At 72.9% G+C, this 56,292-nt stretch carries 51 protein-coding genes (2 of these 51 cut by a window edge); 26 read left to right on the forward strand and 25 right to left on the reverse strand.

The features are described from left to right. Both ACFZB3_RS18135 and ACFZB3_RS18140 read right to left on the reverse strand, forming a co-directional pair. Positions 1–1,083: the beginning of a bifunctional FO biosynthesis protein CofGH gene (locus tag ACFZB3_RS18135; RefSeq protein WP_391376625.1), read on the reverse strand. It extends 1,503 nt beyond the left edge of the window; the window shows 1,083 of its 2,586 coding nt (coding positions 1–1,083); it begins with the start codon at positions 1,081–1,083; the stop codon falls past the left edge of the window. A 197-nt stretch (positions 1,084–1,280) separates the two neighbouring features. Further along, positions 1,281–2,126: a TIGR03619 family F420-dependent LLM class oxidoreductase gene (locus ACFZB3_RS18140; RefSeq protein WP_391376626.1), complete on the reverse strand. Its 846-nt coding sequence runs from the start codon at positions 2,124–2,126 to the stop codon at positions 1,281–1,283. A 154-nt stretch (positions 2,127–2,280) separates the two neighbouring features. Here ACFZB3_RS18140 and ACFZB3_RS18145 point away from each other — a divergent pair, with 154 nt between their 5' ends. Continuing rightward, entirely contained in the window at positions 2,281–3,792 is a 1,512-nt protein-coding gene (locus ACFZB3_RS18145; RefSeq protein ID WP_391376627.1) for a CehA/McbA family metallohydrolase, read from the forward strand. Positions 3,793–3,905: 113 nt separating this feature from the next. Here ACFZB3_RS18145 and ACFZB3_RS18150 read toward each other — a convergent pair whose 3' ends face one another. Beyond that, the gene (locus ACFZB3_RS18150; protein ID WP_391376628.1) at positions 3,906–4,517 is read right to left on the reverse strand and encodes a hypothetical protein; all 612 of its coding nucleotides are present in this window, start codon (positions 4,515–4,517) and stop codon (positions 3,906–3,908) included. A 106-nt stretch (positions 4,518–4,623) separates the two neighbouring features. Between ACFZB3_RS18150 and ACFZB3_RS18155 the strand changes: the two genes are divergently transcribed. From ACFZB3_RS18155 to ACFZB3_RS18165, 3 genes are all read left to right on the forward strand, one after another. Further along, a complete protein-coding gene (locus ACFZB3_RS18155) occupies positions 4,624–5,208 on the forward strand; it encodes an exonuclease domain-containing protein (protein WP_391376629.1) in 585 nt (194 codons plus the stop codon). 28 nt (positions 5,209–5,236) lie between these two features. Next, positions 5,237–5,791 carry a hypothetical protein gene (locus ACFZB3_RS18160; RefSeq protein WP_391376630.1) on the forward strand — a complete coding sequence of 185 codons (555 nt, stop codon included), beginning with the start codon at positions 5,237–5,239 and terminating at the stop codon, positions 5,789–5,791. Between the two features lie 106 nt (positions 5,792–5,897). Further along, positions 5,898–6,284: a nitroreductase/quinone reductase family protein gene (locus tag ACFZB3_RS18165; protein ID WP_391376631.1), complete on the forward strand. Its 387-nt coding sequence runs from the start codon at positions 5,898–5,900 to the stop codon at positions 6,282–6,284. A gap of 58 nt (positions 6,285–6,342) precedes the next feature. On the opposite strand, the gene ACFZB3_RS18170 is transcribed toward ACFZB3_RS18165, so the two are convergent. The 6 genes from ACFZB3_RS18170 to ACFZB3_RS18195 form a co-directional block, all read right to left on the reverse strand. Continuing rightward, the gene (locus tag ACFZB3_RS18170) at positions 6,343–6,894 is read right to left on the reverse strand and encodes a DUF3455 domain-containing protein (RefSeq protein ID WP_391376632.1); all 552 of its coding nucleotides are present in this window, start codon (positions 6,892–6,894) and stop codon (positions 6,343–6,345) included. A gap of 202 nt (positions 6,895–7,096) precedes the next feature. Beyond that, entirely contained in the window at positions 7,097–8,584 is a 1,488-nt protein-coding gene (locus ACFZB3_RS18175) for an aldehyde dehydrogenase family protein (RefSeq protein WP_391376633.1), read from the reverse strand. Then, positions 8,581–10,398, reverse strand: a complete 1,818-nt coding sequence (locus ACFZB3_RS18180) for an amidohydrolase family protein (RefSeq protein ID WP_391376634.1) — start codon at positions 10,396–10,398, stop codon at positions 8,581–8,583. Before ACFZB3_RS18180 ends, ACFZB3_RS18175 begins: the two co-directional genes overlap by 4 nt. A 14-nt stretch (positions 10,399–10,412) precedes the next feature. Beyond that, positions 10,413–11,531, reverse strand: coding sequence for an LLM class flavin-dependent oxidoreductase (locus tag ACFZB3_RS18185; protein WP_391376635.1), 1,119 nt, complete (start codon positions 11,529–11,531; stop codon positions 10,413–10,415). A gap of 97 nt (positions 11,532–11,628) precedes the next feature. After that, positions 11,629–12,399 (reverse strand): SDR family oxidoreductase, encoded by a 771-nt coding sequence (locus tag ACFZB3_RS18190; RefSeq protein WP_391376636.1) that lies wholly within the window; start codon positions 12,397–12,399, stop codon positions 11,629–11,631. A gap of 8 nt (positions 12,400–12,407) precedes the next feature. Next, a complete protein-coding gene (locus tag ACFZB3_RS18195; protein WP_391376941.1) occupies positions 12,408–13,313 on the reverse strand; it encodes a TIGR03619 family F420-dependent LLM class oxidoreductase in 906 nt (301 codons plus the stop codon). Between the two features lie 293 nt (positions 13,314–13,606). On the opposite strand from ACFZB3_RS18195, the gene ACFZB3_RS18200 reads away from it, so the two are divergent. Then, positions 13,607–14,512 carry a hypothetical protein gene (locus ACFZB3_RS18200; protein ID WP_391376637.1) on the forward strand — a complete coding sequence of 302 codons (906 nt, stop codon included), beginning with the start codon at positions 13,607–13,609 and terminating at the stop codon, positions 14,510–14,512. Positions 14,513–14,552: 40 nt separating this feature from the next. Here ACFZB3_RS18200 and ACFZB3_RS18205 read toward each other — a convergent pair whose 3' ends face one another. Continuing rightward, on the reverse strand, positions 14,553–15,788 hold the full coding sequence (locus ACFZB3_RS18205; RefSeq protein WP_391376638.1) for an amidohydrolase family protein: 1,236 nt from the start codon (positions 15,786–15,788) through the stop codon (positions 14,553–14,555). A 295-nt stretch (positions 15,789–16,083) separates the two neighbouring features. Here ACFZB3_RS18205 and ACFZB3_RS18210 point away from each other — a divergent pair, with 295 nt between their 5' ends. The 5 genes from ACFZB3_RS18210 (at position 16,084) to ACFZB3_RS18230 (ending at position 21,420) form a co-directional block, all read left to right on the forward strand. After that, complete coding sequence (locus tag ACFZB3_RS18210; protein WP_391376639.1) at positions 16,084–19,032, forward strand: BTAD domain-containing putative transcriptional regulator; 2,949 nt, start codon at positions 16,084–16,086, stop codon at positions 19,030–19,032. Positions 19,033–19,247: 215 nt separating this feature from the next. After that, the gene (locus ACFZB3_RS18215) at positions 19,248–19,463 is read left to right on the forward strand and encodes a hypothetical protein (protein WP_391376640.1); all 216 of its coding nucleotides are present in this window, start codon (positions 19,248–19,250) and stop codon (positions 19,461–19,463) included. Between the two features lie 219 nt (positions 19,464–19,682). After that, complete coding sequence (locus tag ACFZB3_RS18220; protein ID WP_391376641.1) at positions 19,683–19,838, forward strand: hypothetical protein; 156 nt, start codon at positions 19,683–19,685, stop codon at positions 19,836–19,838. Positions 19,839–20,204: 366 nt separating this feature from the next. After that, complete coding sequence (locus tag ACFZB3_RS18225; protein ID WP_391376642.1) at positions 20,205–21,125, forward strand: hypothetical protein; 921 nt, start codon at positions 20,205–20,207, stop codon at positions 21,123–21,125. 154 nt (positions 21,126–21,279) lie between these two features. Then, complete coding sequence (locus ACFZB3_RS18230) at positions 21,280–21,420, forward strand: hypothetical protein (protein ID WP_391376643.1); 141 nt, start codon at positions 21,280–21,282, stop codon at positions 21,418–21,420. Here the strand turns inward: ACFZB3_RS18230 and ACFZB3_RS18235 are convergent. After that, complete coding sequence (locus ACFZB3_RS18235; protein WP_391376942.1) at positions 21,417–22,973, reverse strand: FadD3 family acyl-CoA ligase; 1,557 nt, start codon at positions 22,971–22,973, stop codon at positions 21,417–21,419. The genes ACFZB3_RS18230 and ACFZB3_RS18235 overlap by 4 nt on opposite strands. A 108-nt stretch (positions 22,974–23,081) precedes the next feature. Between ACFZB3_RS18235 and ACFZB3_RS18240 the strand changes: the two genes are divergently transcribed. The 3 genes from ACFZB3_RS18240 to ACFZB3_RS18250 are packed head-to-tail and all read left to right on the forward strand — an operon-like array spanning position 23,082 to position 25,439. Next, positions 23,082–24,254, forward strand: a complete 1,173-nt coding sequence (locus ACFZB3_RS18240; protein WP_391376644.1) for a lipid-transfer protein — start codon at positions 23,082–23,084, stop codon at positions 24,252–24,254. Position 24,255: 1 nt separating this feature from the next. Next, positions 24,256–24,669, forward strand: coding sequence for an OB-fold domain-containing protein (locus ACFZB3_RS18245; protein WP_391376645.1), 414 nt, complete (start codon positions 24,256–24,258; stop codon positions 24,667–24,669). After that, positions 24,666–25,439, forward strand: a complete 774-nt coding sequence (locus ACFZB3_RS18250; protein WP_391376646.1) for an enoyl-CoA hydratase-related protein — start codon at positions 24,666–24,668, stop codon at positions 25,437–25,439. The genes ACFZB3_RS18245 and ACFZB3_RS18250 overlap by 4 nt, the downstream gene beginning before the upstream one ends. Before the next feature lie 177 nt (positions 25,440–25,616). Here ACFZB3_RS18250 and ACFZB3_RS18255 read toward each other — a convergent pair whose 3' ends face one another. Both ACFZB3_RS18255 and ACFZB3_RS18260 read right to left on the reverse strand, forming a co-directional pair. Further along, positions 25,617–27,959, reverse strand: coding sequence for a PQQ-binding-like beta-propeller repeat protein (locus tag ACFZB3_RS18255; protein WP_391376647.1), 2,343 nt, complete (start codon positions 27,957–27,959; stop codon positions 25,617–25,619). 199 nt (positions 27,960–28,158) lie between these two features. After that, positions 28,159–28,893, reverse strand: coding sequence for a VOC family protein (locus ACFZB3_RS18260; RefSeq protein ID WP_391376648.1), 735 nt, complete (start codon positions 28,891–28,893; stop codon positions 28,159–28,161). Positions 28,894–29,027: 134 nt separating this feature from the next. Here ACFZB3_RS18260 and ACFZB3_RS18265 point away from each other — a divergent pair, with 134 nt between their 5' ends. Next, positions 29,028–29,663, forward strand: coding sequence for a TetR family transcriptional regulator (locus tag ACFZB3_RS18265; protein ID WP_391376943.1), 636 nt, complete (start codon positions 29,028–29,030; stop codon positions 29,661–29,663). A 66-nt stretch (positions 29,664–29,729) separates the two neighbouring features. Here ACFZB3_RS18265 and ACFZB3_RS18270 read toward each other — a convergent pair whose 3' ends face one another. Then, positions 29,730–30,182 carry an Lrp/AsnC family transcriptional regulator gene (locus ACFZB3_RS18270; protein ID WP_366363985.1) on the reverse strand — a complete coding sequence of 151 codons (453 nt, stop codon included), beginning with the start codon at positions 30,180–30,182 and terminating at the stop codon, positions 29,730–29,732. Between the two features lie 83 nt (positions 30,183–30,265). On the opposite strand from ACFZB3_RS18270, the gene ACFZB3_RS18275 reads away from it, so the two are divergent. Next, positions 30,266–30,904 carry a LysE family transporter gene (locus tag ACFZB3_RS18275; protein WP_391376649.1) on the forward strand — a complete coding sequence of 213 codons (639 nt, stop codon included), beginning with the start codon at positions 30,266–30,268 and terminating at the stop codon, positions 30,902–30,904. Between the two features lie 136 nt (positions 30,905–31,040). Here the strand turns inward: ACFZB3_RS18275 and ACFZB3_RS18280 are convergent, their stop codons facing one another. From ACFZB3_RS18280 to ACFZB3_RS18290, 3 genes are all read right to left on the reverse strand, one after another. After that, a complete protein-coding gene (locus tag ACFZB3_RS18280) occupies positions 31,041–32,720 on the reverse strand; it encodes a tannase/feruloyl esterase family alpha/beta hydrolase (RefSeq protein WP_391376650.1) in 1,680 nt (559 codons plus the stop codon). 304 nt (positions 32,721–33,024) lie between these two features. Further along, entirely contained in the window at positions 33,025–33,501 is a 477-nt protein-coding gene (locus tag ACFZB3_RS18285) for a nitroreductase/quinone reductase family protein (protein WP_391376651.1), read from the reverse strand. Continuing rightward, positions 33,498–34,685 carry an acyl-CoA dehydrogenase family protein gene (locus tag ACFZB3_RS18290; protein ID WP_391376652.1) on the reverse strand — a complete coding sequence of 396 codons (1,188 nt, stop codon included), beginning with the start codon at positions 34,683–34,685 and terminating at the stop codon, positions 33,498–33,500. The genes ACFZB3_RS18285 and ACFZB3_RS18290 overlap by 4 nt, the downstream gene beginning before the upstream one ends. Before the next feature lie 99 nt (positions 34,686–34,784). Here ACFZB3_RS18290 and ACFZB3_RS18295 point away from each other — a divergent pair, with 99 nt between their 5' ends. Together ACFZB3_RS18295 and ACFZB3_RS18300 are read left to right on the forward strand one after the other, a co-directional pair. Further along, positions 34,785–35,954: an acetyl-CoA acetyltransferase gene (locus ACFZB3_RS18295; RefSeq protein ID WP_391376653.1), complete on the forward strand. Its 1,170-nt coding sequence runs from the start codon at positions 34,785–34,787 to the stop codon at positions 35,952–35,954. 139 nt (positions 35,955–36,093) lie between these two features. Next, positions 36,094–37,089: an expansin EXLX1 family cellulose-binding protein gene (locus tag ACFZB3_RS18300; RefSeq protein ID WP_391376654.1), complete on the forward strand. Its 996-nt coding sequence runs from the start codon at positions 36,094–36,096 to the stop codon at positions 37,087–37,089. A gap of 49 nt (positions 37,090–37,138) precedes the next feature. Here the strand turns inward: ACFZB3_RS18300 and ACFZB3_RS18305 are convergent, their stop codons facing one another. Further along, positions 37,139–37,606, reverse strand: a complete 468-nt coding sequence (locus tag ACFZB3_RS18305) for a hypothetical protein (protein WP_391376655.1) — start codon at positions 37,604–37,606, stop codon at positions 37,139–37,141. A 141-nt stretch (positions 37,607–37,747) separates the two neighbouring features. Between ACFZB3_RS18305 and ACFZB3_RS18310 the strand changes: the two genes are divergently transcribed. Further along, positions 37,748–38,419 (forward strand): pyridoxal 5'-phosphate synthase, encoded by a 672-nt coding sequence (locus tag ACFZB3_RS18310; protein ID WP_391376656.1) that lies wholly within the window; start codon positions 37,748–37,750, stop codon positions 38,417–38,419. 74 nt (positions 38,420–38,493) lie between these two features. Here the strand turns inward: ACFZB3_RS18310 and ACFZB3_RS18315 are convergent, their stop codons facing one another. The 6 genes from ACFZB3_RS18315 to ACFZB3_RS18340 form a co-directional block, all read right to left on the reverse strand. Then, positions 38,494–39,702 (reverse strand): cytochrome P450, encoded by a 1,209-nt coding sequence (locus ACFZB3_RS18315; protein ID WP_391376657.1) that lies wholly within the window; start codon positions 39,700–39,702, stop codon positions 38,494–38,496. Between the two features lie 43 nt (positions 39,703–39,745). Next, positions 39,746–41,140: an FAD-dependent oxidoreductase gene (locus tag ACFZB3_RS18320; protein WP_391376658.1), complete on the reverse strand. Its 1,395-nt coding sequence runs from the start codon at positions 41,138–41,140 to the stop codon at positions 39,746–39,748. Beyond that, a complete protein-coding gene (locus ACFZB3_RS18325) occupies positions 41,130–41,357 on the reverse strand; it encodes a ferredoxin (protein WP_391376659.1) in 228 nt (75 codons plus the stop codon). Before ACFZB3_RS18325 ends, ACFZB3_RS18320 begins: the two co-directional genes overlap by 11 nt. A gap of 270 nt (positions 41,358–41,627) precedes the next feature. Further along, positions 41,628–42,512: a GNAT family N-acetyltransferase gene (locus ACFZB3_RS18330; protein ID WP_391376660.1), complete on the reverse strand. Its 885-nt coding sequence runs from the start codon at positions 42,510–42,512 to the stop codon at positions 41,628–41,630. Between the two features lie 50 nt (positions 42,513–42,562). Beyond that, on the reverse strand, positions 42,563–43,186 hold the full coding sequence (locus ACFZB3_RS18335) for a GNAT family N-acetyltransferase (RefSeq protein WP_391376661.1): 624 nt from the start codon (positions 43,184–43,186) through the stop codon (positions 42,563–42,565). Between the two features lie 88 nt (positions 43,187–43,274). Further along, positions 43,275–43,703, reverse strand: coding sequence for an OB-fold domain-containing protein (locus ACFZB3_RS18340; protein ID WP_391376662.1), 429 nt, complete (start codon positions 43,701–43,703; stop codon positions 43,275–43,277). A gap of 214 nt (positions 43,704–43,917) precedes the next feature. Between ACFZB3_RS18340 and ACFZB3_RS18345 the strand changes: the two genes are divergently transcribed. From ACFZB3_RS18345 to ACFZB3_RS18375, 7 genes are all read left to right on the forward strand, one after another. Beyond that, positions 43,918–45,519 carry a subtype B tannase gene (locus ACFZB3_RS18345; protein WP_391376944.1) on the forward strand — a complete coding sequence of 534 codons (1,602 nt, stop codon included), beginning with the start codon at positions 43,918–43,920 and terminating at the stop codon, positions 45,517–45,519. Positions 45,520–45,879: 360 nt separating this feature from the next. Then, positions 45,880–47,085, forward strand: a complete 1,206-nt coding sequence (locus ACFZB3_RS18350; RefSeq protein ID WP_391376663.1) for an NAD(P)-binding domain-containing protein — start codon at positions 45,880–45,882, stop codon at positions 47,083–47,085. Between the two features lie 184 nt (positions 47,086–47,269). Then, on the forward strand, positions 47,270–48,805 hold the full coding sequence (locus ACFZB3_RS18355; protein ID WP_391376664.1) for an FAD-dependent oxidoreductase: 1,536 nt from the start codon (positions 47,270–47,272) through the stop codon (positions 48,803–48,805). Between the two features lie 144 nt (positions 48,806–48,949). Further along, positions 48,950–51,187 carry an acetate--CoA ligase family protein gene (locus ACFZB3_RS18360; RefSeq protein WP_391376665.1) on the forward strand — a complete coding sequence of 746 codons (2,238 nt, stop codon included), beginning with the start codon at positions 48,950–48,952 and terminating at the stop codon, positions 51,185–51,187. Next, on the forward strand, positions 51,187–51,999 hold the full coding sequence (locus tag ACFZB3_RS18365; protein ID WP_391376666.1) for an enoyl-CoA hydratase-related protein: 813 nt from the start codon (positions 51,187–51,189) through the stop codon (positions 51,997–51,999). Before ACFZB3_RS18360 ends, ACFZB3_RS18365 begins: the two co-directional genes overlap by 1 nt. Positions 52,000–52,081: 82 nt before the next feature. Continuing rightward, positions 52,082–52,681 carry a flavin reductase gene (locus tag ACFZB3_RS18370; protein ID WP_391376667.1) on the forward strand — a complete coding sequence of 200 codons (600 nt, stop codon included), beginning with the start codon at positions 52,082–52,084 and terminating at the stop codon, positions 52,679–52,681. Positions 52,682–52,786: 105 nt separating this feature from the next. Further along, the gene (locus ACFZB3_RS18375; protein ID WP_391376668.1) at positions 52,787–54,316 is read left to right on the forward strand and encodes an ATP-binding protein; all 1,530 of its coding nucleotides are present in this window, start codon (positions 52,787–52,789) and stop codon (positions 54,314–54,316) included. On the opposite strand, the gene ACFZB3_RS18380 is transcribed toward ACFZB3_RS18375, so the two are convergent. Next, entirely contained in the window at positions 54,313–55,665 is a 1,353-nt protein-coding gene (locus ACFZB3_RS18380; RefSeq protein WP_391376669.1) for an MFS transporter, read from the reverse strand. The genes ACFZB3_RS18375 and ACFZB3_RS18380 overlap by 4 nt on opposite strands. A gap of 71 nt (positions 55,666–55,736) precedes the next feature. Between ACFZB3_RS18380 and ACFZB3_RS18385 the strand changes: the two genes are divergently transcribed. Then, on the forward strand, positions 55,737–56,292 hold the 5' portion of the coding sequence (locus ACFZB3_RS18385) for a helix-turn-helix domain-containing protein (RefSeq protein ID WP_391376670.1). It continues 449 nt past the right edge of the window; 556 of the gene's 1,005 nt are visible here — the first part of the coding sequence; the start codon lies at positions 55,737–55,739; the stop codon falls past the right edge of the window.

Genomic DNA, 56,292 nt, shown 5'->3' on the forward strand with positions numbered 1-56,292 from the left:
CAGCTCCTCGATCTGCGGCCAGGGCCGCTCGGGGTTGACGTGGTCGATGGTGAGCGGCGACACCCCGCCCCAGTCGTCGATGCCCGCCGCGATCAGCCGCCCGTACTCGCCGGCGACCAGGTTGGGCGGCGCCTGGATGTTGCCGGCCGGCCCCATCACCAGCCGCGCCACCGCCACGGCCGCCACCAGCTCGTCCAGCTCGGCGTCCGGCATGCCGCGCATCGCCGTGTCCGGCTTGGCCCGGAAGTTCTGGATGATCAGCTCCTGGACGCCGTGGTACGACCGGGCCACGCGCCGCAGCGCGAACAGCGACTCGGCGCGCTCCTCGTAGCTCTCGCCGATACCGATCAGGATCCCGGAGGTGAAGGGGACGGAGGAACGGCCCGCGTCCTCCAGCACCCGCAGCCGCACGGCGGGCTCCTTGTCCGGGGAACCGTAGTGCGGGCCGCCCGGCTCGGACCACAGCCGGGTCGCGGTCGTCTCCAGCATCATCCCCATCGACGGGGCGACCGGCTTCAGCCGCTGGAAGTCCGTCCAGGACAACACCCCGGGGTTGAGATGCGGCAGCAGGCCGGTCTCCTCCAGGACGCGGACGGAGACGGCCCGGACGTAGGCGATCGTGTCGTCGTAACCGTGCGCGTCGAGCCACTCGCGCGCCTCCGGCCAGCGGTCCTCGGGCTTGTCGCCGAGGGTGATCAGAGCTTCCTTGCAGCCGAGGGCCGCACCCTTGCGGGCGACGTCGAGGACCTCGTCCGGGGACATGAACATCCCGTGCCCGGCCCGGCGGAGCCTGCCGGGGACGGTCACGAACGTGCAGTAGTGGCACTTGTCGCGGCACAGCCGGGTAAGGGGGATGAACACGCTCTTCGAGTACGTGATGACGCCGGGCCGGCCGGCCTCCGCCAGTCCCGCGTCGCGGACCCGGGCAGCGGACGCGGCGAGGTCGCCCAGGGCCGCACCGCGCGCCTGGAGCAGGACGGCGGCCTCGGAGACATCGAGGGCGACGCCGTCCCGGGCGCGTTTGAGGGCGCGACGCATGGAGTTCTCGGTGGGGCCGGTTCCGGGGGTCGCGGAATTCGTCATTCTTTGAGCATACGTTCGGGTTCGGTGGGGTCCGTGGGGGCGGCGGTGCGTGGTCGGGTACGGGCGGGTGGGGGTTGTTCGCGCAGTTCCCCGCGCCCCTGAAAGAAAGCGGCGCTGCAGTGCGCCCCGGAAGGGGCGCGGGGAACTGCGCGATCAGCCACGACGCACCCGCACCCGACCACGCACGGCCGCCCCCCTCACAGGTACTCCCCGTACCCGTCCAGCACCCCCAGCACTTCGGCCTCCCCCGCCGGAGGCAACTGCACCACGACCTCCTCGATGCCCAGCTCCGCGTAGTGCGCGAGCTTCCCCGGCGTCGGATACACGGCATACGGCACCACCTGAAGCGCCGCCGGGTCGCGTCCGGCGTCCGCCCACGCGCCCCGCAGCACCGGCAGGGACTCGGTGAGCCCGCGTCCCCCGATCGGCATCCACCCGTCCGCGTACTCGGCGATGTGCGCGAACAGCTTCGGCCCCGCCGACCCGCCGACCAGCGTGCGCGGGCCGGCGACCGGGCCGCGCGGCTTCTGGACCGGCTTGGGGTGGGCGGACGACGCCCGTACGCTCCCGAACTCCCCCTCGTAGGCGGTCGGTTCGTCCGCCCACAGGGCCCGCATCAGGGCCATCCGGTCCCGGGTCAGCTCCCGCCGCGACCGCCACCGCACCCCGTGGTCCGCGGCCTCCTCCACGTTCCAGCCGAAGCCGACGCCGAGTGTGAAGCGGCCGCCGGAGAGGTGGTCGAGGGTGGCGATCTGCTTGGCGAGGTCGATCGGGTCGTGCTGGGCGACCAGGGTGATGCCGGTGCCGAGGCCGAGCCCGTCGGTGACGGCGGCGGCCTGGCCGAGGGCGACGAAGGGGTCGAGGGTGCGGCCGTACTCGCGGGGCAGGTCGCCGCCCGCCGGGTACGGGGTGGTCCGCTCGACGGGGATGTGCGTGTGCTCGGGCAGGTACAGCCCGGCGAACCCGCGTGCCTCCAGCTCACGGGCGAGCCGGACGGGGGCGATGGTCTCGTCGGTGAGGAAGACCGTGACGGCTATGCGCATGCCCCATCTGTACCGGGGGTGGCTCGATATGTCCATACCGACCAGTCGGCATCACACGTCCCACCCTGCACACGGCTATGCACATGACATAAGGACGCCTGTGGATCCCCTGTCCTTCCGTGGGAGTTCACGTCCACCGGGGAGAGTGAGCGGCATGTGTGAGGACACGCACGGCATCGGCAGACGCGCGCTGATCGTGACGGGCGCGGCCACAGCCCTTACGTTGGGAAGCGTGAGCTTCGCAGCGGCGGACGGTCAGGACCAGGGGACTCGGAGGACGGCGACCGTGAGCGGCACCCTGCCGCCCGGCTGCCCGGACTTCGTCTACGTACCGGTCGAAGTGCCCACCGGCGTACAGGAGATCAGGGTCTCCTACACCTACGACAGACCGGGCGTCCCGGCCGGCACCACGGGCAACGCGCTCGACATCGGCCTCTTCGACCAGCACGGCACCGAGCTGGGCGGCAAGGGCTTCCGGGGCTGGTCCGGCGGCGCCCGCACGGAGTTCTTCGTCCGCGCCGACGACGCGACCCCCGGCTACATCCCGGGCCCGGTCCGCGCGGGCACCTGGTACGTCGCCCTCGGCCCGTACACGGTGGCCCCGCAAGGCCTGTCGTACGAGCTGACCATCACGCTCACGTACGGCGAACCCGGCACCCCCGTCCGCCCGGTCTACCCGCCCGACCGCGCCAAGGGCCGCGGCCGCGCCTGGTACCGCGGCGACTGCCACCTGCACTCCTGGTACTCCGACGGCCGCCGCACCCCCGCCGAGATCGCGGCCCTGGCCCGCGCGGCCGGCCTGGACTTCATCAACTCCTCGGACCACAACACGCACTCCTCGCACCCGCACTGGTCGGACCAGGCCGGCGACGACCTGCTGATCATGCTCGGCGAGGAGGTCACGACGCGGAACGGCCACGTCGTCGCCCTCGGCACCGACCCCGGAACCTTCGTCGACTGGCGCTACCGGGCCCGCGACAACCGGTTCGGCCACTTCGCCCATCGGATCCACAAGGCCGGCGGTCTCGTCGTACCCGCGCACCCGCACGCCACCTGCGTCGGCTGCGCCTGGAAGTTCGGCTTCGGGGACGCGGACGCCGTCGAGGTGTGGAACGGCCCCTACACCCCCGACGACGAGGTGGCCCTCAACGCCTGGGACGCCACCCTGGTCGCCTCGGTGCGCGACAACCGCGAGTGGCTCCCGGCGATGGGCAACAGCGACGCCCACCGGGACCCGGACGCGGTGGGCCTGCCCCAGACCGTCGTCCTCGCCGACGACCTGAGCCGCGAGGCGATCCAGGAGGGGCTGCGCGCCGGCCGCTCCTACATCGCCGAGTCGAAGAACGTGACCGTCGACTTCACGGCGACGGGCAGCCGCGGCGAACGGGCCGGGATCGGCGAACAGCTGGAGGTGGCCGCCGACAGCACGGTGACCGTCCGCCTGGAGGCCTCCGGCGTCCCGCGCTGCACGGTCCGCTTCGTCACCGACGAGGGCGTCCTGCTGACCAGCGACCCGCTCCCGGTGGCCGGCTCGGGCGTGGTCGAGTGGCGGACGACGCCGCAGTACGCGGCCTACGTCCGCGCCGAACTCCGCCACGAGACGGCGGCGGGCACGGTCCCCGGCGCCCTGGCCGCACTGACGAACCCGATCTTCCTGGGGCGGTGAGGAACCGCGCCCGAAGGGGCGCTGGGGGTACCCCCGGCCGAAGGCTGGGGGAGGAAGTGCGCGACCAGCCACGACGGCGCGGCAGGCGGCACACCGCGCTTCCGGCGGAGCGCCTAGCGGCGGCCGTCCCGTCGGCGCTCGGCGCGCCGCAGTGCGCGGCGCTGCTCGCCCGGCAGGGAGGCGGCCAGCTCGCCCACCGGGGCGACGTCGTGGCCGTTGCCCTCGCGGCCGCCCCGGCACCACCACACCGGCGGGCCGGCCGCGTCCGTCGCCCCCGGGTACCAGTCGTCGGCGGTTCCCGGGGGACGGACGTGCATTCCGGTCCTGTGCTCCCAGCAGACCGGCCAGACCTGCCAGAGCAGCTCCATGACGGTCGACTGCGCCGCGTCCGCGACCACTTCCAGGACCGTGTCCGCGTCGTCCGGCTCCAGCGGGTCGCCCTCCTCGGGGTCGTACGCGTTCACCTGGTTGCCGTGCCAACGGCCGTCGGGCATCGCCACGTAGACCCGTCCCCTGTCGACTTCGCCCGGGGACGGAGACGGCTGCGGCGGCTCGGCCATCAGTACCAGCGCGTCCTGCCCGGGCAGGGTCGCCGTCACGTCGCGGTTGACCACCGCGAGCGCCGCCTCCAGCTTCGGCCACCGCCCGGGTTCGGCAGGGCCGGGCTCCGGGAGAGGCTGCCGGTGACGACCAGGACCGATGCGCTCGTGGGAAGAGTGGCTCACCGGGCCATCGTCCCATTCGCGCACTCCCGCACCAGGCCCCGGGCAGGCGGTGGACTGCCGCGAAAACCACGTGCCGCGGCCGCCGCGCCTCCCTACGCTTCCCGCCATGGACAGCACCTGGGCCGCGGGGCTCGTCAACGTCGTGGACGTCGAGGCGACCTGCTGGACCGGTTCCCCGCCGCCCGGCGAGGTCGGCGAGATCATCGAGATCGGGCTGACCGTCGTCGACCCGGCGGCCGGCGAGCGCCTCGCCCGCCACCGGATCCTGGTGCGGCCCGCCCGCTCCGCGGTCAGCGCGTTCTGCACGGAGCTGACCGGCCTCACGCAGTCCGAGGTCGACCAGGGGGTCACCTTCGCCGAAGCGTGCCGGCTGCTGGCGGCCGAGCACCGCGCGGGCGCCCGGCCCTGGGTGAGCTGGGGCGACTACGACCGCCACCAGTTCACCCGGCAGTGCCGGGCCACGCGGACGCCCTACCCCTTCGGCCGCCGGCACACCAACGCCAAGGCCGTCTTCACCGAGGCGTACGGGCTGCGCAAGCGCCCCGGCATGGCACAGGCCCTGGAGATCGCCGGACGGCAGCTCGAAGGCCGGCACCACCGGGGCGAGGACGACGCCTGGAACATCGCGGCCCTCGTGCTTCACCTCTCCGGACGGGGCCTTTGGCCGGCCCCGGTGGAACACCTCGCCTGACGCCTCGTGGGGCGCTATAAGGGTTGCCATGGAGGAACCGGGGGAGCCCAGAGAGCCGGGGGAACTGGCGGAGCTCGCGGAACGGATCGCGCTGGTCGACGCGTACGTCGAACCCGTCGCGAGGAGGCCGGTGGACCTCACCGACCCGGACTGGGCGCGGAAGATGCGGGAGGGCCCGCATCCGCTGGACGAGGCGGGGATCCGCCCGGAGGCCGAGGCGGCCCTGCGGGACGTACTCACCCGCTACGAGCAGGGAGACGACGCCGTCCGGGCCGGCCTGCGCGCCCTCCTGGAGCGGTGTCCCTGGTTCGTCTGGGCGACCACGCTGCCCTCCGAGCCGACCCCCCACAGCTTCCGGCAGCGGCTGCTGCAGATGTCGGCCGAGGACCAGGGCCTCGACACCCGGGACATGATGCTCACCCTCCACGACCTGTGCGGGCAGGCCCGGGACGCCGGCGTCGACATCCGTCCGCTCCTCCTGGACGTGGCCGGACTCTCCAGCGACGCCGACAGGTACGGGATGGGCTCCACCCGGCACATCCTGCTCCGGGCGGCCGGCCGGGAGCCCCCCGGTCTCTGGTGAACACGGGCCACGATCCGCACGGGCCCGCCGTCTCCCGCCCGGGTCGCGTGAGAGACATTGGAAGTCACCGCCGCCGAAGTACAGCCGAACAGGAGACCAGGACCTCATGTCCGACCGCAGATTCCGGGCCACCACCGCCTTCCAGCGGCACATCGCCAACCCGCTGACCCGCCTCCTGCCCTTCCAGACCCTGCTGGAGACCACCGGCCGCGTCTCCGGGCAGCCCCGGCGGACACCGCTCGGCGGGCGGCGGACCGGGGACAGCTTCTGGCTGGTGTCGGAGTTCGGGACGAAGTCCCAGTACGTGCGGAACATCCAGGCCGACCCGCGGGTACGGGTGCGGATCGGCGGGCGGTGGCACCACGGCACCGCCCACCTGCTGCCCGACGACGACCCGGTCGCCCGGCTGCGCACCCTGCCCCGGGGCAACAGCGCGGCCGTGAAGGCGCTGGGGACGCAGCTCCTGACGATCAGGGTCGACCTGGCCGACTGAGCAGGAGTCCGCAGCCGGCAGCCGGCCTGTCGCGGCACTTCCGGCGGAGCGGCGGCGCTCAGCCCGCCTTGTAGAACGCGTACGTCGCCGAGTACGGCACCGAGACCTGGTCCGTGCCGGTGCAGGCGGCGGCCGGGGCCACGCCGCCCTCGGTGTCCAGGCGCTGGACGTAGGTGACGCCCTCGAACGTCCCGGCGCCGCGGGTGGCCGTCGCCTTCAGGAGCAGTTCGGGGACGGCGCCGTCCACCGCGGACGTGGCGACCGCCGAGGCGTTCACCGCGCTGCCGTCGACCGTGGAGACCCAGACCGGGCCACGGGAGTGCAGGGCGACCGGGCGGTGGGCGCGGTCCCGCCTGTCGGAGAGGGTGGCGGCGGGCTCCAGGAGCTTCCAGGCGCCGTCGATGCAGGTGTAGGTCTGCACGCCGTGCGCGGAGTAGACGCCGGTCAGCCTGTTGCCGTCGGGCACCGCCAGCGCGGCGGGGGCGTGGACGGCCGGGAGGGCGGCGGGCTTCGCGGACGCGGCCTGGACGGCCGTCGTACCGAGCAGGGTGGCGGCGGCCGCGGCGGCGACGGCCGTGCCGGTCAGGGCGATTCTCTTGACGTGCTTCATGAAGGGGGGTCTCCGAACGGGATCCGTACGTGCTCAGGGAAGGGGGCGGTCAGCTCCGGTAACCGGAAACCTGCCGTCCCCCCTGCACCCCGGACGCTACGGACCGGTCCCCCGCGAGCGAAGGGGCTTTCCCCTTCTTTGCCCTCCCGTAACACCCCTTACGGCCCCAACGGGCAGCCTCCGCGCACCTTTTGACATACCGTCACCCCGGCCAGACGATCGCCTGCACCTCGCTGTAGGCGTGCAGGGCGTAGGAGCCCACGTCCCGGCCGACCCCGCTCTTCTTGAAGCCGCCGAACGGCGCCTCCATGTTCCGCCCCACGGTGTTGATCCCGACCCCGCCCGCCCGCAGCCGCCGCGCCACCCGGAAGGCCCGGGCCACGTCCCCCGACCAGACGTAGTCGATGAGGCCGTAGTCGGAGTCGTTGGCGAGCGCGACGCCCTCCTCCTCGTCGTCGAAGGGGACGACGGAGACGACCGGCCCGAAGATCTCCTCGCGGGCCACCCGCATGTCGTTCGTGCAGTCGGCGAGGACGGTGGGAGCCACGTAGAACCCCCGCTCCGGCGCTGGGCGTTCGCCGCCGGCCAGCACCGTCGCGCCCTCCTTCCGGCCGAGTTCGACGTACGACTCGACGCGCGCCCGGTGCTCGGCGGTGATCAGCGGCCCGACCACCGTGTCCGGCGCGGCCGGGTCGCCCACCTTCAACCGCCCCGCGTACGCGGCCAGTCCGGCCACCAGCCGGTCGTACAGCCCGCGCTGCACCAGCACCCGGGTGGGCGCCGTGCAGATCTGCCCGCTGTAGAAGGAGAAGGTGGTGCCGATCCCGGCCACCGCCGAACCGACGTCCGCGTCGTCGAAGACGACCGCCGCGCCCTTGCCGCCCAGCTCCATCAACTGGCGTTTCATGTCCCGCCCGCACACCTCGGCGATGCGCTGCCCGACGGCCGTGGAGCCGGTGAAGCTCACCATGTCGACGTCCGGGGAGGCCACGACGGCCTCGCCGACCCCGACGTCCCGCCCCGAGACGACGTTCACCACACCCGGCGGGGCGCCCGCCGCCGCCAGCGCCTCCGCCATCCGGTAGACGGAGAGCGGGTCCTGCGGGGCCGGTTTCACCACCACCGTGTTGCCCATCGCCAGGGCCGGCGCGACCTTGCCCGCCGGGTTGGCCCACGGGTTGTTGTACGAGGTGATGCAGCTGACCACCCCGACCGGCTGGCGCACGGCGAGCGCGCCCATCACGCCCGCCCTGCCCATCGGCCCGGCCTCGTTGATCTGCGGCGGGATCGCCCACTCGGCCGGCTCGACGGTCGCGTACCGCCGGAACCGGGCCACCGCCACGCCCACCTGCATCGCGCGGGCGGTGGCGGTGGTCGCGCCCGTCTCGGCGCGGGCGAGGTCCGCGTACCCGCCCAGCCGCCCGCGGATGAGGTCGGCGGCCCGGCCGAGCACCGCCGCCCGCTCCGCCGCCGGCGTCCGCGACCAGCCGTCGAACGCCTCCCGGGCGGCCGCGCAGGCGGCCAGCACCTGTTCCCTGGAGGCCTCCGGCGCCCGGCCCACGGTCTCCTCCGTCGCCGGGTCGACGACCTCGTAGTACCCGTCGTCGGGCGCCACCCACCGGCCCCCGACGAACAGCCGCTGCCCGTCGGCCTCCTGGCCGACCTCGCCCGCCTCGCCCGCCTCGCTCACCGGGTGCTCACCGTCCTGGTGTCCCGCCCGGACCGCAGCACCTTCCCCGGTACGGCCCCGCTCACCACGTCGTCCCGGATGGCCTCGACGCCGTTGACCCACACCGCCCGTACCCCGATCGCCTTCGAGTCCAGGCGCGGGCTGTCTCCCGGCAGGTCGTGCACCAGGGTGGCCTGGCCGGCCGCGATCCGCTCCGGGTCGAAGAGCACGAGGTCCGCATGCCAGCCCTCCGCGATCCGCCCCCGCTCCCGCAGCCCGAAGAGCCGGGCGGGATCGTCGGTCAGCATCTTCACGGCCTGCTCGAGCCCGAGCAGCCTGCGGCCGCGCAGGCAGTCGCCGATGAACCGGGTGGTGTACGGCGCCCCGCACATCCGGTCCAGGTGCGCCCCGGCGTCCGACCCGCCGAGCATGACGTCCTCGTGCTGCCAGGTCTCCGCGCGCAGCGCCCAGGAGGCGGGGTCGTTGTCGGTGGGCATGGGCCACAGGACGGTACGGAGGTCGTCGGCGGCGCAGATCTCCACCAGGGTGTGGAAGGGGTCCTGGCCGCGCTCCAGTGCTATGTCACGTACCACCCGGCCCGACAGCCCGGCGTTCGCCTCGCTGTACGTGTCCCCGACGACGTACCGCCCGAAGTCGGCGAGCCGCCGGAAGACCCCGGCCTCCTTGCTGTTCGCGCGCTCCATCATCTCGGCCCGTACGTCCGCGTCGCGCAGCTTCTCGATCCGCTCCGGGACCGGCAGCCCGAGGATCGGCCCCCATCCGGGGATGAGGTTCAGCGCGCAGAAGGTGCCGAGCGACATGTTCATCGGCGTGAGGATCGGCATGGTCAGCGCGACCACCCGGCCGCCCGCCTTCCGGGCCCGTTCACTGGCCTGGAGCTGCCGCGGCACCCGCTCCGGCACGGCGGCGTCGACCGTCAGCACGTTCCAGTTCAGGGGCCGCCCGGCCACCGCGCTCATCTCGGCGAACAGCTCGATCTCGGCGTCGCTGAACTGGTCGAGGCACCCGGCGACGATCGCCTCGATCTGCGTCCCCTCGTGCTCCCCGACGGCCTTCGACAGGGCCAGCAGCTCGGCCGGGAGCGCGTGCCGCGAGGCGACCGGCTGCCCGTCCCCGTCGGAGTGGGTGCTGGACTGGGTGGTGGAGAACCCCCACGCCCCGGCGTCCATCGCCTCGTGCAACAGCCCTACGATCGCGGCCAGTTGCTCCGCACTCGGCTGCCCGCCGACCGCGTCCGCCCCCATCACGTACCGGCGCAGCGCACAGTGCCCCACCATGAAACCGGCGTTGACGGCGATCCGCCCTTCGAGCGCGTCCAGGTACTCCCCGAACGAGCTCCAGCTCCAGGGCGCCCCCTCCTCCAGCGCGACCAGCGACATGCCCTCGACCTTGGACATCATGCGGCGGGTGTAGTCGGCGTCGGCGGGGCGTCCCGGGTTCAGGGGCGCGAGGGTGAAACCGCAGTTGCCTGCCGCGACCGTGGTCACCCCGTGGTTCAACGAGGGCGTCGCGTAAGGGTCCCAGAAGAGCTGGGCGTCGTAGTGCGTGTGCGGGTCGACGAACCCGGGTGCGAGGACGAGTCCGGCGGCGTCCTCACTCGTGCGGGACTCCTCGGTGACGGTACCGATGACGGCGATCCGGCCGTCGCGGATGCCGACGTCGGCGGTGAAGGCGGGCGCGCCGGTCCCGTCGACAACCGTCGCCCGTTTGATGACGTGATCGAGCACGAGCCTTGCCTCCTCAGACATGCGATGCGCTGACCTACCTGCTCGGGGGCGCGGGGAACTGCGCGACCAGCCACAACGCACCCGCACCCGCCGACGGGACCTCAGGCCCCTTGACGGAACCGCGTCGTCCGGTGCACCGGATCCGTGTCGATCTTCGGAATCACGTGCTCCCCGATCAGCCGGATCGTCTGCAGCGTCTCCTCCTTCGGCACCCCCACCGGCAGCCCGAAGCTCAGCTGGTCCGCCCCGGCCTGCTCCCACCGCTTGCACTGCCGCAGCACCTCGTCCGGGTCCCCGCAGATCAGCAACTCCTCCTCCACGAGGAGTTCGACGAACTCGGGCGTGTACTCCGGCAGCGTCTCCGGCCACACCGGGAAGCCCTCGGGCCGCGGGAAGGTGTCGTGGTACCGGAACACCAGGGACGGCAGGTAGTGCAGCCCGCCCGACGCCGCGATCCGGATCGCCTCGTCGTGCGTCGGCGCGCAGATCGCCGTGGTCGTCACCATGACGTTGTCGTTGACGAAGTCCCCGACCGGCTCGGCGTCGACGATCGCGGTCTTGTACTGGTCGAGCACCCACTCCATGTCGGAGACCTTCTGGATGCTGAACCCGAGCACCCCCAGCCCCTTGCGCGCCGCCATGGCGTACGACGGCGGCGAGCCGGCCGCGTACCACATCGCGGGGTGCGACTTGCCGTACGGCTTGGGCAGCACCTTGCGCGGCGGCAGCTGCCAGTGCTTGCCCTGGAAGCCGACGTACTCGTCCTGGAGCCACATCTTGGGGAACTCGGCGATGGTCTCTTCCCAGATCTCCTTGGTGTAGTTCATGTCGGTCACGCCCGGTATGAACCCGAGGATCTCGTGCGACCCGGCCCCCCGCCCGCTGCCGAACTCGAAACGGTTGCCGGTGAGGTGGTCGAGCATGGCGACCTTCTCGGCCACCTTCACGGGGTGGTTGACCTGGGCGAGGGGGTTGAAGATCCCGGAGCCCAGGTGGATCCGCTCGGTCGCGTGCGCGAGATACCCCAGGTAGACGTCGTTGGCCGACAGGTGGGAGTACTCGTCGAGGAAGTGGTGCTCCGAGGCCCAGGCGTACTTGAAGCCGGACTGGTCCGCCTGGATGACGTACTCGGTCTCCTCCATCAGTGCCTTGTGCTCGGCCAGCGGGTCGGTCTCGGCTCGCTTGCCCACGTATCCCTGTACAAAGAGCCCGAATTCCAAGGCGGTTCACCGTCCCAAGTTCAGGTGGTCCCTGTGGTCCTTATGAGTGCTACGACTTTCTGACGTTGCGTCAGAAACGTCAATAGATGACGGTCCGTCAGATGACACTGACCCCCGCCAGCCACCCCCCGTCGATCACGAACGGCTGCCCGGTGATGTACGACGAGTCGTCCGAGGTCAGGAAGAGCGCCAGCCTCGCCACCTCCTCCGCCCGCCCGATCCGGCCCAGCGGCACGAGCTTGCGGTACAGCTCGTCCAACGCCCGGCTCATCTCCGCCGGGTCGGCGGTCGGATCGAGGCGCGCCGGGTTGGACATCGCGGTGTCGATGGCGCCGGGGCAGATCGCGTTGACGCGGATCCGCCGGTCGGCGAGTTCCAGCGCGGCGACCCGGGTGAGCCCGAGCACCGCGTGCTTGGTGGCCGCGTAGGTGCCCACCGCGGCCATCCCCGTCAGCGCCGTGTAGGACGCCGTGTTGACGATGGTCCCGCCGTCGTCCAGCTCGGGCGCGACCGTCTTCATGCCCAGGAAACAGCCGACCTGGTTGACCTGCACGACCTGCATGAACTCTTCGAGGGGCGTGTCCACGAGCGCGTTGAAGCGCAGGATGCCCGCGTTGTTCACCAGCCCGTCGAGGCGGCCGTACGCCTGCTTCGCGGCGGCGACGGCGGCCCGCCACTCCTCCTCCACCCCCACGTCCAGGTGGACGTAGGCCGCCCCGATCTCCTTGGCGAGCGCCTCGCCCAGGTCGTCCAGCACGTCCGCCACGACGACGCGCGCGCCCTCCTCCCTGAAGAGCCGCGCCTCCTGCTCGCCCTGTCCGCGCGCCGCCCCGGTGACGATGACGACCCGCCCGTCCAGCTTGCCCATGCCACTCCTCAGGTGAGCCGGGGCGCGACCTCGGCCCCGAACGCCTCGATCTGGTCGATGAGTTCGGCCCGGCTCCGGCTGCGGAACCGCACCTGGATCTGGTGCACGCCCATCTCGCCGTAGGCCCGCAGCGACTCGGCGAGGGCGTCGGGGGCACCGGTGAGGGTGCGGCGGCCCACGGCCCAGTCCGGTGTGCCGACGTACAGCGGTTCGGTGATCGCGCCGACGGTGATCGGTTCCTCGACGCCGGCCTCCTCGCGCAGCCTCCGCAACCGCTCGATCTGCGCGGGGAGCCGGTCCCTCGGGTCGCCCTGCGGCAGCCAGCCGTCGCCCTTGAGCGCGGCCCGCCGCACCGCGGCGGGCGACGACCCGCCGACCCACACCGGCACCCGCTCCTGCGCGGGCCTGGGCCGCTGCCCGAGCCCCTCGAAGTCGTAGAACTTGCCGTGATGGGTGGGGAATTCATCCGCTCCGAGGGCGGCGCGCAAGGCGTCGATCGCCTCGTCCAGCACCGCTCCCCGCTGCCCGAAGTCCACCCCCAGCACCTCGAACTCCTCCCGCACGTGCCCGGCGCCGACGCCGAGGACCAGGCGGCCGCCGGAGAGGTGGTCGAGGGTCGCGTACTGCTTGGCGGAGAGCAGGGGATGGCGCAGGCCCACGACGGCGACATGGCTGAGCAGCCGCACCCGTTCGGTCACGGCGGCGAGGTGGGCGAGGGTGGCCACCGGGTCGTACCAGACCGTGCTCATGGCCTCGGCCAGCCGGTGCGGGATCGCCACGTGGTCGCAGACGGCGAGGTAGGCGAAGCCGGCGCGCTCGGCGGCGCGGGCGATCGCCACCAGGTCCGCGGGACCGGCGGCGGCCTCCCAGGGCTCCGCGTAGATGGTGGACTGGGACTGCACGGGGAGCTGCATCCCGTAGGCCGGCCGCCCGTCCGGCTGGAGTCGACTGGACACGCACCCTCCAGGATCTGATGGACTGTCACATCGGGTCTGCCGGAGCCATCGTCGTACCTGACGCACCGTCAGACAAGGCCCCGGGAGCTGTGCTCGTCCGGTGCGGAATGTCCACGTCTCCGACCGAATGGCCCGGGACCGTCGTGGTCGTGTCCCGGGCATGTCACCGGGTGAAGGCGCCCCGACGGCGGCCCGTACTGCCCGGTGACGACTCGGGGATTCCGGGTCGCACCGGACACGGGGAGACCGAGATGATCCGCAACCGCATCGCCGCACTGGCCGCCACCGCAGCCGCCGCGTCCCTGCTGCTGACCGCCTGCAACGCCACCGACCAGGCCGCCTCCGTGGCCAAGGACGGCGTCGGCACCGCGTTGCAGAGCCTGCACTTCGACAGCGGCACCGCGAAGCAGCACCACGCCACCCCGAAGACGGGTGACTGGGCCACCGGCGCCGGCAAGCCGGCGTCCACCCCGGTCGCCAGGAAGTGGGTGCAGCTGAGCGCGGCCAGGGCGGGCGACCTGGACCCGGTCGTCGTCAACGGTGCGGGCTTCACCCTCTACCGCTTCGACAAGGACACCCCGAACCCGTCCAAGTCCAACTGCAACGACGCGTGCGCGACCACCTGGCCGCCGGTCGTCGTCGCCCCGGGCGGCAAGATCTTCATCGACGGCGTCAGCAAGTCCGCGGTCGGCGTGGTCAAGCGGGACGACGGCAGCCTCCAGGTGACCATCGGCGGCTGGCCGGTCTACCGCTTCAGCAAGGACCTCAAGCCCGGTGACACCAACGGGCAGGGCGTGGGCGGCACTTGGTTCGGGGTGACGCCGGACGGCAGGAAGGCCGGGGCCCAGGACCGGACCGGCACGGGCAGCACCGGCGGTTCCGGCAGCACCGGCGGTTCCGGTTCCGGTACGGCCGCCGCGACCAGCGTCGTCCTCTCCGACGAGAAGAACTTCGGCGACCCCTCCGAGGGCCTGGCCGGCTCCGGCTGCCAGAACGTCGCCCGCGACGACTCCGCCTCCTCCCTCCGGGCCTCCGGCGCCCTGAAGATCTGGTCGGAGAAGGACTGCAAGGGCGAGTCCGAGGTGGTCCAGGGCGACATCGCCGACCTGGCGTCGATCGACTTCGACAACAGGATCTCGTCGGTGTTCCTCGGCTGAGACCGACGCCGGGCGCGGCACCGGCCCGGGCGGGGCCGGGTCAGCCCGGTCCCGCCCACAGCCCGTCGGCCGTCAGCCCCAGCAGCTCGATCGCGTTCCCCCGTACGATCCGCTCCACCACGTCCGGGGCCAGGTGGCCCATCTGGGCCTCGCCGACCTCCCTCGACTTCGGCCAGGTGGAGTCGGAGTGCGGGTAGTCGGTCTCGTAGAGCACGTTGCCGACGCCGATCGCGTCCAGGTTCTTCAGCCCGAAGGCGTCGTCGAAGAAGCAGCCGTAGACGTGCCCGGCGAAGAGTTCGGAGGGCGGGCGGGTGACCTTGTCGGCGACACCGCCCCAGGCGCGGTTCTCCTCCCAGACGACGTCGGCGCGCTCCAGGATGTAGGGGATCCAGCCGATCTGGCCCTCCGCGTACATCACCTTCAGGTTCGGGAAGCGCTCGAACTTGCCGCTCATCAGCCAGTCGACCATCGAGAAGCAGCAGTTGGCGAAGGTGATGGTGGAGCCGACGGCGGGCGGGGCGTCGGCGGAGGTGGAGGGCATCCGGCTGCTGGAGCCGATGTGCATGGCGACGACCGTGCCGGTCTCGTCGCAGGCGGCGAGGAAGGGATCCCAGTCGTCGGTGTGGACGGAGGGCAGCCCGAGGTGCGGGGGTATCTCGGAGAAGGCGACGGCGCGGACCCCGCGGGCCGCGTTGCGGCGGACCTCGGCGGCGGCCAGTCCGGCGTCCCAGAGCGGGATGAGGGCGAGGGGGATCTGGCGGCCCTGCGCCAGCGGGCCGCACCACTCCTCCACCATCCAGTCGTTGTAGGCCTGCACGCAGAGCAGGGCGAGTTCGCGGTCCTTGGCCTCGGTGAAGGTCTGGCCGCAGAAACGCGGGAAGGTCGGGAAGCAGAGCGCGGACTGGACGTGGTTGACGTCCATGTCGGCGAGCCGTTGCGGCACGTCGTACGACCCCGCCCGCATCTGCTCGTACGTGATCACTTCGAGCTTGATCTCGTCGCGGGAGTAGCCGACGGCGGTGTCCAGGCGGGTGAGGGGGCGGTGCAGGTCCTCGTAGATCCACCAGTCGCCGACGGGGCCGTCCTCGCCCGGCCTGCCCATGACGGGCTTGAAACGGCCGCCGAGGAAGCTCATTTCCCGCAGCGGGGCCCGGACGATGCGCGGCCCGGTGTCCAGGTACTTCTTCGGGAGGCGGGACTGCCAGACGTCCGGCGGCTCCACGGTGTGGTCGTCGACGGAGATGATCAGCGGAAAGGTGCCGTCCTGGGTGTCCATGGCGCTCACGGTAGCGCCGATCTGACGAACCGTCAGCTATGTGATGGACGGCTCGTCAGGCGGTACGGCGACGGCGGCCCGCTCCCGGACCCGTTCACCGGCTCCGGTACGGCGGACGCCGAACCGACCGCGAATCGTTATGCCACGCGTCCGCCCTGCTGACAGGGGCCATCGCCGTGTGAAGACCGTGTGGACCACCGCGTGTCGCCCTGTGATCGGTGTCTCCCCCGGCTGACGCGGCCCGCCCGGACAAGGCAGACTGACGGGGTGAAGCGGGATGTCTAGGGGGACGGGCATGGACGGTGGACCGCGGGTGCCGGAGCAGCGGCGCGCCTCCTCCTCGACGGAGGCGGCGGCGTTGCGCTTCAGTGTGCTCGGTCCGGTGCGCGCCTGGCGTGCCGAGGAAGCCCTCAACACCGGCTCCCCGCAGCAACGCGCCCTGCTCGCCGCCCTGTTGCTGCGCGAGGGCCGCACGGCGACCGCGGCCGAGCTGATCGACGCCCTGTGGGGCCCCGAGCCGCCGTCGCAGGCGCTGGCGGCGGTACGCACGTACGCGTCCCGGCTGCGCAAGGTCCTGGACCCGGGGGTCCTGGTCAGCGAGTCCGGCGGGTACGCGGTGCGGGGCCTGGGCGAGGGTGCCCTGGACCTGACGGTGGCACAGGATCTCGCGGCGGCGGCGGAGAAGGCGAAGAGCGCCGGGGACCTGCACCAGGCCCGGGAGGCGCTCGCGCGGGCCCTGGCCCGGTGGGACGGCGAGCCGCTGGCCGGAGTGCCGGGGCCGTACGCGGAGACACAGCGGGTCCGCCTGGAGGAGCTGCGGCTGCAACTCCTGGAGACCCGGCTGGACATGGACCTGGAACAGGGCTGCCACGCCGAGGCGGTGTCGGAGCTGACGGCCCTCACCGCGGCCCACCCCCTGCGCGAGCGGTTCCGCGAACTCCTCATGCTCGCCCTGTACCGCAGCGGCCGGCAGGCGGAGGCCCTCGCGGTGTACGCGGACACCCGCCGCCTGCTCGCCGAGGAACTCGGCGTCGACCCGCGCCCCGGCCTGCGCGAACTGCAGCAGCGCATCCTCCAGGCCGACCCGGCTCTCGCGGAGCCCTCGGCCCCGGCGGCGGAACCCGCCGCCGTCCAGGTCCGCCCCGCCCAGCTCCCCGCCACGGTCCCCGACTTCACGGGCCGATCCGCCTTCGTCACGGAGCTGAGCGAGGTGCTCGCGTCGGCCGAGGGCCGGGTGATGGCCGTATCGGCGCTGGCCGGCATCGGGGGCGTCGGCAAGACGACGCTCGCCGTACACGTCGCCCACCAGGCCCGGTCCGTCTTCCCGGACGGCCAGCTGTACGTGGACCTCCAGGGCGCGGGCCCGCGGGCGGCCGAGCCGGAGACGGTCCTCGGCTCCTTCCTACGCGCCCTGGGCACACCGGACTCCGCCATCCCCGACTCGCTGGACGACCGGGCGGCCCTGTACCGCTCGGTCCTGGACGGCCGCCGGGTCCTGGTCCTCCTCGACAACGCGAAGGACGCGGCCCAGGTACGCCCCCTGCTCCCGGGCACGGAGGGCTGCGCGGCGCTGGTCACCGCCCGGGTACGGATGGTGGACCTGGCCGGGGCGCACCTGGTGGACCTGGACGTGATGTCCCCCGACGAGGCGCTGCAGCTCTTCACGAAGATCGTCGGAGCGGAGCGGGTCGCCGCCGAACGCGAGGCGGCCCTGGACGTGGTGGCTGCCTGCGGCTTCCTCCCCCTCGCCATCCGCATCGCCGCGTCCCGGCTCGCGGCCCGCCGCACCTGGACGGTCTCCGTCCTCGCGGCGAAGCTCGCCGACGAACGCCGCCGCCTCGACGAACTCCAGGCCGGCGACCTCGCGGTGAAGGCCACCTTCGAACTCGGCTACGGCCAGCTGGAACCGGCCCAGGCCCGCGCGTTCCGCCTGCTGGGGCTGGCCGACGGGCCTGACATGTCACTGGCGGCCGCGGCAGCCGTACTGAACCTCCCGCAGGACAGGACCGAGGATCTCCTGGAGACCCTCGTCGACACGTCCCTGCTCGAATCGGCGGCCCCCGGCCGCTACCGCTTCCACGACCTCGTACGGCTCTACGCGCGTGCGTGCGCGGAACGCGACGAACAACCCCCCAGCGAACGCGAGGCGGCCATGTCCCGCCTGCTGGACTTCTACCTGGCGACGGCGGCGGGGGTGTACGCGATCGAGCGGCCGGGGGACCGGCTGGTGAACCATCTGGAGCCGACCGCTTACCCCGGCCTCGTCTTCACATCGCCCCGCGCGGCCCAGGACTGGCTCTACAACGAGGCCAACTGCGTCATGGCGTGCGTCCGGCAGTCCGCCGTCGGCCAGAGGCTGCGCCGAGCCGTCGACCTCCTCTGGGCCGCCAAGGACCTCGCCGAGTCGGGGGCCAACGCCCGCGAGTACGAGGTCGCCGCGAAGACCGTACGGGACGCGGCACACGCCGCGGGCGACACCCGCGCCGAAGGGCGCGCCCGCACCACTCTGACCAACGTGCATCTGGTCGCGGGCCGCTTCGACGACGCCGACACCGAGGCGCGCCTCGCCATGAAGCTGGCCGACGACGCCCACGACCCGCTGCCCAACTGCTGGGCCCCCAACGACCGCGGCATCATCGCTATCTATCAGAACCGGCACGCCGACGGCGAGACCTACCTGCAGCAGGCCATCGACAACTTCCGGGCCGACGGCAACGACGTCGGCGAGGCGAGCGCCCTGTGCAACCTCTCGCGGATCCGGCTCGCCATGGGACGGACCGCGAGCGCGATCGAACTCGCCCAGCAGGGCATCGACATCTACGACCGTATGGGCCTGACCCTGCGGCTTGCCAACGGCCGTTACGCGCTGGGCATCGCTCTCACCCAGGCCGGGCGCCTGACCGAAGCGCTCGCCCAGCTCACCGACTCACTGGCCCTGTTCCGCGACAACCGACAGCCCCTGTGGGAGGGCGTCACGCACTTCCGGATCGCCGAGGTGCATCTCGCGGCGGAGCGCTTCGCCCTCTCGGCGCAGCACGCGGAGCAGGCGATCGCGCTGCGCGGTATCGGCGGCGAGTGGCGTCGCGGGACCGTGCTCACGGTCCTCGGCAAGGCGCTGGCCAGGCTCGGTCAGCCCGACCGTGCGAACGCCTGCTGGCGCGAGGCCCTCTCCATCTACGAACAGCTCGGCTCCGCCGAGGCAACCGACGTACGCGCCCTGCTGGCCCCGGCGCAGGCCGCGTAGCCCCTGCTCCGGCAGCGGCTCGGCACCGTTCATCGTTCGTTTATCGCGGGTCGGCACTCTTACATCCATCGATCCGTCGCGTCGGGGGGCAGGCGGATCGCGGAGGGGCCACACCGTTTAGGGTGAACGGCCCGCACGCCCGTCCGACGGCACCCGGGGGAGCCGTCGGACGGGCTACTTCCAGCTTTCAGCACGACTTGCCGGAGTTGATGATCATGCCGCAGGACGAGAAGACCACCGACGTAATCAAGCCGCTCGACAACCACGCCTCCTTCATCGAGGAAGACCTCCTCGACGCCTCGAAGGCGGCCGCACCGGTGACCGTGCCGCCGTCCGAGGACGACGAGATCACCACTCTCGACAACCATGCGTCGAGCGAGCCGGCCACGGTCACCCTTCTGGACAACCACGCCTCCGGCGAAACTGCCTGACCTCACACAACGGGGGGGCGGCCGCCGTGGGCGGCACGGCACGGGGGATCGCGGGGGATATCGGCCGCGACGGCACCGAGGGGGAGCCGTCGCGGCCGACGCGTGTTCAAGGAGAGGTTCAGGTCAATGCGTGGCGTGAACCGTTCGATCCGCTCGAACAAACGCCCACCTGAACTAACGTCACTCGGGTTCGGATCTCCCCTCCCTACAGGAGTCGAAGTGACCCGTACCAAGAAGATCGTCGCCACCATCGCCCTCGTGCTCGGCGCAACCGCCGCCGCTGCAAGCCCGGCGCTGGCCGAGAACCACGCCACTGTCACGCCGCAGAACAGCCACGCCACCGTGGTCACGCCCGCCGAGAATCACGCCGGCTGACTCAACAACCACAGGCCGATGGGACCGGTTCCTACCGGTCCCATCGGCGTAGAACCCAGGATTTCCCGGTTGGCGCCGAGGCGTGAAGTTCCAGCACCGGGACCTTCCAGGAACGTAAACAAGGTTTCCGCGCTACGGCTCATCGAGTAACTATCGGCCGGCCGCCAGGCGAGCCCGCTCGCTGTCCGCCCTTGGCAGCGACTCTGCCCGCCGCTCCAAGTGCACCGACAACAGTTCCTCCGTCTTCATCTTCGGCCCCGCCACCTGGTCCGCGTTCGTGACCGAGGGCGCGCACTCACCTGAACAGCGCAGCCGAGTTGTCCACAGGCCCGAAAGGCCATCGCCGCCTCGCTTCACAATGGACCCGTGAACCGCGCGGAGTTGAGGACGCTCGTTGAGGGAGGCGTACTCCTCACCTCGCGGGCGCTGGCGGCCGGCTGGCCACGTCGATCGCTCTTCCGGCGGCTCGACGCGGAGGGATGGAGCCGTGTCCGGGCCGGGGCCTGGGCCGAACCGGGCACCAAGGTCGATCAGTTCATGCAACTGAGGGCGGCCCAGCTCCTCAGCCCCCAGCTCGTCGTCAGCCACCGCTCCGCAGCCTGCCTCTGGCGGATCGAGACGCTCGACCCCGGCACAGCCCTGGACTTCACCGACCCGGACCTCGCCTTCCGGCAGAGCGTCCCCCTCGTACGCGTGCATCGCACCCCTCTCACCGAGGCCGAGGTCGTCGAGCGGTCGGGGCTGCGGGTCACCGATGTGCCGCGCACCCTCGCCGACCTCCTCCGCGCCGGCCCCAGGGACAACGCCGTCGTCGCCGTCGAATCCGCGCTCGGCTACCGCCGGGTCGGCACAGAACGCCGGGCTCCGCTCACCGCGCCGGCCGCCGTCTCCTGCGCCCTCGAAGCTCCGCTCCGCGGGGCGGCCAGGGCCCGGACCTGGCTGAGCCTCGTCGACCGCGGCTCCGGCTCCCCCGCGGAGACGGTCGCCCGCCTGCACATGCACGACGCCGGCCTCCGCCCCGAGACGCAGGCGGAGGTGCAGCCCCCTGGCGGCTCCCGCCGTTACCTCGACTTCCTGTTCCGGGCCGAGGGGCTGGCTGTGGAGATCGAAGGCTACGCCTACCACGGCACACGAGAGGCCCACCGCCGGGACGTCTCCCGCTTCAACCAGATCCTCCAGTGCCCCGAAGTCCGCGGCCTGCTCCGCTTCACGGCGGAGGACGTCTTCAACCGCCCGGCCTGGCTGATCACCGAAATCCGCACGGCCCTGACCTCCCTCACCCGCTAGCCCCAAGCCACAAGCACAAGGCGGGGATTGGGGGATCTGTGCCATGGCCGGGCACCGTCCACCCACGTTTCCCCAGGTCGCGCATCCCACCGTCGGCACAGAACCTCCAATCGCCGGGGCTGCGCGGGGTGGGGAGGGCTGAGGCGGCGGGCGGGTGGTGGTGGCGGACGACGACACCCTCGTCCTCGCCCGGGTCCGGCCGCAGCCCCGGCACGGCCCCCGGCCCGTCGCCGTCCGCACCCGGACCCTCACCCGCACCCGCACCCGCACCCGCACCCGCACCCGCCCTGCCTAGCCGGCCCGCAGTTCCCCCTTCACCACCTTCCCGCTCGCGTTCCGCGGGAGTTCGGCCACGAACTCCACCGTCCGCGGGACCTTGTAGTTCGCCATCTCGCGGCGGGCCCAGGCGATCAGGTCGTCGGCCGTCAGCACCGCCTCCGGCCGCCGGACCACGAACGCCTTGCCGACCTCGCCGAGGCGGGCGTCCGGGACGCCGACGACGGCCACGTCCGCCACCTCCGGGTGCAGGCCGAGGAGTTGCTCTATCTCCGCCGGGTAGGCGTTGAAGCCGCCGACGATGAACATGTCCTTGAGGCGGTCGGTGATGCGGAGGTTGCCGGCCGGGTCCAGGACGCCGACGTCGCCGGTGCGCAGCCAGCCGTCCGCCGTCCGGGCCTCGGCCGTCGCGGCCGGGTCCTCGAAGTAGCCGCGCATGACGTTGAAGCCGCGGACCAGCACCTCCCCGGTCTCGTCCACCCGCACCTCGGTGCCGGGTATCGCGCGGCCCGACGTCGACGCGATCACCGTCGGGTCGTCGCCGCGGCGGCACATGGTGACGATCCCGCTCGCCTCGGAGAGGCCGTAGGCGGTCAGGACCGTCTCGACGCCGAGTTCGCCGCGCAGCCGCTCGACGAGGAGGAGGGGTACGACGGCCGCGCCCGTCACCACCAGGCGCAGGGCGGAGAGGTCGTGGGCGTCCCGGGCCGGGTGGTCGAGGAGGGACTGGTGGAGGGTCGGGGGGCCGGGAAGGACCGACACCCGTTCCGAGGCGACGTTCGCGAGGACCGTCGCCACGTCGAACACCGGCTGCGGGATCATCGTCGCGCCGCGCATCAGGCAGGCGATCACCCCGGCCTTGTAGCCGAAGGTGTGGAAGAAGGGGTTGACGATCAGGTAGCGGTCGCCGGTGCGCAGGCCCGCCAGGTCCGCCCAGATCTCGTACCCGCGGAGGGTCTGCGCGTGGGTGATCATCGCGCCCTTGGGGCGGCCCGTGGTGCCCGAGGTGAAGACGATGTCGGAGAGGCAGCTGCCGTCCAACCCGGCCGAGCGGGCCGCGACCTCGCCCGCGCCGACGCCCTCCCCGGCCGCGAGGAAGTCCTTCCAGGTGCGGAAGCCGACGGGCGCGTCCTCCGACAGCACCACCACGTCCCGCAGGGACGGCAGTCCCGGGAGGGGGCCGTCCCCGGTCCCCTCCCCCGCCGCCCTCCGCAGCGACGCCACGTACGAGGTCCCGAGGAAGGTTCCCGTCACGAACAGCAGCCGGGCCCCGCTCCTGCGCAGCACGTCCGCCGCCTCCGCGCCCTTGAAGCGGGTGTTCAGCGGGACCAGCACCCCGCCCGCGGACACCGCGCCCAGTGCCGCGACGATCCAGTCCAGGGAGTTCGGCGCCCAGATGCCGACCCGGTCGCCCGCCTCGACGCCGGAGGCGATGCACGCGGCCGCCGCCCGTTCCACCCGGGCGCCCAGTCCGGCGTACGTGATCCGGGTCCGGCCCTCCACCACCGCCTCGACGTCCGCGTACCGCTCCGCCGCCGACCGCACCAGTCCCGGAACGGTCCCCCACTCCATGTCACCGCGCACAACCGGCCTCCCCGGACGCATAGCTGACTGTCCGTCAGATTAGCTGTAGCCTGACGACCTGTCAGCAAGCCGCGACAGCCGTGGAGGTGCGGGTGCATGGCCGGTCTCAGGGGCATCAAGGGCATCAAGGACGCCACCGCCATCGTGGGGATCGGGCAGACATCCTTCGCCAAACGGCTCGCCGAGGACGAGAAGACCCTCGCCTGCCGGGCCGTCCTCGCCGCCCTCGACGACGCCGGCATCGCGCCCGGCGAGGTCGACGCGCTCGCCTCCTTCACCATGGAGGAGACCGACGAGGTGGAGCTGGCCAAGGCGGTCGGCTTCGGCGACCTGACCTTCTTCAGCAAGGTGGGCTACGGCGGGGGCGGCTCCTGTGCCACGGTCGCGCACCTCGCCGCCGCGATCGCGAGCGGCCAGGCGACGGTGGGGGTGGCGTGGCGGTCGCGGAAGCGGGGCAGCGGGCCCCGGCCGTGGACCAACACCGCCGTCCAGCTCCCGACCCCCGCCCAGTGGACCCGCCCCTTCGGCCTGCTCCGGCCCGCGGACGAGATAGCCATGCTCACCCGCCGCTACATGCACGAGTACGGCGCCACCCGGGACCACCTGTTCAACGTCGCCCTCGCCTGCCGCAACCGGGCGAACCAGAACCCGGCGGCGGTGATGTACGAACGGCCCCTCACCCGCGAGATGTACATGACCTCCCGGTGGATCAGCGAGCCCCTCTGCCTCTTCGACAACTGCCTGGAGACGGACGGCGCGCTGGCCTGTGTGGTCGTGAGCAGCGAACGCGCCCGGGACTGCCGGCGGACCCCCGTCCACATCCACTCCGCCGCCCAGGGCCTCCCCGCCCAGCACCACGGCATGGTCAACTACTGGAACGACGACCCCCTCACCGGCCCCGCCTGGACCGCCGCCCGCCACCTGTGGAAGCACGCCGACCTCACCCCGGAGGACGTCGACGTCGCCCAGATCTACGACGCCTTCACCGCCCTGATCCCGCTCTCCCTAGAGGGCTACGGCTTCTGCGGGAGGGGGGAGGGCGGGGCGTTCACGGAAGGCGGCGCGCTGGAGATCGGCGGGCGGCTGCCGCTCAACACCGGGGGCGGCGGGCTCAGCGAGGCCTACGTGCACGGGTTCAACCTCATCACCGAAGGCGTGAAGCAACTGCGCGGCATCAGCACCGCCCAGGTGCCGGGCGCCGCCACCTGCCTGGTCACCGCCGGCGAGGGCGTCCCGACCTCCGCCCTCCTCCTCACCAACCGGAGCTGAGATGCTGCGACCGGTCACCGACACCGACGGCGCCCCCTTCTGGGAGTACGCGGCCCGCGGCGAACTCCGCGTCCAGGCCTGCGCCGACTGCGGCGAACCGCGCTTCCCGCCCCGCCCGTGCTGCCCGCACTGCCAGTCGTTCGCGAGCGGGTGGCGGCCGACGAGCGGGCGGGGCCGGATCTGGTCGTACGTCGTCCCGCACCCGCCGCTGCTCCCCGAGTACGCGGCGCAGGCGCCGTACAACGTCGTGGTCGTGGAGCTGGACGACGCGCCCCGGGTGCGGATGGTGGGGAACGTGGTGAGCGGGGCGGGAGCGCCCCTCGGCTCTCTCCCCCCGGACCGGATCCGGATCGGCGCCCGGGTGCAGGCGGTCTTCGCGGACGGTCTGCCGCAGTGGGTCCTGGAGCGGCCGTGAGCCTGCGGCTGGAGGTGGACAAGGAGAGCGGGGTCGCCGTCGTCACCCTCGACCGGCCCGAGCGGCTCAACGCCGTCGACCTCGCGACGGCCGCCGAACTCTCGGCCGCCTGGCGGGCGTTGCGCTTCGACGACACCGTACGGGCCGTCGTCCTCACCGGCGCCGGCGGGCGCGCCTTCAGCACCGGGCTGGACCGGGACGCCGTCGTGCCGCAGCCGTCCTCCCCCTACAGCCAGGACGATCCGCTGATCGCGATCGGGCCGAAGTCGAACGACCTGTGGAAGCCGGTGATCGCCGCGGTGGCCGGGATGGCCTGCGGGGGCGCCTTCTACCTGCTGGGCGAGTGCGACTTCGTCGTCGCCGACGAGACCGCGGCCTTCTTCGACCCGCACACCTCCTACGGCATGGTCAGCGCGTACGAGTCGGTGCTGATGGCGCAGCGGATGCCGTACGGGGAGGTGGCCCGGATGGTGCTCATGGGCAACGCCGAACGGGTCTCCGCGCGGCGCGCGTACGAGGTGGGGCTGGTGTCCGAAGTGACCGGCGCCGGGGAGGCGTTGGAGGCGGCCGTGCGGTGCGCGACCGTCATCGCCGGGTATCCGACCGAGGGGGTGCAGGGCAGCGTGCGGGCGCTGTGGGCGGCGCAGGGGGCGGACCGGGAGCGGGGGTGGGCCGCGGCCCCGCACCTGATCACGCTGGGCAACCTGCCGGACGAACGGCAGGCGGAGCTGTTCGGCAACCGGGCACGTACGGCGCCGCGTATCCGCTGAGCCGCCGAAGGGGGTGCCACCCGGTGCCGGTGGGCGGCTGCGGGTGGGTGGGGGCTTGTCGCGCAGTTCCCCGCGCCCCTGAAAGCAGGGCACTGCGGTGGCGCCCCTTCAGGGGCGCGGGGAACTGCTCGATCAGCCCCCACGGCGCCGCAGCCGCCCGTCAGCCGGTCCCGGCACTCACGCGGTGCGTGCGGTCCCCGTGCCCTTCTCCGCGTCCAGCGCATACACGCACCGGTCCTTGCTGCACGCGTACACCACCCCGTCCCGCACCACCGGCGACCCGGTGATCTCGCCGCCCGTGGCCAGCTTCCACCGCAGCCGGCCGTCGTCGGCCTTCAGCGTGTACAGCAGGTGGTCCGTCGAACCGAAGTGGATGCGGCCCTCGGCGACCACCGGGGCGCCCACCACGTCGCCGCCCGCCTGGAAGCGCCACTTGGGGGTGCCGGTGACCGCGTCCAGGGTGTACAGGCCCTTGCCGCTGCCGACGTGGACGTGGCCGGCCGCGACGAGGACCGGCTCGATGGAGGCGCGGGCCTCCGTCGCGATGCGCCAGCGGTCGCGGCCGTCGGTGGCGTCGAGGGCGTACACGGTGCCGAGGTAGTCGGCGAGGTAGATGCCGCCGCCGGTGACGGCGGGGCCGGGTACGTAGGCGGGCGGGGAGAGGAAGACGGCCGGGGCCTCGAAGTGCCAGCGGACGCGGCCGGTCGCGGTGTCGAGGGCGATGACGCGGGTGCCCGCGGAGGCGTACACGAAGCCGTCGTCGGCGTGGGTGAGGCGGACCGGGACGCCGCCGCAGGAGGCCGCGTCGCCGATGGGGTAGGACCAGCGTTCGTCGCCGGTACGGGCGTCGACGGCGCGCAGCCGCGCGTCCTGCCAGACGTAGACCGTGCCGTCGTGGAGGGAGGGCCCGGACTCGGGGGCCTCGAAGTCGGTCTGGGCGCCGGCCAGCTCCCAGAGCTTCTGCCCGTTGGAGGCCTCCCAGCCCTGGACGCCGCCGCCCCGGGTGCCGGTGACGAGGGTGCCGCGGTCGGCCTTGAGGGAGTACACCCAGGCGTCGGTGGACAGCCGCCACAGGTCGCCGCCCTCGCGGGCCTCCAGGGCGAACAGGGTGGGGCCGTCGGAGGCGTGGATACGGCCGTCGGCGACCGCCATGGACCAGGCGACGTCCCGCGTCTTGAAGCGGCGCCGGCCGGTGGCCACGTCGAGGGCGTGCACCTCGAAGGAGGTGACGTAGACGAGGTCGCCGTCGACGGACGGGGTGCCCCAGACGTCGTTGGACATCCGGAACCGCCAGGGCCGCCAGCCGGCGGCCGTCTCCGGCGGCAGGGCGGGGACCGGCGGTGCGGCGGGGTCGGCGCCGTTGACGCCGGGGTGCGGGCGGGACCAGCTGGCGACCAGGCCGGCCTCGGGCGGAGGTGCCTTCACGGCGGCGGCGCGGGCGTCGGCGACCCGCGGTCCCGGGCCGATCGGCACCGGGGCGCCGGCCAGGCGGACCGGACCGGTGTCGGGAGCGCCCACCGGGACGGGGGCGGGGACCACGGGGTCGTAGGAGGGCGGCGGCGGGGCCGCGAGGCGGCCCGCGTTGCGGCCGCCGGACGGGTTGGCGGAGGGCTTGACGGCGGGGCGGCCGCCGCGCCGGGACTCGATCAGCCCGACCGCCTTCTCGGGCAGCCAGGCGGACGCCGTACCGCTGTCGTCGGACCCGGAGCCGAACAGGTGGGGGGCGAGCTGGGCCTGGAGGTCGGCCGGGTTGGGGCGGGCGGTCGCCTCCATCTGCATACAGGACTCGATGAGGGGGCGCAGCTCGTCCGGGAGGCCTTCGAGGTCCGGGCCCTCGCGCAGCAGCATGAAGACGGTCTCGACCGGGTTGGCACCGTGGAAGGGCGGGTGGCCGGTGGCGGCGAAGACGAGCATGGAACCGAGGGAGAAGACGTCGCTCGCGCCGGTGACGCTGCGGGAGTCCTTGGCCTGCTCGGGCGACATGTAGGCGGGGGTGCCGACCGCGACGTTCGTCATGGTCAGGCGGGTGTTGGAGACACCGGAGGCGATACCGAAGTCGATGACCCGGGGGCCGTCCTCGACGACGAGGACGTTGGAGGGCTTGAGGTCGCGGTGGACAAGGCCGGCGCCGTGGATCGACTGGAGCGCCTCGGCGACGCCCGCGGCGAGCCAGCGGACGGCCTGGGCCGGGAGCGGCCCGCAGTCGTTCACTATCTCTTCGAGGGAGGGCGCCGGCACGTAGGCGGTCGCCAGCCACGGCACCGCGGCGCGCGGGTCGGCGTCGACGACGGCGGCCGTGTAGAAGCCGGAGACCGCGCGGGCCGCCTCCACCTCGCGGGTGAAGCGGACCCGGAACAGCTGGTCCTCGGCGAGCTCGGTCCGTACCGTCTTGATCGCCACGCGCCGCCCGGACGCCGAGCGCGCCAGATAGACCAGCCCCATGCCGCCGGCCCCCAGCCGTCCCAGCACCTCGAACGGCCCGATCCGCCGCGGATCGTGCTGCGTCAGCTGATCCACCACTTGCCTGCCACCTCCCCGTACGGGCCCCGTCCACCCACATATGTACGCGACCCCGTGCAGCGTCTCACCACCGCACCGCCGTGGCGGCACGCACCCCGATTCTTCCTGGCCCGGGCACAGGTTGCGAACCCGGCGACGAATCGGGGTGTCTCATGACAAAGTGAGACATTTATCCGCCAAGACCCGCCTGTTTCCGGCCTCAGCGTTCCAGCAGCGCGAAGAACGCCCCTTGATTGTCGGTCACGACGGCCACTTTTCCGTACGAGGTCTCGAAGGGCGGCGCCTGGACCCGGCCGCCCAGCTGCTGCACGGCCAGGGCCGCGGCCGCCACGTCCCCGGTACGGAAGTGGACGACGAACTGGGACGGCATCCCGGCGGCGAACACGTCGGTCACGGGGGCGCGGCCGAAGTCCGGTTCGGCGCCGGCGCCGAAGAGGGCGCCGGCGAAGAGGTGGCCGTAGAAGGCGTTGGCCGCGTCGAGGTCGCTGGTGTAGAGCTGCGCCCAGGCGAAGGTGCCGGGGGCGTGCCGGACGCCGAAGCCGGGGTGGCCGGCGGCCTGCCAGAGGCCGAAGACGGCGCCCTGGGGGTCGGCGGCCAGGGCGGCGGTGCCGAGGTCGCGGACGGGCACGGGGTCGTTGACGATCTGCCCGCCGGCGGTGACGATGCGACGGGCGAGGGCCCGGACGTCGGGGGTCGCGAAGTACACCGTCCAGACGGTGGGCATCCGGCCGTCCCGCTTCCGCGCCAGCCGGGCGACGCCGGCGCCGTCGAGGCGGGCCCATACGGCTCCCGGTCCCGCGTCCTCGAAGGTCCACCCGAAGAGCCCGCCGTAGAACCGCTTGCCCGCCTCGACGTCGGGGAGCTGCACGTCCACCCAGCAGGGGACGCCCTCCGCGTATCCCGCCGCGTATCCGGATGCCCTGTTTTCGGCCATGTCGTCAAAGTAACCGCCCCGCCCGCACCCCGCAGACCAGCCGCACCGGCCTCTATACACCCGCGCACCCCATTTGCAGTCGGCCGAATCGCGCTCCGATCACCCCTCGGTAAGCTGACGGCATGACAGGACAAGTGCGTACCGTCGACGGCCGCGTGGCCGGCCGGCGTGGGCAGGCGACCCGGCAGAAGCTGCTCGACTGCCTCAGCGAGATGCTCAGCTCCTCCCCTTACCGGGACGTCAAGGTCATCGATGTCGCCCGGAAGGCGGGCACTTCGCCCGCGACCTTCTACCAGTACTTCCCGGACGTCGAGGGCGCCGTCCTGGAGATCGCCGAGCAAATGGCCACCGAGGGCGGCCAGTTGACCGAGCTGCTGGCCGGGCGCTCCTGGGTCGGCAAGGCCGGCTGGACGACCGCGCAGGAACTCGTGGACGGTTTCCTGGAGTTCTGGCGCAGGAACGACGCGATCCTGCGCGTGGTCGACCTCGGGGCGGCCGAGGGGGACAAACGGTTCTACAAGATCCGTATGAAGATCCTGAACTCGGTGAACAACTCCCTGACCGACTCCATCACGGAGTTGCAGTCCAAGGGCAGGGTCGACAAGGACGTGAACCCGGCCGCGGTGGCCGGTTCGCTGGTCGCGATGCTCGCGGCCGTCGCCGCGCACCAGAAGGGCTTCCAGACCTGGGGCGTGAAGCAGGCCGAACTCAAGCCGAACCTGGCGCTGTTGGTGCATCTGGGCGTGACCGGGAAGAAGCCCACGAAGTAGCCCGCGCCCTGGGTCCTGTCTGGCAGGCGGTGGTTCACGCGCAGCGGTGAACCACCGCCTGTCGTCCTACGCAGGCAGCGGCCGGTCCCGTACCACGTGCTTCATCACCAGCGTCGAGGTGAGGCGCTGCACGCCCGGCAGGGTCGCGAGCCGTTCGTCGTAGAGCCGCTGGAAGGCGGCGAGGTCGGCGGTGGCCACCCGCAGCAGGTAGTCGGGTTCGCCGAACAGCCGCTGCGCGTCCAGCACATGGGGGATCTCCGCGAGCGCCCGCTCGAAGTCGGCGACCGTGTCCCGGTCCTCCTGCCGCATGGACACGAAGACCAGCGCCTCGAAGGTCAGCCCCACGGCGGCCGGGTCCACCACCGCCCGGTACCCGCCGATCGCCCCCGACCGCTCCAGCTCGCGCAGCCGCCGGTGGCACGGCGAGACGCTCAGCCGCACCCGCCCGGCCAGCTCGGTCACGGTCAGCCGCCCGTCCTGCTGCAGCTCCGCAAGGATTTTCCGGTCCACGTCGTCCATGAGCAAGATTCTCCCCCGGAACCGGCACTCCCGAGCAAATTTCGGAAACACTTTCGGGCCAATCGCGCCTAATGTCCCTTCCCATGGACACCGGACTCCTGCTCTCCTTCCTCGCCGTCGACCTGCTGCTGGTGTGCGTGCCGGGCGCCGACTGGGCGTACGTGATCGCCGCCGGGGTGCGCGGCCGCTCGGTGCCGCGTGCGGTGGCGGGCCTGGTCGCCGGGTACGCACTGCACACCGCGCTGGCCGTCGCGGGGCTCGCGGTGCTCGTCGCCCGGTCGCCGCGGCTGCTCACGGCCCTGACCGTGGCCGGCGCCGGATACCTGCTGTGGCTGGGCTGGAGCGTGCTGCGCCGCCCGACGGTCCCGCAGGCGGCCGAGGAGGGCGGGGCGGGCAAGGCGGGCAAGGACGCAGCGGCCGGGCCGCAGGGCTTCTGGCGGGGCGCCGCGATCAGCGGCCTGAACCCGAAGGCGCTGCTGCTCTACCTCTCGGTGCTCCCCCAGTTCCTGGTCACGACCGGCGCCCACCTCCCCGTGGCCGCCCAGACCGCCGCCCTCGGCGCCCTGCACATGGCCGCCTGCGCCACCGTCTACCTCGCCGTCGGCACCCTCTCCCGCGCCCTGCTCGCCGCCCGCCCCCGCGCCGCCCGCGCGGTGACCCGCACCTCGGGGGCGGCGATGCTGGGCATCGGGGCGGTGCTGCTGGGGGAGCGGCTGCTGTAGGCGGGGCCGCAGCGCCCCCGTAGGGGCGCGGGGCTGTATTCGATATGCGGCTACCGCCGCGTGGGCGCGACCAGCCACGACGGCGCCGCAGCCGACAGTCGGCAGACGGCGCATCGCGGCGCGTCCAGCGGAGCGCTCAGCGGCGGTCGAGGGCGGTGGTCGACTGGGCGACGAGGTCGGCCGGGACGCTCGTCCTGGTCGTGCAGGAGGCGCCCGCGCCGGGGGCGGTGGCGGTGTCCGGGTAGGCGCAGACCGTGCGCCCGGTGCCGGCCGTGGGGCCCTTCTGGTCGAAGGACTCGGGGACGCTGCCGTGCTCGGTCCACGCCTCCAGGGCGTCCAGGAGCCGCGACCGCGTGTCGGTGGTACCGGCGAGGTCCGGCTCGGTGTGGCCGACGCCCGGGAAGTAGAAGGTGCGGACGAAGGAGCGGGTGCCCTGGACGCCGTAACGGCCGAAGAGGCGCTGCTGGTAGTTGTAGGAGTTGAACGGCACGATCAGGGGGTCGGCGGCCCCCGCGTAGTAGAGGATCTTGCCGTTGTTCTTCCGGACCCTGGACAGATCGGTGCTGTCGGTGGCCGCGGTCTTCTCGAACTTGCGGTACGACGCCTCGAAGAACCGCGGGAAGTTCTCCGTCGTGAGGTTCTTGCGCCAGTCGTAGGCCGGGTCCTGTTCCAGCCAGTTGCGGACGTAGGTCTCGATCAGCGGGCTCATGGTGTTCCCGCCGGGCAGCAGGACCGAGAAGGTGGTGCCCCGGGTGATGCCGCCCCACAGCCGGTTGCCGTCGGCGTCGCGCGGGCCGTCCCAGATGAGGTCGACGGCCTCGGCCTCCGCGGCGCTGAGGCCCTCGACCTCGCGCGCGTCGAAGGTGCAGCGGCGCGGGTCGGCGACGACCCCGTCCCGGACGCCGTCCTCGGGGTCGCAGGCGGCGACGGCGGCGGCGTTCGCGGCGTCGCTCTTGGCGGGTGACAGTCCGCCGGGGCCGAGGAGTTCGTTGACGACGACCGCGGGCCAGGCCTCGCCGATGATGAACCGGTTCCAGTTGACCGCCGGGTAGCCGATCAGGAAGCCGTCGTACTCGTCGCCGTACTTCTGGGCCATCTGCCAGCCCTGCCGGCCGCCGGTGGAGCCGCCGACCCAGTAGTTCCACCGGGGGGCCCGGCCGTAGTAGGTCTTCGCGAGGGAGAGCGCCCAGACCGTCTGCTCGTGCAGGCTGCGGTCGATGAAGTCGTCGACCTGCCGGGTGTTCAGCCTGCCCGAGGGGGACAGCACGAAGCCGCCGCCGGCCTCGCCGCAGCCGGGCTGGGCGTTGGCCTCGCCGGTCCTCGGGTCGGTCGCGTCGCACCAGGCGGAGCTGTGGCCGGTGTCGGTGACCGAGCCGACCTCGCCGCGCTGGACCGCCACGCCGAGGTCGCCGAGGTTGCCGGCGTACCCGCCGCCGCCCGTGTTGAGGACGCGGCCGTTCCAGGCGCCCGTGTAGGTGCCGCCGGTACCGGCGTCGGCGGTGCTGAGCGGGAGGGTGACGCGGACGTTGACGGCCCGGGTGGGCACGAGGTCGACCTGGCAGTACGCCGGGAGCGTTCCGGAGGCGGGTACGACCTCGGAGCTGATGCTCCTGACGTGCGAGCGGGCGAGCACCGTCTGCGCGAGGGCGGCGCAGCCGGGCCCGGCCGCCCGGCCACCGCCCTCGGCGCCGGCCGGCTGCGCGGCGAGCGCGGACACCGTCACCGCCACGGCGCTCACGAGGCGGGCCGCCGGCCGCAGCCGGCGGGCGGCGGGCCTGCCGGGCCGCTGGGACGCGAGCGGTTCACGTGTGGTCATTCGTCGGCCTTTCGGAGGCGGGAATGCTCAACGCGTCATTCCAGCGTCCGGTCACGCGCCGGGGCAGCGCGTGTGCCGCTCCGCGGAACGGCCGACGTGAACACCGACGGCCGTACGGTGCGCTGCCGGGGGGCGGCCGACGGGGGGCGGTGCGGGTGTGGTTCGGCCGCGGGTGGGTGGGGGCTGGTCGCGCAGTTCCCCGCGCCCCTGAAAGAAAGGGGCGCTGCAGTGCGCCCCGCAAGGGGCGCGGGGAACTGCGCGACCGGCCACGACGGCGCCGCAGCCGGCGGCACTACGCCCGCCCCTACGGCCCGTCCTGCCGCCGGGTCAGCCGGAAGATGCGGATCTCCCGGTCCACCCGCTCCTGGTAGGCGGCGTACGGCGGCCAGAACCGCAGGAGCAGCCGCCAGGCGTCCGCGCGTTCCGCCCCCTCCAGCAGGCGGGCGGTGACGGGGATGTCCCGGCCCTTCCAGCTGATCTCGGCGGCGGGACGGTGCAGGAGGTTGTACGTCCAGGCGGGATGGCCGGTGCGCCCGAAGTTGGAGCCGACGAGGAGCCAGCCGTCCCCCTCCGGCATGCACGCCAGCGGCGTCCGGCGGGGCCGGCCGCTGCGCGCGCCGGTGGAGGTCAGGATCACGCCGGGCAGCATCTGGGCGCTGAGCAGCACCCGGCCGCGGCTGAGCCGGTGCACGGCCCGGTCCAGGGCCGGGACCACGTGCGGGGCCACCTTGGCGAACCCCCGGGTGGCGGACACCTTCTGCACCAGCCGTTCGCCGATCACACCGCCACCTCCCGTCCCGCGAACAGCCCGGCCGCCTCGGCCGCGTGCGCGCGCAGCCGGTGTCCCGGCCCGAACAGCAGCTCGTCCCCGGCGGCCCGCTTGAAGTAGAGATGCGCCTCGTGCTCCCAGGTGAACCCGATCCCGCCGTGCAGCTGGATGCCCTCCCCGGCGGCGGTCCGCAGCGCCTCCAGTGCCTGCGCGAGCGCCAGCCCGCCCACCCGTTCCCCGTGCGCGGTCGCCCAGGCCGCGTAGTAGGCCGCCGACCGGGCCGCCCGTATTGTCACGTACACGTCGGCCAGCCGGTGCTTGACCGCCTGGAAGGACCCGATCGCCCGCCCGAACTGCTCCCGCTGCTTCACGTACTCCACGGTCCGCTCCAGCGCCCGGTCCGCGGCCCCCACCGCCTCGGCCGCGAGCACGGCGGCCACGAAGTCGCCGAGGGCGGCGAGCGCGGCGCGGACGTCGGTGTCCTCGTCGGGACCCAGCAACTCGGCCTCCACATGGCGCAGTTGTATCCGGCCCTGGCCGCGGGTGGCGTCCAGGCTGGTGCGCCGGGTCCGTACGACCCCGGGGGCGTCGCCCGCCACCAGGAAGAGGAGGACGCGCGAGCGGGCGTACCCGCCGGTGTGCGCGGGCACGAGCAGCAGCCCGGCGCTGTGCCCGTCCAGCACCTGGTCGGCCTCCCCGTACAGCCGCCACCGGTCCGCCGTGCGCCGTGCCTGGACGCCCCCGGCCCGCCCGCCGCCCGCCCAGTCGGCGCCGGGCGGCCCGGTGAGCGCGAGGGCGCTGCCGAGCCGGGTGCCGGGGACGGCGAGGGCGGCGGTGCGGCTGCCGTCGGCGATCCCCGGGAGCAGCTCGGCGCGCTGGGCGTCGGTGCCGAGGGCGAGCAGCAGCGGGGCGGCGAGCACGGCGGTGGCCAGGAACGGGGTGGGGGCCAGGGCCCGCCCCAGCTCCTCGGCGGCCAGGGCGGCCTCGGTGCGGGTGCAGCCGGCGCCGCCGTACGTCTCGGGGAGGGCGAGGCCGGGCAGGCCGAGCTGTTCGCCGAGGGCGGTCCACAGGCCGGGGTCGTACCCCTGCGGCCTGTCGACGGCGGCCCGCACGTCCTCCGTGCCGCAGCGCTTGTGGAGCAGTTCACGCAGGGCGCGCCGGATCTCGTCCTGCTCGTCGGTGAAGCGGGCGTCCATGACCGGACCTCCTGACGATCTGACGGTCCGTCATGCTAGGGGCGCCGGATGCAGATGCACAGGGGCGGGATCCAGCAGATCTGATGTACCGTCAGATTCATGACCGGACCCCGCAAGGTCGCCGTGGTCGGCGTGGCCCTGTCCGACTGCGGCCGGGTGGACGAGGCCACCCCCTACGCCCTGCACGCCCAGGCGGCCCGCCGCGCGCTGGCCGACGCGGGCCTCGCCCGTGAGGTGGTCGACGGCTTCGCGTCGGCCGGCCTCGGCACCCTCGCCCCCGTGGAGGTCGCGGAGTACCTGGGCCTGCGCCCCACCTGGGCCGACTCCACCTCCGTCGGCGGCTCGACCTGGGAGGTCATGGCGGCCCACGCGGCGGACGCGATAGCCGCCGGCCACGCCGACGCGGTCCTGCTGGTGTACGGCTCGACGGCCCGCGCCGACATCCGGGCCGGACGGCGCACCGGGAACCTCTCCTTCGGCGCCCGCGGCCCCCTCCAGTTCGAAGTCCCCTACGGCCACACCCTCGTCGCCAAGTACGCGATGGCCGCCCGCCGCCACATGATCGAACACGGCACGACGATCGAGCAGTTGGCGGAGGTCGCGGTCCAGGCCCGGGCCAACGCGGCGCTCAACCCGGAGGCCATGTTCCGCGACCCGATCACCGTCGACGACGTCCTGTCCGGACCGATGATCGCCGACCCCTTCACCAAACTGCACTGCTGCATCCGCTCGGACGGCGGCGCGGCGGTGCTGCTGGCGGCCGAGGAGTACGTACAGGACTGCCGGACCGCCCCGGTGTGGGTCCTCGGCACGGGCGAGTGCCTCTCGCACGCCACGATGTCGGAGTGGGCGGACTTCACCGTCTCCCCGGCGGCGGTGAGCGGCGAACTGGCCTTCCGCCGGGCCGGAGTCACCCCCTCCGACATCGACTTCGCGGAGATCTACGACGCCTTCACCTACATGACCCTGGTCACCCTGGAGGACCTCGGCTTCTGCGCCAAGGGCGAGGGCGGGGCGTTCGTGGAGAAGGGGCGGCTGCGGGTCGCGGGCGGGGAGCTGCCGGTGAACACGGACGGCGGCGGCCTGTCGGCCCAGCACCCGGGCATGCGGGGCCTGTTCCTCCTGGTGGAGGCGGTACGCCAGCTGCGCGGGGAGGCCGGGGAACGGCAGGTGCGGCGGACCGGCGGGGGGCTGCCGGAGCTGGGCGTGGCGTCGGGCACGGGCGGCTGGTTCTGCTCGTCGGGGACGGTGGTGCTGGGCCGGGGGTGACCACGGCACACCGGCCTTCGCGAGCGGCTGCGGAAAATCCGCGGGACGGCGGCAACCTCCCGGGAACCGGCGGCAACTGTCGTACGGAAGCTTCGATGTTCGAAGGACGTGCACCGCCGAACCGCGTAAGGATCCCTCCGTGGCCTCCTCCTCACACCGCCGACGCCCGCAGCCGGACCGGGACTTCGAATGGCGCCCGGTGCGCGGCCCGTTGCTCGCGGTGGCCGCCGTCGCCGCCGTCGCCCTGGTCGTCACCCTGGCCGTGGCCTTCCGCCCCGGCACCGCGGCCGGCGCCGCCGGGCCGGAGCGGGCGGTGGCCGGGTCCGCGTCGCAGACCGTGCCTGGCGCACCCGCGGACCCGGCCACGCCGACGTCCCCGGAGCCGTCGGCCGCGTCCCCGAAGCCGTCGGCGAGCAGGCGGACCACCCCGTCGGCGACCCCGTCCACCACCCCGTCCCGGCGTGCGGAGGCGGAGAGCGGCACCACCCACGCCTCCCCGGCCACCACCACCGCCCCCGCGGCCGGCCGGATCCGCCCCGGCACCGCCTACCAGGGGGTCGCCACCTCCTACGACGTCGGCAACGGCGACGGCGCCTGCTCCTACGGCCCGACCTCCGACGTGATGACGGCGGCGATGAACACCGCGGACTACGAGACGGCGAAGGCCTGCGGCGCGTACGTCTCCGTCCGCGCGGCGAGCGGTGCGGCCATCACCGTACGGATCACCAACGAATGCCCGGCACCCTGCGCGGCCGGCCAACTCGACCTCAGCCGACAGGCGTTCGCGAAGCTGGCGCCTCTCTCGGCGGGCCGGATCACGATCACCTGGAGCCTGCTGAGCCCGGCCGTCTCCGACACCGTGTCGATCCGCTACAAGACCGGTTCCACCCAGTACTGGTGCGGCATCCAGGCGATCGGCCACCGCAACCCGCTGGCCCGCCTGGAGGTCCGCACGAGCGGCGGCTGGCTGGCGCTGACCCGCACCGGCTACAACTACTTCCTCTCCGAGCAGGGCACCGGCTGCGGCGCCGCGATCCGCCTCACCGACATCTACGGGGAGCAGCTCACGGTGCCGGCCCTCGCCGTACGCCCGGACGTGGTGCAGCGGACCGGGGTGCAGTTCGCCCGGCACTGACGCTCGGCGCCCGGCAAGGTCTGAACGAACGGCACGACCGGCCGAGCACTCACCCGCGTACCGGCACGATCCGGTGCCCCCGGCGCGGCGCCGGACCGTCGAGCAGGGCGACGCCGATGTGCCGGCGGCCGCGCACCCACGCCGTGGGCGTCATGACGAGCCCGGCGACGGCGACGATCACGCTGACGGGGAGGAGGACCGGCAGGGACTGCCCCGCGGGCAGCGCCCTGCCGCCCTCGTGGACGGCGTAGCCGAGGGCGGCGACGGACACGAGGAGGGAGAGCGCCGACACGGCGGCCCAGACGTTCCGCACCCGCCGGGTGCGCGCGTGGTCGGCGACCTCGGCGAGGACGGCCGCCGTGCAGACGGGACACTCCAGCTCGACCCGGTCCCGCCCCTCGGCCGGCCGCACCAGCCGGAAGTCGCGGGCGGCCCAGGTGACGGCCCGCGTCCTGCGCCGTCCGACATCGCCGTCTACATGGCGTACCGCCACTTTCACGGTCTTCGGTCCCCTCATGCCGGACAGTGTGGGGCCGGGGCACAGGTGTTCGCAGCGGTTCGCCCGGTTGTGCCCCGGGGTTCGGCCGGAGGACCCCGGGGCCGCCGCACGAGGTTGCTGATGGCACGGTTGCGGGAGGTACCGAGTGATACTCGGCACATGGCAGCAACGGATCTTCACACGCTCCTGAAGTCGCTCCGCGTCTGGTCCCCCGGGACCACGGAGCTACGGCCGTTCGACCCGGAGTCGGCGCCCGACGCCCCGCTCCCGCTCTTCACCACGTGGTTCGCGGAGGCGGTGGCGGCCGGGCAGCCGGAGCCGCACACCGTGTCGCTGGCCACGTCGGACGAGGCGGGCCGGGCGGACGTACGGATCGTGATGCTGCACGGCGCGGACGCCCACGGCTGGTCCTTCGCGTCCCACGTGACCAGCCGCAAGGGGCACCAGCTGAGCGCCCACCCGTACGCGGCCCTCGCCTTCTACTGGCCGGTGCTGGGCCGCCAGGTCCGGCTCCGGGGCCCCGTCTCGGCGGCCCCGGCCCGGGAGAGCCAGGCCGACCTGCACGCCCGCTCGACGGGCGCCCTGGCGGCGGCGCTCACCGGCCGCCAGAGCGGGCTCCTGTCCTCGCTGGAGGAGCTGCGCGCGGAGTCGGAGGCGGCCTGGGAGCGGGCCCGAGCCGACCCGGCCGCCCCCTCCCCGACCTGGACCCTCTACCGACTGCGCCCGCAGGAGGCGGAGTTCTTCCAGGGCGACCCGGACCGGCGGCACGTCCGGCTCCGGTACGTCGCGGAGGCGGACGGCGGCTGGCGGAGGGAACTGCTGTGGCCGTGAGCGCCGGTGCGCGGGTGCTCCGGTGTGCGGGTGCTCCGGTGTGCCGCTGCTCCGGTGTGCCGCTGCTCGGGTGTTCAGGCCGCGAGGCCCTCGATCGCCACGGGAAGGTGCCGGGGGCCGCGCAGCACCGCGTTGGCGCGGTACGGCGGCGGGTCCTCCAGGAGCCCGGTGAACTTCACCCGCCTGAACAACTCGGGGACGGCCGCGTGGAGTTCGATGCGGGCGAGCGGGGCGCCGAAGCAGTAGTGGATGCCGGTGTAGAAACCCAGGTGCTCGTTGTCCCTGCGGTCGGGATCGAACCGGTCGGGGTCGTGGAAGCGCGCGGGGTCGCGGTTGGCGGCGGCCAGCATGAGCCAGACCGGCGAGCCCTTGGTGATCGTCGTGCCGACGACGTCGATGTCGGCGAGGGCGGTGGTGAACGGGATGAACTGGACCGGCGGCTCGTACCGCAGCACCTCCTCGATGAGCGGGACGGCCAGGCCCGGCTCCCGCTGGAACCGCTCCAGGATGTCGGGGTGGCGCAGCAGGGTGAGGGTCGTGTTGGTGATCGCGTTGACGGTGGTCTCGTGGCCGGCGACCAGGAGCAGCACCGCGGTGGCCTGCAGGTCCGCCGGTGTCATGTCGGGGGCGAGCGCGCTGAGTATCCCGGGGCCGGGGTGGCGGCGCCTGGTCTCGATCAGGTCGGCCAGGTAGGCGCCCAGCTCCTGGCGGGCCCGCTGGACCGCTTCCTGCGCGTCGTCGCCGGCGGACGCGGGATCGAGCGACGAGGCCAGGGCGTCGGCCCAGCCGTGGAAGCGCGGTTCGTCCTCGCGCGGCACGCCCAGGACCCGGCAGATGGCGGTGACCGGGAGGGGGTAGGAGAAGTCCTCGACGATGTCGACCCGGTCCTTGCCGTCGAAGGCGTCGAGCAACTCGGTGACCACCTTGGACAGTTCCCCGCGCAGGCCGTCGAGGAAGCGGGGGCTGTGCGGCGGGCCGAACGGCCGGTTGATGGTGTCGCGCAGCCGGTCGTGCACGGGCGGGTCGGTGAAGATGAAGCTGGGCGGCAGGCCGGACTCCGCCGCCGGCTGCCCGGTACGGACGTAGCCGGGCGGGCGGTTGCTCGTGTCGTTGCTCAGCCGAGGGTCGTTGGCCAGGCTCCGTACCTCGTGGTAGGTGCTGACCAGGTAGGTGCCGTCGTCCTCCCGGAGGACCGGTGTCTTGCGCAGCTCCGCGTAGAGCGGGTACGGATCGGCCCGGTTGGCGTAGTCGGTGATCCGCGCGGAGATGGGGTCGGGCGTCATGTCGTCTCCTCGGTCGGGGCTCCGAGCGGTACGAGGCCGGTGATCAGGCATGCGACGGAACGAACTCGACCCGCCGTTCGCTCGGTGAGTGACCCGTCAGCGTGACCGTGGCCCCGTGGGTGGGCAGATGCGGGTCGGGGAAGGCGGGATCGACCGGCTGCAGCGTCTCGGTCCGGCGGTCGACCGTGCGGTACTCCGGCGGGAAGGGCGCGCCGGACGCGATCTGCTCCTCGTAGAACCCCAGCCACTTGGCCCCGTCGAAGGCCACCGCGGCGATGCAACGCCCGTGGTACCCGTACACCGCGACGAACCGCTCCTCGGTGAGCGCCCCCTGCGCGACCACCAGCTGGTCGCCCAGCGCGGGCACTCCCACCGACTTGATGTTGACGCCGAACTGGGAGGACCAGAACATCGGCAGCCACAGGTGCGGACGGCGCTCCGGGCCCGCGCAGATCATGTTGTGGGCGGCGATCTCGGCCTGCTCGACCGCGTTGCCCCAGTGCTCCAGCGCCAGGAACTGGTAGTCGAACAGCGGGTGGGGGCTGCGTGCGACGTCCCCGGCGGCGTAGATGTCGTCGGTGACGATGCCGTTGACGTCGAACACCCGGCATCCGGCGTCGCACGCGATCCCGCGGGGCCCCGCGGCCACCCCCGACCCGGCGAGCCAGTCCGTGTTCCGCATGGCGCCGAGCGAGACGACCGCCACCTCCACGTCGACCGTCGTGCCGTCGGACAGATGGGCCCGCCTGAGCCGCCCCACGTCGTCGCCCTCCAGGGCGGTGACGCTGATGCCGCAGCGCAGGTCGACGCCGTGCTTGCGCTGCAACCGGTCCGCGACCTCGCCGATCACCCCGCCGAGCGCGCCCACCAGGGGGGCCGGGCCGCGTTCGGCGACGGTCACTTCGAGGCCCAGCTCCCGGCAGGCGGAGGCGACTTCGGAACCCGTGAAGCCGGCCCCGATCACCAGCACCCGGGACACGCCCCCGGCCAGCTTCCGGGTCAGCCGCGCGGAGTCGTCGCGGGTGCGCAGCACGAACACCCCGTCCAGCGCGGCCTCTTCCGGGTGGATCCAGGGCCGGGCCCGGGTCCCGGTGGTGATCAGCAGGCGGTCGTAGGGGACGCTGTCGCCGTTCGCCAGGATCACCCGCTTGCTGTCCCGGTCCAGCTCCTCGGCGGCGACGCCCAGCCGCCAGTCGGCGTCGATGTCACGCCGCCGCGGCAGCTGGGTGTCCTCCGGCCGGGCCCGTCCCAGCAGCGCCTGCTTGGACAGCGGCGGCCGGTCGTAGGGTTCGTACGGCTCGTCCCCGATCATGGTCAGCGAGCCCGCAAAACCCTGCTCGCGCAGGGTCTCCGCGGCGCGCAGCCCGGCCAGCGAGGCACCGACGACGACGATGCGGCCCTCGCGCCGCAGGACCTCGACGTCCGTGTCAGCCGACATGGGACTCCACCCGCCTCGTCGGCTCGTCGGAGTAGTCGACCAGGATGGCCTGGACGGGGCAGGCCGCGGCGGCCTCCTCCACCCGGGCACGGTATTCCTCGTCGAAGCGAGGGGAGAACAGCAGCGCTTCCTCGCCGTGCAGGGCGAAGACGTCCGGGGCGAGAAAGACGCACTGCGCGAACCCCTGGCACCGGTTGAGATCGACGACAAGCCTCATCGGGCACCCGCTCTCTGCACGGGCCGCGGATCCCCGCCGACGCCGCGGCCACCCGCACTCGGTCCATACGGTGGTCGGCATGCCTCCTCCCAGCCTGAGCCCCTGCGAAGCCCCTCGCAAGACGAGGCAGGCCGGCGGGGCGGACCCGCCGACGTCACTGCGGTACGACAGCGCCCCGCAAGGGGCGCGGGGAACTGCGCGACCAGCCACGACGGCGCCGCAGACAACAGACGGCGGACACCACCCCACCCGGCACCCGCACCGCCCCACTCAGCAAGCCGCCCCGAACTCGTACACCGCCCAGTCGGCCACCGGCCGGTAACCGATCCGCTGATAGAGCGCGTTGCTCGTCGGGTTCGCCAGGTCCGTGAAGAGCAGCACCTCCGCGGCGCCCGCGGCCACCGCCGCCCTGCTCACCTCCGCCGTCACCGCACCGGCGTAGCCGCGGCCGCGCAGTTCCCGCGGGGTGTAGACGGGCGCGACCCGGACCTGGCCGGCGACCGCCAGGGTCACCCCGGCCATGGAGACCGGGATGCCGTCGGGGGTCTCCCAGAGGGTGACGCCGCCGTACGAGAGCCGGAAGTCCGCCCAGTCCGCGGCGTCCCGGCCGCCGCCCTGCAGGCCCGCGTCGGCCACGAACCCCTGGTGCCAGCGGATCAGCAGGTCCCGGTCGGAGCCGTCGGCCACCCTCGCCCGCCCCTCCGGCGCCGGGGCGGGGGGCGTCAACTCGGCCAGCCGGTAGAGGCGTTGCAGTTCGCTCAGCTTTCCCGGCGCTCCGGTCCGCCGGGCCCACGCCGCCACGAACGCCTCCGCCGTGGCGTTCTCGGCGCAGATCCCGGGCACCGGGTGGCCGAGGGCGAGGAGGCGCTCGGCCAGCGCCTCGGTCCCGTCGGGCGTGAGGCGGGTGACGTTCAGGGTGTACGGGGGCGTGTGCAGCAGCGCCGCGGCCACGCTGCCGTCGCCGCGGGCCAGGAAACCGAAGAACGGGGGATCGTCGCCGTACGCCCGCGGCCCCCGCCGCCGCAGTTGTGCCGTCACCGTGAGGTGGACGGTGTGGAGATCCGGGCGGGAGTGCAGGAAGTCGCCGGCACGGGCGAGGAACTCGTCGACGTCGTCGGTGAAGTGCCATTCGGACGACGGAGGTTGTGTGGTCATGGTCGATGATCCCGGCGGATCGCCGCGCCCCGCGACCGAATTTGCCCCGCTCAGCGCCGCGCCGGGACCCGGTCCGGGTCCGGGCTCGGATCCGTGGCCAGGCGGGCGTGCAGGTGCACGTCCCGGAAGGCGTCCTGCCGGCCCGCCTCGAACATCGCGCCCCGCAGCGTCCCCTCGTAGCCGTAGCCGCAGGTATGGGCGATCCGGCAGGACGCGTCATGGCCGAGGGCGTGGCCCAGCTCCAGGCGGTACAGGCCCAGTTCGGTGAAGGCCCAGTCCGTCGCCAGGGCCAGGGCGCGGGTGGCGACCCGGCGGCCCCGGGCCTCGGGAAGGGTCCAGTAACCGACGCGGGCCGTCCGGAACGTGCGGTCGATCATGTTGATCCCGATGTGGCCGAGGGTCGTACCGCTCTCCGCGTCCGCGATCCGGAACGGCGCACAGGTGCCGTCCGCCGCCTGCTTCCGCTGCGCGACCAGGGCGGCGCGGGCCCCCGGGAGGTCGCTCACCACGGTGAGCGGGGTGTTCCAGCGACGGAAGTCCGGGTCGGTACGGCTGCGCAGCCACACCTCGACGTGGGCCTCCGTGTCCGGGTCCCAGCGGCTAAGCCGCAGACCGTGACCGTGCGGGGTGGTGTCGGGGCGGGGGGCGGGGGGCTGTTCGCCGGTGGGAGCCATGAGGCCATTGAAGCCCGCGCGATTGCGCCGCCGGGCGGCGGGCCGGACGTCCTCGGGACACCGGCGGCGGGCGGCGGCCCCGGCGTTCTCAGCGCACCGCCGGGCGGAACACCGGCGCCCCCTCCCGGAAGGCGACCTCCAGGTCCAGTCCGGCGCGGAGCGTCCGCGGGTCGGCGGCCACCACCTCCGTCATCATGCGCGGCCCCTCCGCGAGGTCGACCACGGCCGCCACGTACGGGACGCGGTCGCCGAACGGCGGGAGGTCGTTGCGGTGGACGACGGACCAGGTGTAGAGCGTCGCGCGGCCGGTGGCCCGCTCCCAGGTGACGTCCTCGCTCCAGCAGTGCGGGCAGAACTCGCGGGGGTAGTGGTGGGCCCGGCCGCAGGAGCCGCAGCGGCGGAGCAGCAGCCGGCCCTCGGCGGCCGCCTCCCAGTAGGGGCGGGTGAAGGCGTCCGGTTCGGGGCGGTCGTACCGCGGGGACTCGCTGCGTATGCCGTCGGAACTCGTCGCGTCCATGAATCTGACGTTACGTCAGATACTGAAGCGCAGCCTAGCCCCGGATGGGCAAAACCTGTGCATTCCCCGTGGCCCTGTGGGTCCCCCGTGAGATCCCGGGAAATTGTTGACGATTTTGTCGGCCCAAGATTACGTTCGCAGCCGCAAGGCCAAGGAGCCCGACACGAGAGGCAGCAAGGTGAAGCACAAGGCAGTGAAGCGCAGGACCGTGATCATGGGGATCGGCGCCACGGCCGGTGTCGCGGCAGTCGGCGGAATCGCTCTCAGCGCACAGGCGTCGAGCAGCTCCTCCTCGTCCTCGGACTCCCTGACGTTCGACCCGGACGGGTATTCGAAGCTGACGACGACGATCACGGACACCGAGGGCACCGAGCACAATGTGACATACCACTTCTGGAAGGCGATCACCTACGTCGCCGACCCGGTGGACGCCACCTACCAGTCCCTGATCGTCAGCGCCCCCGTCGAGATCGACGGCACAGCGGTCGACCCGGCGAACGCCCCGATCCTGCTCGCCAACTCCATCGGCGGTTACATGCCCGCCTCCGTGGCCGACGCGACCGAGGTCGGCGGCGGCGGTTCCGCGGCGGGCGGCGCGCCGCCGAGCGGTGCGGCCCCGAGCGGCGCGGCGCCCAGCTCCTCCACCGGCACGACGTCCAACGCCAACGGCAACACCAACGCCACCGGCGGCGCCACCGCCGGCAACCAGCTGCTCGCGCTGGCCGCCGGGTACGTCGTGATCGAGCCCGGCGCCCGCGGCCGTACCCTCAAGAACTCCGACGGCGAGTACTACGGCACCGCCCCGGCCGCGATCGTCGACCTCAAGGCCGCCGTCCGCTACATCAGGGCGAACAAGGGCCTGATCCCCGGAAATGTCGAGCGAATCGTTTCTGCTGGCACCAGTGCGGGCGGCGCCCTCTCCTCGCTGCTCGGCGCGTCCGGCGACAGCCCGATCTACGACAAGTACCTCAAGGAGCTCGGCGCGGCCGACGCCTCGGACGCGGTCTTCGCGGTCGGCGCCTGGTGCCCGATCACCGACCTGGAGCACGCCGACGGCGCCTACGAGTGGAACTGGGGCACCAACGACCTCTCCACCGGCAAGCAGGTCGACCAGTCCGTCTCCAAGGACCTGAAGGCCCGGTTCGCCGAGTACCAGGCGGGCCTGAAGCTGCGCGGCCTGGACCGCTTCGGTCCGCTGACCGCCCGCAACTACGACGACTACCTGGTCGAGCAGTACCTCCAGCCGTCGGCCACCAGGTACCTCGCCGCGCTCTCCGACTCGGACCGCGAGACGTACCTGGCGAAGAACACCTTCATCACCTGGTCCGGCGGCACGGCCACCTTCGCCTGGGACGACTTCCTCACCCACGTCGGCGCCCGCAAGAAGGACACCCCGGCCTTCGACGCCTTCGACCTGTCGGCCGGCGAGAACAATGAATTCGGAGCGGGTACCACCGAGACCCGCCACTTCACGGCGTACGGCGCGAAGAATGACTCCACCGGCCTGAGCACCAAGCGGGTCGCCGCCGACATCCCCGAGAAGCTGAACCTGATGAACCCGATGTACCACCTGGTGGAGAAGGTCAACGACCGCCGCTCCAAGCACTGGTGGATCCGCCTCGGCACCAGCGACTCCGACACCTCGCACGTCATCTCCGCGAACCTGGCGGCCCGCCTGGACAACCTGGGCGACGACGTCAACCACCTCTACTACTGGGACGAGGGGCACGGCGCCAACACCGACCCGGGTGACTTCATCACCTGGATCGCCACGGTGACGGGCTACGGCAAGAGCAAGAAGGGCAAGCGGAATTGAGAGGTTGCGGCGGAACGAACAGGCCCCCGCGGAACTGACAGGTCCCCGCGGAAGTAAGAAGCTCTCACAATCGTGATGGGGCTCTCGAAGCCGCGATAGCCTCCCCGGACGCGGTGTCCTTTTTCCCGTCTGTCTAAGGACACCGCCCACCCGTGACGTCGGACCCCAGCGCACCGGGGTCCGACGTCACGGGCCTTTCGCTTTCCGGGCCGGTTTCCGGCAGATTCGGTCTCGCTTCGGTCAGATGAGGTGGGCTACGTCACAAGTCCCACTCACTTCTCCTACGGGTGTGATCAATCCGCAACCAATTCCGGTCTTGACCGAGACCCATCAACGTGAAGCGTGATTACGCTCGCGCTCATGGCCGTGTTTCCCCCCACCGTTTCGCCCGTCTACGTCATCGGCGCAGGCCCCGGAGGTCTCGCCGTCGCGTACGCGCTGCGGGCCCGGGGCATCCGTGCCGTGAACCTGGAGAAGTCGGACGACGTCGGCGCGTCCTGGCGCCGCCACTACGACCGCCTCCACCTCCACACCACCCGGCGCCTGTCCGCGCTCCCCGGGCTGCCCATACCGCGCCGCTTCGGCCGCTGGGTCTCCCGTGACGACGTGGTGCGCTACCTGGAGAAGTACGCCGAGCACCACGAACTGGAGATCGTGACCGGCGTCGAGGTCTCCCGCGTGGAGCGCGCGCCGGACGGCGACGGCTGGCTGCTGCACGCCTCCGGCGGGCGGGAGCTGACCGGTTCCGCGGTGGTGGTCGCCACCGGCTTCAACCACACCCCGCACATCCCCGACTGGCCGGGCCGGGACGGTTTCGGCGGCGAGTTCCTGCACGCCGGCGCCTACCGCAACGCCGAGCCCTTCGCCGGCCGGGACGTCCTCGTCGTCGGCCCCGGCAACACCGGTGCCGAGATCGCCGTCGACCTCACCGAGGGCGGCGCCGCGCGGGTGCGGCTGGCCGTCCGCACGGTCCCGCACATCGTGCGCCGCTCCACCGCCGGCTGGGCGGCCCAGTACAACTCCGTCCTGGTACGACGGCTCCCGACGGCCTTCGTCGACCGGCTGGCCCGCACCATGGCCAGGGTCAGCGTCCCCGACCTGGCCGCGCACGGCCTGCCCCGCCCCGACAGCGGGCTCTACAGCCGGGTGAAGCAGGGCGCCATCCCGATCCTGGACGTCGGCCTGATCGAGGCGGTGCGCCGGGGGAAGGTCGAGATCGTCGCCGCCGTCGACGGTTTCGAGGACGGCGAGGTCGCCCTCGCCGACGGCACCCGCGTCTCCCCCGACGCGGTGATCGCCGCGACCGGCTACGTCCGCGCCCTGGAGGGCCTGGTCGGCCACCTCGACGTGCTAGACGACCGCGGCCGCCCGCTCGCCCACGGCCGCCGCACCCCGAAGAACGCCCCCGGCCTCTACTTCACCGGCTACACCAACCCCATCAGCGGCAACCTCCGCGAGATGGCCATCGACGCCGAGAAGATCGCGAAGGCGGTCGGGAAGGCGGTCGCGAGGACGACCGCGAAGCGGCAGGAGACGGCCCGGTCCGAGCGGCAGCCGACGGTGTGAGCCGAACGGCCCGCAGCCGGGCCGAATAGCCTCAACCCCCTTACACATCAACCCCGTTGCCCATGTGACGCAAGCGACGGATGCCGTTTGTTACCGGCGGTAGCATCGCGCCGTGCCCGGGACCAGAATGTGAGCCCTGCTCAACTTTCCGGCTCCACCCTCTCGCCCAGCACGGAGGACGCACGTGGCACGTGAAAGACAGCTCACCCCCCGGACCTCTCCCCGGACCTCCCCCGGGACCGCCTCCCGGCTCTCCCGCCGTTCCCTCCTCGGCGGGGCCGCCGCCGGGGCCGCCGGCCTCACCGCGCTCTCCGCGGGCACGGCCTCGGCCGCCGCGTCCCGGACGGTCGACGTCGCGATCGTCGGCGGCGGCATCGCCGGGCTCACCGCGGCCCGCGACCTGGTGGCCGGCGGCAGGACGGTCGCGGTGCTGGAGGCCCGGGACCGGGTCGGCGGCCGGGTGGTGAACCTGAAGCTGGCGAACGGCGGCTTCTCCGAGGGCGGCGGCGAGTTCATCGGCCCCACCCAGAACCGCATCAAGGCCCTCGCCGACTCCCTGGGCGTGGCCACCTTCACCACCTACAACACGGGGAACAACCTCCTCTACAAGGACGGCAAGCGCACCCCGTACGACACCAGCGGCCTGCTCGGCTCGGTGCCGCCGGTGGACGCGGCAGGACTCGCCAACGCGGCGATCGTGCAGTCGGAGCTGGACAGCATGGCCGCGCAGGTCCCGGTGGACGCGCCCTGGACGGCCGCCAAGGCCGCCGAGTGGGACAAGCAGACCTTCGAAAGCTGGCTGAACGCCAACGCGATCATCCCCTCCGCCAAGTTCCTGCTGGACCTGGCCTGCACGTCGATCTTCTCGGCCCAGCCCCGCGAACTCTCCCTGCTCTACGTCCTCTACTACATCGCCGCGGCCGGCGACGAGTCCCACGCCGGCACCCTGGAACGCCTCACCGACACCGCGGGCGGCGCCCAGGAGTCCCGGTTCGTCGGCGGTTCCCAGCAGGTCCCGATCAAGCTCGCGGCGACCCTCGGCGACCGGGTGGTGCTGAGCGCCCCGGTGCGCTCCATCGTCAAGTCCGGCGGCTCGTACGTCGTCACGGCCGACGGCATCACGGTCGACGCGACCCGGGTGGTCGTGGCTCTGCCGCCCCCGCTGGCGGCCCGCATCACCTACGACCCGCTCCTCCCGGCCGCCCGCGACCAGCTCACCCAGCGGATGCCGATGGGCTCGATCGGCAAGGCGATCGCCGTCTACGACACCCCGTTCTGGCGGGCCGACGGCCTCAACGGCCAGGCGGTCAGCGACTCCGGCACGGTCCGCTCCACCTTCGACAACTCCCCGCCGGACGGCTCCTACGGCGCCCTGATGGGGTTCATCGAGGCCGACGAGATGCGGGCGTACGACGCGGCGGGCGAGGCCGACGTCAAGGCCGCCGTTCTGGCCGACTACGCCAACTACTTCGGCGACAAGGCCAAATCACCCACCTCCTTCGTGCTGCAGCGCTGGGACAATGAGAGCTTCTCGCGGGGCGGCCCGGTGGCCTACGCGCCGCCCGGCGTGCTGACCGGGTACGGGGCAGCGCTGCGCGCACCGGTGGACGGGATCCACTGGGCCGGGACGGAGACCTCGACGTTCTGGACCGGGTTCATGGACGGGGCGGTGCGGTCGGGCGAGCGGGTGGCGAAGGAGGTGCTGGCCGCCCTCGGGTGAGCCGGCGGGGTGCCTGCGGCCGCACCTTCCGGCTTCAACTTCCTGCTGCGACTTTGCACGCAGACCAGTTCCTGACGCAGCGTCAGTTCAGTAATCTGACACTGCGTCAGTTAATTGTGCTGTCACACAGGAGCGGGCGGAACGATGCTTGGATCAACCCACGGCACCCTCACCACCGACTCCCGCCGGGCCCGGGTCATCGCCTGCGGTGAGCAGCGTCCCGGGCCCGCCGTGCACGGCCGCGCGGCCGACACGGGCGACGGGGACGCGCTGGACGTCAGCGGACGGCCGCTGTACGCGGACGTACCGGATCTGGACAGGTTCTTCCGCCCCGAGTCCGTCGCCGTGGTCGGCGCCTCGGACGCCGAGGGGCGGCCCAACACCGGCATCACCCGGCAGCTGCTCGACTGGGCCGGGCGGGTCGGGGCCCGGGTGCACCCGGTGCATCCGACCCGGCCGTCGGTGTTCGGCATCGCCTGCGTGCCCTCGGTCGCCGACCTGCCCGAGCAGGTCGACCTCGCGGTGCTGCTGGTCGCCGACCCGCTGCCGGTGATCGAGGAACTGGCCGAGGCCAAGGTGAAGTTCGCGGTGGCCTTCGCCTCCGGGTTCGCGGAGACCGGTGTCGAGGGCGCCGCGGCCCAGATCCGCCTTGCGGCGGCCGTACGGCGGTCCGGGCTCCGGCTGCTCGGCCCGAACACCAACCTGAACGCCTTCGAGCGGTTCCGCGACGACCTGGACGGCCCGGCGATCGCCCTGATCACCCAGTCCGGCCACCAGGGCAGGCCGGTCTTCGCCGCGCAGGAACTCGGCATCCGCCTCTCGCACTGGGCGCCCACCGGCAACGAGGCCGACCTGGAGACCGCCGACTTCATCTCCTACTTCGCCGAGCGGCCCGAGGTCGGCGCCATCGCCTGCTACGTCGAGGGTCTCAAGGACGGCCGCGCCTTCCTGCTGGCCGCCGACCGCGCGGCCCGCCGCGGGGTGCCGGTGGTCGCCGTGAAGGTCGGCCGCACCGAGGCCGGCGCCCGCACCGCCGCCTCCCACACCGGCAAGCTGACCGGCGCGGACGACGTGGTCGACGCGGCGCTGCGGCAGTACGGGGTGATCCGCGTCGACGGCCTCGACGAACTCCAGGACACCGCCGCCCTGCTGGCCCGGGCGCGGGCGCCGCGCGCCGACGGGGTCGTCGTCTACTCGATCTCGGGCGGCACCGGTGCCCACGTCGCCGACCTGGCCGCCGGCCTGGGGCTGCGGCTGCCGGTGCTGTCGGAGGCCCGGCAGGCCGAGCTGCACCAGTGGATTCCGGAGTACCTGAGCGTGGCCAACCCGGTCGACAACGGCGGGCACCCGGTGGGCGACTGGCGCGGCCGGAAGATCATCGACTCGATCCTGGCCGACCCGGAGGTCGGGGTGCTGGTCTGCCCGATCACCGGCCCCTTCCCGCCGCTCAGCGACAAGCTCGTCCAGGACCTGGTGGACGCGGCCGAGGCGACCGACAAGCTGGTGTGCGTGGTGTGGGGCTCGCCGGTCGGCACCGAGGCCGCCTACCGCGAGGTCCTGCTCGGCTCCTCCCGGGTGGCGACCTTCCGCACGGTCGGCAACTGCCTCACCGCGGTCCGCGCCTACCTCGACCACCACCGCTTCGCGAGCACCTACCGCTCCCCCTTCGACGAGGCCCCGCGCACCCCCTCGCCCTCCTACCGCAAGGCGCTCGCGCTGATGCGGCCGGGACAGCAGCTGAGCGAGCACGCGGCGAAGCAGCTGCTGCGGGCCTACGGCATCCGGGTGCCGCGCGAGCAGCTGGTGACCAGCGCGGCGGCGGCCGTGCGCGCGGCCGGGCTGGTCGGCTATCCGGTGGTGATGAAGGCGTCCGGCGGCCAGATCGCCCACAAGACGGAGCTGGGTCTGGTGAAGATCGGCCTGACCTCGGCCAGCCAGGTCCGGGACGCCTACCGCGACCTGACCGACATCGCGCGTTACGAGGGGGTCGCCCTGGACGGCGTACTCGTCTGCCAGATGGTGGAGCGGGGCGTGGAGATGGTCGTCGGCGTCACCCACGACGACCTGTTCGGGCCGACGGTGACGGTGGGGCTCGGCGGGGTGCTGGTCGAGGTCCTGCACGACGCGGCCGTACGGGTGCCGCCGTTCGGCGAGGACCAGGCCCGGGACATGCTCGCGGAGCTGCGCGGACGGGCCCTGCTGGACGGGGTCCGGGGCCGCCCGCCGGCCGATCTGGACGCGCTCGTCGAGGTGGTCCTCCGCGTCCAGCGGATGGCCCTGGAGCTCGGCGGCCAGCTCGCCGAGCTGGACATCAACCCGCTGATGGTGCTGGAGCAGGGCCAGGGCGCGGTGGCGCTGGACGCGCTGGCGGTGTGCCGCTGATGGACACCGTCCGGTACGTGACGGCGGAGCGGGTCGCCCACCTCACCCTCGACCGCCCCGACGCCCTCAACGCCCTCACCCCCGACCAGCGCGACCACGTCATCGACCTCCTCGGCGAGGCCTCCGCGGACCCGGGGATCGGCGCGGTGGTCATCACGGGCACCGGCCGCGGCTTCTGCGCGGGCGCCGACCTCCGGGGCGGCGGCAGCGGTGCGGCCGACGGCGCCGACGGCACGACGGCCGAGCGGGTGCCGGGTGACGTGGCCCGCACCATCCGGCTCGGCGCCCAACGCCTGGTCGCCGCCGTCCTCGACTGCGAGAAGCCGGTGATCGCGGCGGTCAACGGCACCGCCGCCGGCCTCGGCGTGCACCTCGCGCTCGCCTGCGACCTGGTGCTGGCCGCCGAGTCGGCCCGTTTCATCGAGGTGTTCGTCCGCCGCGGCCTGGTCCCCGACGGCGGCGGCGCCTACCTGCTCCCCCGCCTGATCGGCCCGCACCGCGCGAAGGAGCTGATGTTCTTCGGCGACGCCCTCTCCGCGCCGGAGGCCGAACGCCTCGGCCTGGTCAACCGGGTCGTCCCGGACGCGGACCTGCCCAAGACGGCCCGCGACTGGGCCGCCCGCCTGGCTGCCGGCCCCACCCGTGCCCTCGCCCTCACCAAGCAGCTGGTGAACGCGTCCCTGGACACCGACCGGGCGACCGCCTTCGCCGCGGAGGCGGCCGCCCAGGAGATCAACATGACGACCCGGGACGCCCAGGACGGCGTACGGGCCTTCGTGGAGCGCAGAAGCCCCGACTTCCAGGGCCGATAAGAGGAATCCCGGGCCCGTTGACGCCGATACCGGGCCCCCGCCCCTTCCCATCTGACGCCCCGTCACTTTCAATGAAGGGGTGATGGGACACGCAGGGGCGGCCGCGGCCGCCGTCCGCTATCTGAGGTCGGTCCCCGCGGCGGGGCCCGTGGAGGCGCTGCCGCGCCCGGAGTTGCGGTGCGTGCGCGCGGACGAGCGGGCGCCGCTCGATCCGGCGGAGTTCCGGCGCGTGCTCGGCAGCTTCGCGACCGGCGTCACCGTGATCACCGCGCCGGCCGCCGAGGGCGAGTCCTCCCCCGCCGGTTTCGCCTGCCAGTCCTTCTCCTCCCTCTCCCTGGACCCGCCCCTGGTCTGCTTCATGGTCGGCCGCACGTCGGCCACCTGGCCGCGGATCGCCCGCGCCGGCGTCTTCTGCGTCAACGTCCTCGGCGCCGGCCAGGGCGGGCTGTGCCGCGCCTTCGCGGTGAGCGGCGCGGACAAGTTCGCCGGCGTCCCGTACGACGCGGCCCCGGTCTCCGGCTCCCCCCGGCTGACCGGCGCCGCCGCCTGGATCGACTGCACGGTCCACGCGGTGCACACGGGCGGCGACCACCTGATCGTGGTCGGCCGGGTCGACGCACTGGGCACGGGCGACGACCCGGACCGGGCACCGCTGCTGTTCCACCGGGGGCGGTTCCTCTAGCGACCGGGCACACTCCCCCGGCAGCCTGTCCCGACGCTCCGGCGCAGCACTTAGGACTACACTCCTTAGAAGTACACTCCTAAGTACTGCGCCGGAAGGTACTCCATGCAGCAGCCCAGGCCGGCCAAGCCGTCCCGCGTCTTCGACCGGGGCCCCGAATGGGACGCCCTCACCACGTTCGTCGCCCGCCCGCTGCCGCATGCCGCACTCGGGGTGCTCAGCGGCAGACGGCGCATGGGGAAGACGTACCTGCTGCGGGCGCTCGTCGAGCAGTGCGGCGGGTTCTACTTCGGAGCCACCGACGCCACCGAGACGGAGTCCCTGCGGCAGTTCAGCGCCGCGCTGGCCGAACACGTGGGTTCTCCTGTGCCCTTCTCCTTCGCCACCTGGGACGACGCGGTGTCCTACCTCTTCGGCCTCGCGGCCCCGGGCTCCCGGACGCCGGGCGGCCCGGCGGCGGACGCCCCGTTCCTCGTGGTGATCGACGAGTTCCCGTACCTGGTGCGAGCCGCTCCGGAACTGCCCTCCCTGATCCAGCGCGCGATCGACCGGGACCAGGTGGCGGAGAGCCGCATGCGGCTGCTGCTGTGCGGGTCGGCGATGTCCGTCATGGGCGGGCTGCTGGCCAGCAGTGCGCCGCTGCGCGGACGGGCTCAGCTCGAACTCGTGGTCCGGCCCTTCGGGTACCGGGCGGCAGCGGACTTCTGGGGTGTCACCGCCGATCCCGCGCTCGCCGCCCGACTGCACGCGGTGCTCGGCGGCACCCCCGCGTACCGCCGGCAGTTCCTGGCGGACGACGTTCCCGCCGACCTGGACGGTTTCGACGAATGGATCTGCCGCACGGTCCTGTCGCCGTTCAGTCCGCTCTTCCGGGAGGCCCGGTATCTGCTCGCCGAGGAGGCGGACATCCGGGACACGGCGCTCTACCACTCGGTGCTGGCCGCCGTGGCACAGGGCAACACGACGCGCGGCGGCATCGCGGGCTACATCGGCCGCAAGTCGGTCGACATCTCGCATCCGCTCAACGTCCTGGAGGACAGCCATCTCCTGGCGCGGGAAGCCGATGTCTTCCGGGCCGGAAAATCCCAGTACCGCATCACCGAGCAGCTGATCAACTTCTACGAAGCCGTCATGCGGCCGGCCTGGACCCGGCTGGAAGGAGGCCAGGCCACCGAGGTGTGGGCCCAGGCAGGACAGCGCTTCGCGGCGCAGGTGGCCGGTCCGCACTTCGAGGCGATGTGCCGTGAGTACGTCCTGGGGCCCGGGCGGACCCTGCTCAGCACCTCGCTGGGCGAGGTGGGCACCGGCATCGTGACCGATCCGAAGGAACGCCGGCAGCTCCAGGTCGACGTGGCCGTTGTCGAGCAGGGGTCCGGGGGAAGCCGTCCGTCGGTCGCCCTGGTCGGCGAGGCGAAGTGGGGCACTGTCATGGGAGTGAACCACCTCGAACGCCTCGCACGGGCAAGGGAACTGCTCGCCGGGCGCGGCATGGACACCTCGCACTGCGCCTTGGCCTGTTTCAGTGCGGCGGGCTTCAGCGACTCCCTGCGAGCCGAGGCGGCTCGGGGTGGAGTGCTGCTGATCGGCCTGGACGAGTTGTACGGCCGCTCCGTGCCGACGGGGGTTCTCCCCTAGGCCGGCACAGCCCCGCTCACCGCGCCGAGTTCCCCTGCCGGCGCCACCGGCCGTCGCCGGATCAGCAGGGCCATCAGGGCCGCCGCCGCGCACAGGGTGCCGGAGGCGTACCAGACCATGTCGTAGGTGCCGAAGACGTCGCGGGCGACGCCGCCGAGGTAGGCGACGAGGGCCGCGCCGATCTGGTGGGAGGCGAGGACCCAGCCGAAGACGATGGCGCTGTCGTCGCCGTACCGCTCCCGGCACAGGGCCAGGGTGGGCGGGACGGTGGCGACCCAGTCGAGGCCGTAGAAGACGATGAAGAAGATCATCGAGGGGTGGACCGACGGTCCGAGGAGCATCGGCAGGAAGAGCAGGGAGATGCCCCGCAGCGCGTAGTAGACGGCGAGCAGGCGGCGCGGTTCGAAGCGGTCGGTGAACCAGCCGGAGGCGATCGTGCCGACGACGTCGAAGACGCCGATGACCGCGAGCAGCGAGGCCGCCGTGGTGACCGGCAGGCCGTGGTCGTGGGCGGCGGGCACGAAGTGGGTCTGGACCAGGCCGTTGGTGGACGCCCCGCAGATCGCGAAGGTCCCGGCGAGCAGCCAGAAGGGCCCGGTGCGGACGGCGGAGGACAGGACCGAGAGGGTGCGGCGGGCGGCCCCGGTGACCGGTGCCGGCTTCGGTACGAACTCGGTGGCGCCGTACGGCTTCTGGTCCACGTCGGCCGGGTGGTCGCGCAGCAGCAGCCAGACGAAGGGGACGACCGCGAGGGCGGCGAGGGCGACGGTGACGGCGGCCGGGCGCCAGTCGTACGTCTCGACCATCCAGGAGAGCAGCGGCAGGAAGATCAGCTGGCCCGAGGCGGAGGCGGCGGTGAGGATGCCGCTGACCAGGCCCCGGCGGGTGGTGAACCAGCGGTTGGTGACCGTGGCGGCGAAGGCGAGGGCCATCGAGCCGGAGCCGAGGCCGACCAGCAGGCCCCAGCAGAGCAGCAGCTGCCAGGCCGCCGTCATCCACACGGTCAGGCCCGAGCCGAGGGCGATGACGGTCAGGGCGACGGCCACCACCCGCCGTATGCCGAAGCGGTCCATCAGCGCCGCCGCGAACGGCGCGGTGAGCCCGTACAGCGCGAGGTTGACGGAGACGGCCGCGCCGATCGTGCCGCGCGACCAGCCGAACTCCGCGTGCAGGGGGTCGATGAGCAGGCCGGGCAGGGAGCGGAAGGCGGCCGCGCCGATGATCGTGACGAAGGTGACGGCGGCGACGAACCAGGCACGGTGGATACGCGGCGAGCGGGTCGGCTTCGAGCCCGTCGAGCCCGTCGAGTCCTCGGCGGGGGCGGCTGCGGCTTCGCTTGTCTGGGTCACGCCACAAATATCCGGCCGGCCACCTCCCGCCATCGAGTGGCCCGGGGGACAGCATTCGCTAGGATCGGGCCATGAGCAGTGACCCCGGCTTCCGCCCGCACCGCGTCGTCGTCCTCGCCCTGGACGGCCTGCTCCCCTTCGAGCTGGGCATCCCGCACCGCATCTTCGGCCGCCCCAAGGACGCCCGGGGCCGCCATCTCTACGAGGTCGTGACCTGCTCGGTCCGCCCGCCCGGCCCGGTCGACACCGACGCCGACTTCGCGATCCACGTGCCCAACGGCCCGGAGACGCTGGCCACCGCCGACACCGTGATCATCCCGGCCTCCTACGAGCTGGGCCCGGTCTTCGAGCAGGGCGTCCTCACCCCCGAACTGGCCGCCGCCCTCGCCCACATCCGCCCCGGCACCCGGCTCGCCTCCATCTGCACGGGCGTCTACGTCCTGGCCGCCGCCGGCTACCTGGACGGCCGCCCGGCGACCACGCACTGGGCCGAGGCGGACCACCTCCAGCGCCTGTTCCCGCAGCTGGAGGTGGACGCGGACGTCCTCTTCATCGACGACGGCGACATCCTCACCTCCGCCGGGGTGGCCGCCGGCATCGACCTGTGCCTGCACATGGTCCGCCGCG

Source organism: Streptomyces sp. NPDC008092 (genome assembly GCF_042957285.1).
In the GTDB taxonomy this organism is placed as follows: domain Bacteria; phylum Actinomycetota; class Actinomycetes; order Streptomycetales; family Streptomycetaceae; genus Streptomyces.

What these genes read in the sequence shown, in the direction of transcription:
- ACFZB3_RS18235 (WP_391376942.1), bottom strand. Translation starts at nt 22,973, where the DNA reads ATGGAGTGGGGGACCGTTCCGGGACTGGTGCGGTCGGCGGCGGAGCGG.
- ACFZB3_RS18330 (WP_391376660.1), bottom strand. Translation starts at nt 42,512, where the DNA reads ATGACCACACAACCTCCGTCGTCCGAATGGCACTTCACCGACGACGTC.
- ACFZB3_RS18160 (WP_391376630.1), top strand. Translation starts at nt 5,237, where the DNA reads ATGGAGGAACCGGGGGAGCCCAGAGAGCCGGGGGAACTGGCGGAGCTC.
- ACFZB3_RS18345 (WP_391376944.1), top strand. Translation starts at nt 43,918, where the DNA reads ATGGGGATCGGCGCCACGGCCGGTGTCGCGGCAGTCGGCGGAATCGCT.
- ACFZB3_RS18305 (WP_391376655.1), bottom strand. Translation starts at nt 37,606, where the DNA reads ATGAGGGGACCGAAGACCGTGAAAGTGGCGGTACGCCATGTAGACGGC.
- ACFZB3_RS18295 (WP_391376653.1), top strand. Translation starts at nt 34,785, where the DNA reads ATGACCGGACCCCGCAAGGTCGCCGTGGTCGGCGTGGCCCTGTCCGAC.
- ACFZB3_RS18215 (WP_391376640.1), top strand. Translation starts at nt 19,248, where the DNA reads ATGCCGCAGGACGAGAAGACCACCGACGTAATCAAGCCGCTCGACAAC.
- ACFZB3_RS18165 (WP_391376631.1), top strand. Translation starts at nt 5,898, where the DNA reads ATGTCCGACCGCAGATTCCGGGCCACCACCGCCTTCCAGCGGCACATC.
- ACFZB3_RS18365 (WP_391376666.1), top strand. Translation starts at nt 51,187, where the DNA reads ATGGACACCGTCCGGTACGTGACGGCGGAGCGGGTCGCCCACCTCACC.
- ACFZB3_RS18350 (WP_391376663.1), top strand. Translation starts at nt 45,880, where the DNA reads ATGGCCGTGTTTCCCCCCACCGTTTCGCCCGTCTACGTCATCGGCGCA.
- ACFZB3_RS18205 (WP_391376638.1), bottom strand. Translation starts at nt 15,788, where the DNA reads ATGGACACCCAGGACGGCACCTTTCCGCTGATCATCTCCGTCGACGAC.
- ACFZB3_RS18145 (WP_391376627.1), top strand. Translation starts at nt 2,281, where the DNA reads ATGTGTGAGGACACGCACGGCATCGGCAGACGCGCGCTGATCGTGACG.
- ACFZB3_RS18335 (WP_391376661.1), bottom strand. Translation starts at nt 43,186, where the DNA reads ATGGCTCCCACCGGCGAACAGCCCCCCGCCCCCCGCCCCGACACCACC.
- ACFZB3_RS18200 (WP_391376637.1), top strand. Translation starts at nt 13,607, where the DNA reads ATGATCCGCAACCGCATCGCCGCACTGGCCGCCACCGCAGCCGCCGCG.
- ACFZB3_RS18170 (WP_391376632.1), bottom strand. Translation starts at nt 6,894, where the DNA reads ATGAAGCACGTCAAGAGAATCGCCCTGACCGGCACGGCCGTCGCCGCC.
- ACFZB3_RS18260 (WP_391376648.1), bottom strand. Translation starts at nt 28,893, where the DNA reads ATGGCCGAAAACAGGGCATCCGGATACGCGGCGGGATACGCGGAGGGC.
- ACFZB3_RS18190 (WP_391376636.1), bottom strand. Translation starts at nt 12,399, where the DNA reads ATGGGCAAGCTGGACGGGCGGGTCGTCATCGTCACCGGGGCGGCGCGC.
- ACFZB3_RS18290 (WP_391376652.1), bottom strand. Translation starts at nt 34,685, where the DNA reads ATGGACGCCCGCTTCACCGACGAGCAGGACGAGATCCGGCGCGCCCTG.
- ACFZB3_RS18340 (WP_391376662.1), bottom strand. Translation starts at nt 43,703, where the DNA reads ATGGACGCGACGAGTTCCGACGGCATACGCAGCGAGTCCCCGCGGTAC.
- ACFZB3_RS18370 (WP_391376667.1), top strand. Translation starts at nt 52,082, where the DNA reads ATGGGACACGCAGGGGCGGCCGCGGCCGCCGTCCGCTATCTGAGGTCG.
- ACFZB3_RS18360 (WP_391376665.1), top strand. Translation starts at nt 48,950, where the DNA reads ATGCTTGGATCAACCCACGGCACCCTCACCACCGACTCCCGCCGGGCC.
- ACFZB3_RS18325 (WP_391376659.1), bottom strand. Translation starts at nt 41,357, where the DNA reads ATGAGGCTTGTCGTCGATCTCAACCGGTGCCAGGGGTTCGCGCAGTGC.
- ACFZB3_RS18315 (WP_391376657.1), bottom strand. Translation starts at nt 39,702, where the DNA reads ATGACGCCCGACCCCATCTCCGCGCGGATCACCGACTACGCCAACCGG.
- ACFZB3_RS18140 (WP_391376626.1), bottom strand. Translation starts at nt 2,126, where the DNA reads ATGCGCATAGCCGTCACGGTCTTCCTCACCGACGAGACCATCGCCCCC.
- ACFZB3_RS18210 (WP_391376639.1), top strand. Translation starts at nt 16,084, where the DNA reads ATGGACGGTGGACCGCGGGTGCCGGAGCAGCGGCGCGCCTCCTCCTCG.
- ACFZB3_RS18240 (WP_391376644.1), top strand. Translation starts at nt 23,082, where the DNA reads ATGGCCGGTCTCAGGGGCATCAAGGGCATCAAGGACGCCACCGCCATC.
- ACFZB3_RS18195 (WP_391376941.1), bottom strand. Translation starts at nt 13,313, where the DNA reads ATGCAGCTCCCCGTGCAGTCCCAGTCCACCATCTACGCGGAGCCCTGG.
- ACFZB3_RS18280 (WP_391376650.1), bottom strand. Translation starts at nt 32,720, where the DNA reads ATGACCACACGTGAACCGCTCGCGTCCCAGCGGCCCGGCAGGCCCGCC.
- ACFZB3_RS18245 (WP_391376645.1), top strand. Translation starts at nt 24,256, where the DNA reads ATGCTGCGACCGGTCACCGACACCGACGGCGCCCCCTTCTGGGAGTAC.
- ACFZB3_RS18310 (WP_391376656.1), top strand. Translation starts at nt 37,748, where the DNA reads ATGGCAGCAACGGATCTTCACACGCTCCTGAAGTCGCTCCGCGTCTGG.
- ACFZB3_RS18270 (WP_366363985.1), bottom strand. Translation starts at nt 30,182, where the DNA reads ATGGACGACGTGGACCGGAAAATCCTTGCGGAGCTGCAGCAGGACGGG.
- ACFZB3_RS18155 (WP_391376629.1), top strand. Translation starts at nt 4,624, where the DNA reads ATGGACAGCACCTGGGCCGCGGGGCTCGTCAACGTCGTGGACGTCGAG.
- ACFZB3_RS18275 (WP_391376649.1), top strand. Translation starts at nt 30,266, where the DNA reads ATGGACACCGGACTCCTGCTCTCCTTCCTCGCCGTCGACCTGCTGCTG.
- ACFZB3_RS18375 (WP_391376668.1), top strand. Translation starts at nt 52,787, where the DNA reads ATGCAGCAGCCCAGGCCGGCCAAGCCGTCCCGCGTCTTCGACCGGGGC.
- ACFZB3_RS18320 (WP_391376658.1), bottom strand. Translation starts at nt 41,140, where the DNA reads ATGTCGGCTGACACGGACGTCGAGGTCCTGCGGCGCGAGGGCCGCATC.